This is a genomic window from Streptomyces sp. NPDC021100 (genome assembly GCF_044333095.1).
Lineage (GTDB): Bacteria > Actinomycetota > Actinomycetes > Streptomycetales > Streptomycetaceae > Streptomyces.
The window spans coordinates 55,140-99,886 of sequence record NZ_JBIRQH010000012.1 but is presented as its reverse complement, the minus strand read 5'-3'; the positions used below and the strand labels follow the sequence as shown (position 1 = coordinate 99,886).

36 protein-coding genes and 1 pseudogene (1 of these 37 only partly in view) are annotated in these 44,747 nt (G+C 75.0%); 17 read left to right on the top strand and 20 right to left on the bottom strand.

What is annotated here, in order from left to right; genetic code table 11:
• Positions 1-143: 143 nt before the first annotated feature.
• The 4 genes from ACH4PU_RS21895 to ACH4PU_RS21880 form a co-directional block, all read right to left on the bottom strand.
• Positions 144-2,420, bottom strand: a complete 2,277-nt coding sequence (locus tag ACH4PU_RS21895; RefSeq protein ID WP_398274434.1) for a heavy metal translocating P-type ATPase — start codon at positions 2,418-2,420, stop codon at positions 144-146.
• 75 nt (positions 2,421-2,495) lie between these two features.
• Entirely contained in the window at positions 2,496-2,744 is a 249-nt protein-coding gene (locus tag ACH4PU_RS21890; RefSeq protein ID WP_398274430.1) for a cation transporter, read from the bottom strand.
• A 294-nt stretch (positions 2,745-3,038) separates the two neighbouring features.
• A complete protein-coding gene (locus tag ACH4PU_RS21885) occupies positions 3,039-3,719 on the bottom strand; it encodes an ABC transporter ATP-binding protein (protein WP_398274427.1) in 681 nt (226 codons plus the stop codon).
• A complete protein-coding gene (locus tag ACH4PU_RS21880; protein WP_398274424.1) occupies positions 3,716-4,804 on the bottom strand; it encodes an ABC transporter permease in 1,089 nt (362 codons plus the stop codon). Before ACH4PU_RS21880 ends, ACH4PU_RS21885 begins: the two co-directional genes overlap by 4 nt.
• 174 nt (positions 4,805-4,978) lie before the next feature.
• Here ACH4PU_RS21880 and ACH4PU_RS21875 point away from each other — a divergent pair, with 174 nt between their 5' ends.
• Positions 4,979-6,295: a sensor histidine kinase gene (locus ACH4PU_RS21875; RefSeq protein WP_398274421.1), complete on the top strand. Its 1,317-nt coding sequence runs from the start codon at positions 4,979-4,981 to the stop codon at positions 6,293-6,295.
• Entirely contained in the window at positions 6,292-6,927 is a 636-nt protein-coding gene (locus ACH4PU_RS21870) for a response regulator (RefSeq protein ID WP_398274417.1), read from the top strand. Before ACH4PU_RS21875 ends, ACH4PU_RS21870 begins: the two co-directional genes overlap by 4 nt.
• Positions 6,928-7,061: 134 nt before the next feature.
• On the opposite strand, the gene ACH4PU_RS21865 is transcribed toward ACH4PU_RS21870, so the two are convergent.
• From ACH4PU_RS21865 to ACH4PU_RS21850, 4 genes are all read right to left on the bottom strand, one after another.
• Complete coding sequence (locus tag ACH4PU_RS21865) at positions 7,062-7,586, bottom strand: hypothetical protein (RefSeq protein WP_398274414.1); 525 nt, start codon at positions 7,584-7,586, stop codon at positions 7,062-7,064.
• A gap of 62 nt (positions 7,587-7,648) precedes the next feature.
• On the bottom strand, positions 7,649-8,527 hold the full coding sequence (locus tag ACH4PU_RS21860; RefSeq protein ID WP_398274411.1) for a hypothetical protein: 879 nt from the start codon (positions 8,525-8,527) through the stop codon (positions 7,649-7,651).
• A 103-nt stretch (positions 8,528-8,630) separates the two neighbouring features.
• Positions 8,631-9,497, bottom strand: a complete 867-nt coding sequence (locus ACH4PU_RS21855) for an ABC transporter permease (protein ID WP_398274408.1) — start codon at positions 9,495-9,497, stop codon at positions 8,631-8,633.
• A complete protein-coding gene (locus ACH4PU_RS21850; RefSeq protein WP_398274404.1) occupies positions 9,494-12,199 on the bottom strand; it encodes an alpha/beta fold hydrolase in 2,706 nt (901 codons plus the stop codon). Before ACH4PU_RS21850 ends, ACH4PU_RS21855 begins: the two co-directional genes overlap by 4 nt.
• 254 nt (positions 12,200-12,453) lie before the next feature.
• Here ACH4PU_RS21850 and thrS point away from each other — a divergent pair, with 254 nt between their 5' ends.
• On the top strand, positions 12,454-13,764 hold the full coding sequence (thrS, locus tag ACH4PU_RS21845; RefSeq protein ID WP_398274714.1) for a threonine--tRNA ligase: 1,311 nt from the start codon (positions 12,454-12,456) through the stop codon (positions 13,762-13,764).
• A 3-nt stretch (positions 13,765-13,767) separates the two neighbouring features.
• Here the strand turns inward: thrS and ACH4PU_RS21840 are convergent, their stop codons facing one another.
• On the bottom strand, positions 13,768-14,154 hold the full coding sequence (locus ACH4PU_RS21840) for a hypothetical protein (protein ID WP_398274401.1): 387 nt from the start codon (positions 14,152-14,154) through the stop codon (positions 13,768-13,770).
• Between the two features lie 192 nt (positions 14,155-14,346).
• Between ACH4PU_RS21840 and ACH4PU_RS21835 the strand changes: the two genes are divergently transcribed.
• From ACH4PU_RS21835 to ACH4PU_RS21825, 3 genes are all read left to right on the top strand, one after another.
• Entirely contained in the window at positions 14,347-14,919 is a 573-nt protein-coding gene (locus tag ACH4PU_RS21835; protein WP_398274398.1) for a hypothetical protein, read from the top strand.
• Positions 14,920-15,087: 168 nt separating this feature from the next.
• Positions 15,088-16,518, top strand: coding sequence for an adenylosuccinate lyase family protein (locus tag ACH4PU_RS21830; RefSeq protein ID WP_398274395.1), 1,431 nt, complete (start codon positions 15,088-15,090; stop codon positions 16,516-16,518).
• A gap of 16 nt (positions 16,519-16,534) precedes the next feature.
• Entirely contained in the window at positions 16,535-17,326 is a 792-nt protein-coding gene (locus ACH4PU_RS21825; protein WP_398274392.1) for a methyltransferase domain-containing protein, read from the top strand.
• Positions 17,327-17,329: 3 nt separating this feature from the next.
• Here ACH4PU_RS21825 and serC read toward each other — a convergent pair whose 3' ends face one another.
• Genes serC through ACH4PU_RS21805 form a run of 4 tightly spaced genes read right to left on the bottom strand, consistent with a single transcriptional unit; the run spans position 17,330 to position 21,744 of the window.
• Positions 17,330-18,442, bottom strand: coding sequence for a 3-phosphoserine/phosphohydroxythreonine transaminase (serC, locus tag ACH4PU_RS21820; RefSeq protein WP_398274389.1), 1,113 nt, complete (start codon positions 18,440-18,442; stop codon positions 17,330-17,332).
• Between the two features lie 4 nt (positions 18,443-18,446).
• Complete coding sequence (locus ACH4PU_RS21815) at positions 18,447-19,829, bottom strand: glutamate-cysteine ligase family protein (protein ID WP_398274386.1); 1,383 nt, start codon at positions 19,827-19,829, stop codon at positions 18,447-18,449.
• Positions 19,826-20,563 carry an O-methyltransferase gene (locus ACH4PU_RS21810; protein WP_398274383.1) on the bottom strand — a complete coding sequence of 246 codons (738 nt, stop codon included), beginning with the start codon at positions 20,561-20,563 and terminating at the stop codon, positions 19,826-19,828. The genes ACH4PU_RS21815 and ACH4PU_RS21810 overlap by 4 nt, the downstream gene beginning before the upstream one ends.
• Positions 20,560-21,744, bottom strand: a complete 1,185-nt coding sequence (locus ACH4PU_RS21805; RefSeq protein ID WP_398274379.1) for an amidohydrolase family protein — start codon at positions 21,742-21,744, stop codon at positions 20,560-20,562. The genes ACH4PU_RS21810 and ACH4PU_RS21805 overlap by 4 nt, the downstream gene beginning before the upstream one ends.
• 207 nt (positions 21,745-21,951) lie before the next feature.
• Here ACH4PU_RS21805 and ACH4PU_RS21800 point away from each other — a divergent pair, with 207 nt between their 5' ends.
• The 3 genes from ACH4PU_RS21800 (at position 21,952) to ACH4PU_RS21790 (ending at position 23,723) form a co-directional block, all read left to right on the top strand.
• Complete coding sequence (locus ACH4PU_RS21800; protein WP_398274376.1) at positions 21,952-22,542, top strand: hypothetical protein; 591 nt, start codon at positions 21,952-21,954, stop codon at positions 22,540-22,542.
• A gap of 120 nt (positions 22,543-22,662) precedes the next feature.
• The gene (locus tag ACH4PU_RS21795) at positions 22,663-23,412 is read left to right on the top strand and encodes an AzlC family ABC transporter permease (RefSeq protein ID WP_398274373.1); all 750 of its coding nucleotides are present in this window, start codon (positions 22,663-22,665) and stop codon (positions 23,410-23,412) included.
• The gene (locus ACH4PU_RS21790) at positions 23,409-23,723 is read left to right on the top strand and encodes an AzlD domain-containing protein (protein ID WP_398274370.1); all 315 of its coding nucleotides are present in this window, start codon (positions 23,409-23,411) and stop codon (positions 23,721-23,723) included. The genes ACH4PU_RS21795 and ACH4PU_RS21790 overlap by 4 nt, the downstream gene beginning before the upstream one ends.
• A 105-nt stretch (positions 23,724-23,828) precedes the next feature.
• Here the strand turns inward: ACH4PU_RS21790 and ACH4PU_RS21785 are convergent, their stop codons facing one another.
• The 6 genes from ACH4PU_RS21785 to ACH4PU_RS21760 all read right to left on the bottom strand — a co-directional run bounded on the left by ACH4PU_RS21785 (position 23,829) and on the right by ACH4PU_RS21760 (position 33,689).
• The gene (locus ACH4PU_RS21785; protein ID WP_398274367.1) at positions 23,829-26,861 is read right to left on the bottom strand and encodes an alpha-mannosidase; all 3,033 of its coding nucleotides are present in this window, start codon (positions 26,859-26,861) and stop codon (positions 23,829-23,831) included.
• Positions 26,862-26,924: 63 nt separating this feature from the next.
• A complete protein-coding gene (locus ACH4PU_RS21780; RefSeq protein WP_398274364.1) occupies positions 26,925-29,207 on the bottom strand; it encodes an endo-beta-N-acetylglucosaminidase in 2,283 nt (760 codons plus the stop codon).
• Between the two features lie 114 nt (positions 29,208-29,321).
• On the bottom strand, positions 29,322-30,569 hold the full coding sequence (locus ACH4PU_RS21775; protein WP_398274361.1) for a glycosyl hydrolase: 1,248 nt from the start codon (positions 30,567-30,569) through the stop codon (positions 29,322-29,324).
• Positions 30,570-30,605: 36 nt separating this feature from the next.
• Positions 30,606-31,436 (bottom strand): carbohydrate ABC transporter permease, encoded by an 831-nt coding sequence (locus tag ACH4PU_RS21770; protein ID WP_398274358.1) that lies wholly within the window; start codon positions 31,434-31,436, stop codon positions 30,606-30,608.
• Positions 31,433-32,371 carry a carbohydrate ABC transporter permease gene (locus ACH4PU_RS21765; protein WP_398274355.1) on the bottom strand — a complete coding sequence of 313 codons (939 nt, stop codon included), beginning with the start codon at positions 32,369-32,371 and terminating at the stop codon, positions 31,433-31,435. The genes ACH4PU_RS21770 and ACH4PU_RS21765 overlap by 4 nt, the downstream gene beginning before the upstream one ends.
• Before the next feature lie 7 nt (positions 32,372-32,378).
• Positions 32,379-33,689, bottom strand: a complete 1,311-nt coding sequence (locus ACH4PU_RS21760) for an ABC transporter substrate-binding protein (RefSeq protein WP_398274351.1) — start codon at positions 33,687-33,689, stop codon at positions 32,379-32,381.
• A 153-nt stretch (positions 33,690-33,842) separates the two neighbouring features.
• On the opposite strand from ACH4PU_RS21760, the gene ACH4PU_RS21755 reads away from it, so the two are divergent.
• The 8 genes and pseudogenes from ACH4PU_RS21755 (at position 33,843) to ACH4PU_RS21720 (ending at position 42,779) form a co-directional block, all read left to right on the top strand.
• On the top strand, positions 33,843-34,892 hold the full coding sequence (locus ACH4PU_RS21755; protein WP_398274348.1) for a LacI family DNA-binding transcriptional regulator: 1,050 nt from the start codon (positions 33,843-33,845) through the stop codon (positions 34,890-34,892).
• A gap of 114 nt (positions 34,893-35,006) precedes the next feature.
• Entirely contained in the window at positions 35,007-36,602 is a 1,596-nt protein-coding gene (locus tag ACH4PU_RS21750) for an ABC transporter substrate-binding protein (RefSeq protein WP_398274345.1), read from the top strand.
• A 41-nt stretch (positions 36,603-36,643) separates the two neighbouring features.
• Positions 36,644-37,609: an ABC transporter permease gene (locus ACH4PU_RS21745; RefSeq protein WP_398274711.1), complete on the top strand. Its 966-nt coding sequence runs from the start codon at positions 36,644-36,646 to the stop codon at positions 37,607-37,609.
• On the top strand, positions 37,602-38,456 hold the full coding sequence (locus tag ACH4PU_RS21740; RefSeq protein WP_398274342.1) for an ABC transporter permease: 855 nt from the start codon (positions 37,602-37,604) through the stop codon (positions 38,454-38,456). The genes ACH4PU_RS21745 and ACH4PU_RS21740 overlap by 8 nt, the downstream gene beginning before the upstream one ends.
• Positions 38,457-38,914: 458 nt before the next feature.
• Entirely contained in the window at positions 38,915-39,817 is a 903-nt protein-coding gene (locus tag ACH4PU_RS21735; RefSeq protein WP_398274708.1) for an ABC transporter ATP-binding protein, read from the top strand.
• Positions 39,810-40,460: pseudogene (locus tag ACH4PU_RS21730) on the top strand (ABC transporter ATP-binding protein); the annotation flags it as partial. The gene ACH4PU_RS21735 and the pseudogene ACH4PU_RS21730, both read left to right, overlap by 8 nt.
• A gap of 460 nt (positions 40,461-40,920) precedes the next feature.
• Positions 40,921-41,340, top strand: a complete 420-nt coding sequence (locus ACH4PU_RS21725) for a (2Fe-2S) ferredoxin domain-containing protein (protein WP_398274339.1) — start codon at positions 40,921-40,923, stop codon at positions 41,338-41,340.
• Positions 41,341-41,492: 152 nt separating this feature from the next.
• A complete protein-coding gene (locus ACH4PU_RS21720; RefSeq protein WP_398274336.1) occupies positions 41,493-42,779 on the top strand; it encodes a M48 family metallopeptidase in 1,287 nt (428 codons plus the stop codon).
• A gap of 44 nt (positions 42,780-42,823) precedes the next feature.
• Here ACH4PU_RS21720 and lysX read toward each other — a convergent pair whose 3' ends face one another.
• Positions 42,824-44,747, bottom strand: partial view of a bifunctional lysylphosphatidylglycerol synthetase/lysine--tRNA ligase LysX gene (lysX, locus tag ACH4PU_RS21715; protein ID WP_398274333.1) — the 3' portion only. 1,442 nt of this gene lie beyond the right edge of the window; 1,924 of the gene's 3,366 nt are visible here — the last part of the coding sequence; the start codon falls outside the window, past its right edge; it ends in the stop codon at positions 42,824-42,826.

The window sequence follows — 44,747 nt, the reverse complement described above, 5'->3', positions numbered from 1 at the left end:
GTCCGCCCCCCCGCTATGCCCCCCGGGGGGGGGGGGGTCCCCCCGCTCTACCGTTTCAACCACCCCCGTCACCCCCCGCGCCCCCGGCGCCCCGGGCCCCCCCCCCCCCGGCCACCGCGCGGTGTCCCACGGGGTGAGGGGGCTCACTCGGCGGCGCGGAAGCTCCGGAGCCGCAGGCTGTTGCCGACGACGAAGACCGAGGAGAAGGCCATCGCCGCGCCCGCGATCATCGGGTTGAGCAGTCCGGCCGCGGCCAGCGGGAGGGCGGCCACGTTGTAGGCGAAGGCCCAGAACAGGTTGGACCGGATCGTGCCCAGCGTCCGCCGCGAGAGCCGGATCGCGTCCGCCGCGGCCCGCAGGTCGCCCCGGACGAGGGTGAGGTCGCCGGCCTCGATGGCCGCGTCGGTGCCCGTGCCCATCGCCAGCCCGAGGTCCGCCTGGGCCAGCGCCGCCGCGTCGTTGACGCCGTCGCCGACCATGGCCACCGACCGGCCCTCGGCCTGCAGCCGCTTGACGACGGCCACCTTGTCCTCGGGCAGCACCTCGGCGATCACCTCGTCGATGCCCACCTCGGCGGCCACCGCCTCGGCCACCGCCTGGTTGTCGCCGGTGAGCAGGATCGGGGTCAGGCCCAGCTCCCGCAGCCGCCGCACGGCCTCCGGGCTGGTCTCCTTCACCGCGTCGGCGACCTCCAGCACCGCGCGCGGCGCGCCGTCCCAGGCCACCAGGACCGCCGTCCGGCCGGCCGCCTCGGCCGCGTCCCGCGCCGCCGTCAGCTCGGCCGGCAGGCTCATCGCCCACTCAGCGAGGAGCTTCTCCCGGCCGACGAGCACCGCGTGCCCGTCCACGACGCCCTGCACCCCGAGCCCGGGGACGTTGGCGAAGTCCTCCGGCACCGGCAGCGTGCCGACCCGCTCGGCGGCGCCCGCCGCCACGGCCCGGGCGATCGGGTGCTCCGAGGCGTGCTCCAGCGCCCCGGCCAGCCGCAGCACCTCGTCCTCCGCCGTGCCCGCCGCCGCGGTGACGGCCAGCAGGGTCATCCGGCCGGTGGTGACGGTGCCCGTCTTGTCCAGCACGATCGTGTCCACGCCGCGCGTGGTCTCCAGCACCTCCGGGCCCTTGATCAGGATGCCCAGCTGGGCGCCGCGCCCGGTGCCGACCATCAGCGCGGTCGGCGTCGCCAGACCCAGGGCGCACGGGCAGGCGATGATCAGGACGGCCACGGCGGCCGTGAACGCGGCGGTCAGCCCGGCGCCGCTCAGCAGCCAGAAGGCCAGCGTGCCCAGGGCCAGCGCGATGACGACGGGGACGAAGACGGCGGAGATCCGGTCCGCGAGCCGCTGCGCCGCGGCCTTGCCGTTCTGGGCGTCCTCCACCAGCCGGGCCATCCGCGCCAGTTGGGTGTCGGCGCCGACCCGGGTGGCCTCGACCACCAGCCGGCCGCCCGCGTTGATCGTGGCGCCGGTGACCGCGTCGCCCACGCCCACCTCGACCGGAACCGACTCGCCGGTCAGCATCGAGGCGTCCACGGCCGAACCGCCCTCGACGACCGTGCCGTCCGTGGCGATCTTCTCCCCGGGGCGGACGACGAAGCGGTCGCCCACGGCCAGTTCCTCGGTGCGGATCAGCACCTCGCGGCCATTCCGGAGGACGGTCACCTCCTTGGCGCCCAGCTCCAGCAGTGCCCGGAGCGCCGCGCCCGCCCGGCGCTTGGACCGGGCCTCGAAGTAGCGGCCGGCCAGGATGAAGGCGGTCACGCCCGCCGCCGCCTCCAGGTAGATGTTCTCGGCGCCGTCGCCCCGCGCGATCGTCAGCTCGAAGGAGTGCGTCATGCCGGGCATGCCCGCGTGCCCGAGGAACAGCGCCCACAGCGACCACAGGAACGCCGCCGACGTGCCGAGCGAGATCAGCGTGTCCATGGTGGCCGCGCCGTGCCGGGCGTTGGTGAACGCGGCCCGGTGGAACGGCCAGGCCGCGTACGTGACGACCGGCGCGGTCAGCGTCAGGCACAGCCACTGCCAGTACTCGAACTGCAGGGCCGGGACCATCGACAGCACCACCACCGGCACCGCCAGCACCACGGCGGTGATCAGCCGCTCGCGGAGCGGGCGGAGCTCCTCGTCGGCCGCCCGGTCGGCTGCGCCCTCGTCGCCCCCGTCCTCCCCGCCGGCGGAGCGGGCCGGCGCGGGCGGCGCCGCCGTGTACCCCGTCGCCTCGACCGTGGCCACCAGATCGGCCACCGTGACGCCGGCGTCATAGGTGACCTGCGCCTTCTCGGTGGCGTAGTTGACGGTGGCCACCACCCCGTCCATGCGGTTGAGCTTCTTCTCGACACGGGCCGCGCACGACGCGCACGTCATGCCGCCGATGGCGAGTTCGACGCGGTCCGTACCGGGGGTCCCGGTGGTGATGCTGGGCATCGCTGCTCCTGTGGCTGGGGGTGTCGCCGGGGCCGGTCTGCGGGCCGGCCCCGGCGGGGGCGGGGGGTGAGGGACTCAGACGCGGCCGGCGAGCTCGTAACCGGCGTCGTCCACGGCCTCGGCGACGGCGGCGTCGTCCGGCTCGCCGGCCGTGGTGACGGTGACCCGCCCGGCGGCCACGTCGACCGCCACCTCCCGCACGGCGCCGAGGGCGCCGACCGCCTTGATGACGGCCGACTCGCAGTGACCGCAGCTCATGCCGGTGACGGCGTAGGTGGTGGTGACGACGGGGGCGGTGGTGACGGTGGCGTTGGGCTTCGACATGGGGTGCCTCCTGGTGCGCGGCTTGACCTCTGTGGGGATCTTATACCCCTGGGGGGTATCCCTCGAACATCTCTATGTATACCCCCAGGGTGTATGGCGAGCAAGGGTTCGGGGCGGATTTTCTGCTACCCCCGGGGGGTATGCCGCCCGGTGTCGTTCGGGCGCGCGCGGCAACGCCTCCTCACGCGGTCCGGAACGACGACCGGCTCCGGTGCCGCCCCGCGAGGAGGGGCGGCACCGGAGCCGGAAAGCCGGACGCGCGGGGCGGTCGGTCCGTGGCGGGGAAACGGGTCGTCAGGGCGTGCCGGGGAAACGCAGCCGCCCGTCGTGGACCTCCACGACCCGGTCGGCCGCGGCGAGGTGGGCGCGGTCGTGGGTCACCAGCACGGTGGCGGTGGCCCGTCGGCGGGTCAGCCCGGAAAGCAGGTCGACGACGCCCGCGCCGCGCTCGTGGTCCAGGGCGCTGGTGGGTTCGTCGACGAGGAGGACGGTGGGGTCGTTCATCAGGGCGCGGGCGATGTTGACGCGCTGCCGCTGCCCGCCGGAGAGCCGGTGCGGACGGCGGTGCGCCTGACCGGCGAGGCCGACGGCGTCGAGCAGTTCCATGGCGCGGCCGCGGGCCTTGGCGGGGGAGCGGCCGTCGAGGTGGGCCATGACCTGGAGCTGTTCCAGGGCGGTGAGGGAGGGGAGGAGGTTGGGCTGCTGGAAGACGATGCCGATCCGGCGGCGGCGCAGCTCGGTGAGCTCGCCACGGCTCAGGCCGGTGGTGGCCGTGCCGTCGACGGCGACGGTGCCCGCGTCGGGGGTGACGAGGGTGGCGGCGACGGCCAGCAGGCTGGACTTGCCGGACCCGGAGGGGCCGACCACGGCGGTCACGGTGCCCTTGGGGACGGCGAGCGTCACCGCGTCGAGGGCGGTCAGCCGCCCCTCCCCGTCCGGATAGGTGAGGGTGACATCGGTCAGTTCGAGGGTCATCGGGTGCTCCCCAGGGCGGTCAGCGGGTCGACGGAGGTGAGCCGGCGGACGGACAGGGCGGCGCCGAGCGCGCCGAGCGCGACCATCACCCCGGCCGGGACCAGGAGTGTGCCGGGCGTCAGGACGAACGGCACGTCCGAGCCCGCGACGACGGCGCCGAGGACGGCGGTGAGCCCGGTGCCGACCAGGGTCCCGGCGGTCAGCAGGACGAGCGCTTGCCCCAGCGCGTCCTTGAGCAGGCCGGCCGTCGAGGCGCCCAGCGCCTTCAGTACGGCGACGTCGCCGCCGCGCTGGATGGTCCACACGGTGAAGAAGGCTCCGACGACCAGCGCGGAGATCGCGAAGAGGAAGCCGCGCATCAACTGCAGCGAGCCGTTCTCCGAGGTGTAGGAGCCAATCGCGGACAACGAGTCGCCCTTGGACACCGTCTTGGTGCCCGCTGCCGCGTCGGCGGCGGCGAGGTCGGCGCCGGGGGCGGTGCGCAGGGCGACGACGGTGGCGGTCTCCTCGTCGGCTTCCCCGGAGGGCGGCGCGGCCTGCCGCCAGACGTCGAGGGTCGTCCAGACGACCGGCGTGTGGCTGAACGAGGCGTCGCCGCTGACGGCGGCCACGGTGACCGTCCGGCCCGCCAGGCCGACGGTGTCGCCCGCCGCGACGCCCAGGTCGTCCGCCGTCGAGGCCGACAGGACCACGGCGCGGCCCTCGATCCGGTGGCCCTCCGGCGCGAGCGCGGAACCGGGCCGGACGCCGAAGACGGACACGGCGGCGCTCCGCTTCCCGGCGCGCGCCTTGGTCGTGGCGATGCCCAGGGGCTCGGCGCTCCGCACCCCCGGCACCCCGGCCCACGTCCGCCACTGCCGGGCGGTGACGGTGGAGTCGGAGTACGACAGACGCGCGCCGTCGGCGGGCGCGCCGAAGGCGATCCGGTCGGCGGGCAGCGAGGTGATCGCGGAGATGTTCTCCCGGCCCAGCCCGGCGGTCAGCCCGGACAGCAGCCCTACCAGGAGGGTGATCAGCACGATGACGGTGCCCATGAGGGCGAAGCGCCCTTTGGCGAACTTCAGGTCTCTCCAGGCGACGAACACGGCTACGGCCTGCCTCTTCCTGTGGGTGGTGGGAGGGCGGCTCCCACTGTCGCCGCCGGACCCGTGCCCGGGCATCCGGCCTCGGAGGGCACTTCGCGGGCCGAAAGACGGCGGCGTTCTTGCACCTTTCGACAGAGGCCGGCCGCGGCCGCGTCTGCTTAGGCTGGGGGGACTGTGAACGCCACCGCCCGCACCGCCGTCCCGGCTCCCGCCACCCGCGCCCTGATCTGGTGCCTGCACCTGCTGGTCGCAGGCCTGCTCCTGCTGGTCGGCGGCCGCGCCGTGGCGGACGGCCGGCCGCACGCCGGATGGATCGTCGCCGTGGCGGCGGTCTGCGCCCTCGTGTACGCGGCCGGGCCGGTGCCGGCGCGCGTCCGCCGCTCGCCGCGGGACCTCCGGCTGTGGCTGGCCGCCGTCGGCGCCGTGTGGCTGGTGCTGCTGGCCCTGTCCCCCGACGCGGTGTGGGTGGCGTTCCCGCTCTACTTCCCCCAACTCCACCTGCTGCCCCGCCGTGCCGGTCTCGCGGCCGTGGCGGTCACCGCGGCGACCGCCGTCGCCGGCTTCGCGGCCCACCGAGGGTCGTTCGGCGCGGCGATGGCGATAGGCCCCGCGCTGGGCGCGGCGGTGGCCGTGGCGGTGATGTGGGGATACCAGGCCCTCTACCGGGAGAGCGAGCAGCGCAGACGCCTGATCGAGGAACTCACCGCCACCCGCGCCGACCTGGACCGGGCACAGCACACCGCCGGCGTGCTGGCCGAGCGTGAGCGCCTGGCCCGCGAGATCCACGACACCCTCGCCCAGGGCCTGACCAGCATCCAGTTGCTGCTGCGCGCCGCCGAGCGCTCCCTGCCGCAGGCCCCGGAGACCGCCGCCCGCCACGTCGACCAGGCCCGCCAGGCTGCCGTCGACAACCTCGCCGAAGCCCGCCGCTTCGTCGCGGCCCTCGCGCCGCCCGCCCTGGAGGGCACCACGCTGGCCGACGCCCTGGAACGCCTCTGCGCGACCATCGGCGCCCGGCACCGGCTCACCGTGCGCTTCCGGCTCACCGGCGCGCCCGTCCCGCTGCCCACCGCCCACGAGGTCGCCCTGCTGCGCGTCGCGCAGTCCGCCCTCGCCAACACCGTCCAGCACGCGGAGGCCGCCACCGCCTCGGTCACCCTCGGCTTCCTCCCGGGTCAGGTCACCCTCGACGCCACCGACGACGGCCGCGGCTTCGACACGGCCCACCCGCCCGTCCCCGACGGCGGCGGCTTCGGCCTACCGGCCATGCGCGCCCGCGTCGCCGCGCTCGGCGGAACGTTCACCGTCACTTCCAGGCCGGGACACGGCACGGCGTTGACCGCCCGGCTGCTGCTTGCGCCGCCCACCCCGTCGCTCACTTCGGAGGCGACCGAGACCGAGGCCCCGACCGAGGCTGACCCCTCGACCGTGACTTCGTCCGCGCCCCAGCCGTTCACCGAGCCCCTGACCGAGACCGAGGCCCGTCCGTGACCGACACCCCCATCCGCCTGCTCCTGGCCGACGACCACCCGGTGGTACGGGCCGGGCTGCGGGCCGTGCTGGAGACCGAGCCCGGGCTTGTCGTGGTGGCCGAGGCGGCCACGGCGGAGGAGGCCGTCGTCCGGGCGGCCGGGGAGGACATCGACGTCGTCCTGATGGACCTCCAGTTCGGCAAGGGCATGAACGGTGCCGAGGCGACCGCCCGGATCACCGCCCGGCCGGGCGCGCCCCGCGTGCTGATCGTCACCACCTACGACTCCGACGCCGACACCCTCCCCGCCATCGAGGCCGGCGCCACCGGCTACCTCCTCAAGGACGCCCCGCCGGAAGACCTGGCCGCCGCCGTGCGCACCGCCGCCGCCGGCCGCACGACGCTGGCCCCCGCCGTCGCCGACCGGCTGCTGAACCGGCTGCGCGCCCCCGGCACCGCCCTGACGCGCCGGGAGACCGAGGTCCTGGCCCTGGTCGCCGAGGGCCTCTCCAACCAGGCCGTCGCCGCCCGGCTGCACCTCACGGAGGGAACGGTCAAGTCCCACCTGGCCCGCGTCTACACCAAGCTCGGCGTGGACTCGCGCACCGCCGCCGTCGCCACCGCGACCGGCCTTGGCCTGATCCGCCGGTAGGCGGCCGCGCCGCGTCGCTCGCGGTCGTCACCGACGGCGCGGGGCACGGCGCCGGGCACGGTTCCCGTCATCTGCCCGGCGTGAGCCGCCGGGTCGCGTCCCCGCGACGGGCGCGGCCGACGTCCGGTGCTCCCTCACCACCCCGCGACCCCCACCACCTCCCGGGCGATCTCCCGCACCCGCCGCCCGTCCGTGGCCACCCGCACCGTGCCGGGCGGCGCCTGGGCCTCCAGAAGACGGGCGGCGTCACGGCTGCGGCGGATGTGGTGGGCGAGCCGGGTTCCGGTCTCGCGGCGGGCCAGGCGGGCGGCGGCGGTCTCGTCCGAGGCGGTGAGGAGGACGCGGACGAGACGGAGCGAACCGCCGCCCAGAGCGCGCCGGAACAGGCCGTCCTCCAAGACGCTCGCCGTGTTCGTATAGACCAGCCGGCGGTGCCCCAGCGCCGTGAAGTTCGACCACACCGCCGCCAGATTGCGCTCGGTGAGGGCCGCGCGGTGCGGGTCGTCCGGCGGGGCCGGGCTCACATGGCCCAGGTAGTCGCCGTCCAGGACGCAGTGGGGCACACCCGCCTCCTCCAGCAACGCCGAAACCTCCCACCCCACTGTCGACTTGCCGACGCCGGAGCGCCCTCCGATCAGCAGTGCCTCGTAGCCCGTCATGGGGTGATCGTGAGGTCCCGGGCCGGCCCGCCGCACATGAATTTTCCGTGGGTACGGGGTGCTCAGCGCACCGCCGGTTCCGGCGCGGGCAGGCCGATCGGGTTCGGGTAGCGGAGCGCCTCCGCGCAGGCACGGGACAGCGGGGTGAGGGCGTCCGTCAACTCCCGGAGTTCCGCGGGATCCGCGGTCCGCCACGGGCGGGCCGCCGCCCGGTCGGTCGCCGCCTCGACGGACGCGCACAGCCGGCGGCCCTCGTCGGTGGCCGTGCCGTCCGGGGCGAGGAGGCCGCGGGCGGCGAGGCGCTGGCTGGCCCCGGCCCACTCCTCGTCCGTCCAGCCGCGGTACGGCTGGAGTTCGGAGCGCGGGATGTCGAGGCCGGCCCGCAGGACCAGGGACTCGCAGCCGTCCAGGTCCGCCGCGACCAGCGCCGCCACATGGCCGTCGCCGCGGTGCTCGCGCAGCAGGGTCGCCGCGTGCCACAGCCGGTCGAGGGGGTCGACGGGGAAGCCGAGCGCCCTGTTGGCGGCGCTGAGCATCCGCCCGCCGCAGTCCAGTTCGCGGACGCGGTCCGCGAGGAGGCCGGCGGCTCTGCCCACCTCCTCGTCGCGGCCGGCGAGCAGCCGGCGCAGCGCGTTCCGGGCGCCCGCGCGCCGCAGTTCGAGGGCGCGGCCGGGGGAGACGATCTCCCAGACGGACGGCAGCGCGCCGGCGACGGTGGCCGGGGCGAAGCCGAAGAAGGAGGCGGCCACGGGCTCGGGGCCGACCGGGCCGAAGGGGGCGGCGCGGCCCGCGAAGTAGCCGCGCCGCCAGCCGCGCAGCCCCGCCTCCTCATAGGCCGCCCGCGCCTCGGGCGCGAAGTAGGTGACGGCGTGCACCGGTTCGGCCAGTCGCCAGAGGGCGCGGGCCGTGGTCTCCGGCGGGGTGGCCGCTGCGTCGTCCATGGGGAACCTCCGTAGGGGGAAAGAGATACTCACGCGGGCACGGGCCGGCCCGGCGGAACGCCCGGCCGGCCCGTCCCCAGGGGCCCGTACCCACGGCGGGCCGTCAGGAGACCACGTCCTTGCCCCGGAAGTGCCGGAACGCCAGCGCGAACAGGACCAGCGCGTACGCCACCGACACCGCCGTCCCCTTGATCATGCCGCCCCATTCGGCGTGCGGCTGGAGGACGTCCGCCCAGGCGTACTGCCAGTGCGCGGGCAGCAGGTCGCGCCAGTGGCCGAGCGCGGTCACCGCGTCCAGGACGTTGCCCAGCACCGTCAGGCCCATCGCCCCGCCGACCGCGCCGAGCGGCGCGTCCGTCACCGTCGACAGCCAGAACGCCAGGGCCGCCGTGACCAGTTGGCTGACGAAGACGTACAGGACGACGGCCGCCAGCCGGGCCACCGCCGTGTCCGCCGGCAGCGTCCCGCCGGTGGGGATCCGCAGCGGCCCCCAGCCGTACGCGGCCGAGCCCGCCGCCAGTGCCACCAGCGGCAGCAGCAGGATCGCCGCCGCGCTGAACCCCAGCGCCACCGCCAGCTTGCTCACCAGCAGCCGCGTCCGGGGCACGGGCGCCGCCAGCAGGTAGCGCAGCGACGACCAGCCCGCCTCCGACGCCACGGTGTCGCCGCAGAACAGCGCCACCGGTACCACCAGCAGGAACCCGGCCGAGACGAACAGGGCCGTGGCCGCGAAGTTCACGCCCGAGGCGGTGGCGGTGTCCATCAGCGTCACCCGCCCGTCCCGCCCGCCCGGCCGCCCGCCGATCGCGAACGCCGCGATCAGGACGAACGGCAGGACCGCCAGCACGCCCCCGACCACCAGCGTGCGCCGCCGCCGCAACTGCCGCGCCGCCTCGACCCGCAGCGGCAGCGTGCGCCCCGCCCGGTACCCGGGCGCGGCGGCCGCCGGCGTACTCGTGCCTGCGGTCATGAGGGGCCTCCGATCAGGGTCAGGAACGCGTCCTCCAGCCGCCGGTGCGGGCCCACACCCGTCACCGGAACCTCCAGCCGGACCAGCTCCACCAGCAGTTCCGGGGTGCTCGCGCCGTCGAGGCGGACCAGCAGCCCGCTCTCCGCGCGGACGGCCGACGCCACGCCGGGCAGCGCGCCGACCTTCTCGGCGACGGCCTCGGACACCTCGCCCGCCACCCCGACCAGCAGCGTCTCGCCCGAACCGGTGATCTCCGCGACCGGGCCCGCCGTCACCAGCCGGCCCCGGTCCATCACCACGAGGTGGGTGCAGCTCTGCTCGACCTCGGCCAGCAGATGGCTGGACACGATCACCGTGCGCCCGGCCGCCGCGTAACGGATCATCACCTCGCGCATCTCGCGGATCTGCGGCGGGTCCAGGCCGTTCGTCGGCTCGTCCAGGATCAGCAGGTCCGGCAGGCCCAGCATGGCCTGGGCGATGGCCAGCCGCTGCCGCATGCCCTGCGAGTACGTGCGGACGGCCCGGTCCAGCGCCGAACCCAGCCCGGCGATCTCGAGGGCCTCCTCGGCGTGCGCGTCCTCCGCCGGGCGGCCGGTGGCCCGCCAGTACAGGTCCAGGTTGGCCCGGCCGGACAGGTGCGGCAGGAAACCCGCGCCCTCCACGAACGCCCCGACCCGCGACAGCACGGGCGCGCCCGGCCGGATCGCGTGCCCGAAGACGCGCACCTCGCCGCCGTCCGGCCGGATCAGCCCCATCAGCATCCGCAGCGTCGTCGTCTTGCCCGCGCCGTTCGGCCCGAGCAGCCCGAGCACCTGGCCGCGCTCCACCCGGAACGACAGATCGCGGACGGCGTACCGGTCCGCCGACTTGGCGTACCGCTTGCTCAGCCCGTCGATGACCAGCGGGACGTCCGCGAGCGCGGGGTCCGGCGCGGGGACGGGACCCCGCCGCCGGCCGGTCAGCAGCAGCGCGGCGGCGACCACCAGCCCGCCGGCCGGCAGCCCCCACGTCCACCAGGGCAGCGCCGCCGAGCCGGTGCGGACGCCGGGCGCGGTGGGCACGCTCAGCTCGCGGTCCGCGAGGGAGACGGTGTACGCGGCCGGGGCCGCCGGCGAGGCGTAGCCGAGGTCGGTCGAGGAGAGGACCAGCCGCATCCGGTGCCCGGCCTCGAAGACGTGGTCGACCGCGGGCAGCCGCACCTCCACCGTCCGGCCGCCCTTGGCGTCCGTCACCCGCAGCGGGGTGACCAGCTGGCCGGGCAGCTGCTGCCGCCCGTCCGGACCCACGTCGTACACCTTCGCGAACAGCACGGCCTCGCCGCTGTCCGAGGCCACCCGGACCCGCGCGACCGGCGTGCCGGTGGCGCGCACGCTCTCGGTGAGCTTCGGGGAGTCGAAACGGGCGTACTGGCCCGGGAAGTCGAGGGACACCCCGACGCCCAGGCCGGAGAGGCGGGAGAGCCCGCCGAGCCCCGGCACGGCGGACACCGCGGGCGGCGAACCGCCCGCCGGGTTGCCGAAGCGCTGCTCGCGGCCGGTCAGCGGCACCGGCCGGGGGTCGTCGCGCAGGCCGGGATAGCGGCCGGCCGTCGCGCCGCGCAGCCGCGCGGTGCCGTCGGTGGTGTCCAGGCCGCCGGTCCGGCTGATCCGGAACGCGGGCCCGGTGCCGGCGCCCTCGTCGTCCTTGAGGTAGCGGTCGAACCAGGCGCGGGTACGGCCGGCGACGCGGCTCTCCTCGTCGGAGCCGCCGGTGTCGTGGCCGCCCGCGATCCAGTCGACGGCCACGGGCGCGCCGTTGCGGGCCAGGGCCTCGGCGGCCCGGTCCGACTCCGTGAGCGGGAACAGCGAATCGCTCTGGCCCTGGACGAGCAGAGCCGGCACCTTGATCTGCCGGGCCACGGCCGACGGGCTGCGGCGCTCCAGCAGCGCGCGGGCGTCCGCGTCCGGCCGCCCGGCGACGGCGACCCGCTCGTACATCGCGCACAGCTCCGGTTCGAAACGGCCGCAGCCGCCGCCGGAGCCCTTCGCTCCGGAGGTGGTGGAGGTGGAGCCGGTGGTGAAGAAGACGCCCGCCCAGAGCTTCTTGAACACGTCGTTCGGGAAGAGGGCGCTGTTCAGGTCCCAGTAGGTGATCTCCGGGGCGATCGCGTCGACGCGCTTGTCGTGCCCGGCCGCCAGGAGGGCGACGGCACCGCCGTACGAGGCGCCCGCGATGCCGACCCTGGGGTCGCCCTCGCGGTCGAGCCGCACCTCCGGGCGCTTGGCCAGCCAGTCGATCAGGCGGCTGACGTCGGCGACCTCGCGGTCGGGGTCGTTGAGGCCGATGCGGCCGGTGGAGTCGCCGAAGCCGCGGGCGGACCAGGTGAGGACGGCGTAGCCCTGCCGCGCCAACTCCTCGGCGCGGTCGCGGAGATCGTCCTTGTCGCCGCCGAAGCCGTGGGCGAGGAGGACGGCGGGTCTGCGGCCGGAGCCGCCCGCGGTGAAGAACGACGTGTCCACGCGGACCGTTGCCTTGGCGCCGCCGGTCGCCGACTCCGGCATCGTGAGGAACCGGTCCTCGCGGTGCACCGGGGGGTCGCCGTCGGTGGCCTCCGCCGCTGTCCAGGTGCCGGCGGCGGCGAGGACGCCGAGCGCGGCCAGGGCGGCGGTCAGGCGGCCGCGGCCGCGGCTTGGGAGCCGGGGGCGGGGCAAACGCAGCTTCATGCCGCGAATGGTATGCGGCGTGCTGCGCGGGCCGGGCGGATGGGGGTTGCCCCGGCCCCGCCCTTTTACCGTTTCTCGCAGGGGCTCCGCCCCCGCACCCCCGAAACCGCGCTCCGCGCGGTTGTCCTCAAACGCCGGACGGGCTGGAAGGGGGCTGACGTACAAGCCCTTCCCTGTTAACTTGATCCCCATGCAGCGCGCCTACCAGCACTCCACGACGACGCCGGATCCGTCCCGGCGCGCTGACAGCTGACATTGTCCGAAGCCCCGGGGCGAGTGCCCCGGGGCTTCGTGCTGCTGCGGTCACTCGCCTCACCGCTCCTGAGGAGACCGCCGTGCACGACCACCGCCGACTCGGCCGTGAGCTCGACCTGTTCGACACCGATCCGCTGATGGGCGCGGGCCTCCCGTACTGGCTCCCCGACGGCGCCGCCGTGCGGCACGCGCTGGAGGGGTACATCCGGGAGGCCGAACGCCGGGCGGGGTACCGGCACGTGTACTCGTCCGTGCTCGGGAAGCGGGAGCTCTACGAGATCTCGGGCCACTGGGCGCACTACGACGACGACATGTTCCCGCCGATGGACCTCGGCGGCGAACAGGTCGTGCTGCGGCCCAGCATGTGCCCGCACCACGCGCTCATCTACCGCTCCCGCTCCCACAGTTACCGCGAACTGCCGCTGCGCGTCGCCGAGCTGGGCGGCATGTACCGTTCCGAACTCTCGGGCGTCCTCGGCGGGCTGACCCGGGTCCGGGCGATCCAGCTCAACGACGGGCACATCTTCTGTACCCTCGACCAGGTCGCGGACGAGGCCGCCGGCGCGCTGGAGATGATTGGCCGGGCGTACGAGGCGCTGGGCATCGTCCCCGCCCGCTACCGGCTGTCCCTTCCCGGGCCGGGCGGCAAGTACGTGGCCGCGCCGGAGCTGTGGGAGCGGTCCGTCGCCCTGCTCACCGACGTCCTGGACCGGTCCGGGCTGCCGTACGAGGCGGCCGAGGGGGAGGCCGCGTTCTACGGGCCGAAGATCGACGTGCAGATCGCCGACGCGGCGGGCCGTGAGGCGACCCTGTCCACCGTCCAGATCGACTTCCACCAGCCCGAGCGGTTCGACCTGCACTACATCGGCGCGGACGGCGCCCGGCACCGCCCGGTGATGGTCCACCGCGCGGTCATCGGCAGCGTCGAACGGGCGGTGGCCCACCTCATCGAGGCGCACGGCGGGGCCTTCCCCGCCTGGCTCGCCCCCGTCCAGTTGGTCCTCCTCCCCGTCTCGGAGGCGGAGCTGCCCGCCGCGGAGTCGCTCGTCCGGCGCTGTCTGGAGCTCGGCCTCCGCGCCGAGGTCGCCGCACCGGACCGCGGCACCCTCGGCGCCCGGATCCGGGAGGCCCGGCTCGTCCCGTACCAGGCCGTCCTCGGCCCCCGGGAGGCCGCCGCCGGGCAGCTCGCCGTCCGGCTGCGCGACGGCCGCAGGCTCGCGCCGCTGCCCGCCGACGCGTTCCTGTCCCGGGTCCTGGGCCTGGTCGAGGCGCACCGCACCGATCTGTGGGACGAGCCGGCGGCCGGGTGACGGTCAGAGCGCGTACGGGTACAGGGCCACCCGCGCGGCCGGGCACCGCAGCTCCACCCACCCGCCGTCGGCGGCGTCCGGCAGCGGCCCGGTGACGTCGAGGAGGACGATCGCCGGGCCCCAGGCGAGCCACGCCGTGCCGTCCGCGCCGGCGTGGAGGCGTCCGCGCAGCACCACCCGGTCGCCCTCCGGCCACAGGCCCGGCGCGGGCACGGCGGCCGGGCGGGTGTTCCGCCCCCACGCGACGTCGTCGTCGACCGCCCACTCCACGGGGTACGCGCCGTCGGCCGCGCCGGGCGGGCCGCACCAGCGCACGACGGCCCGCCCCCAGGCCGTGCGGACGCGTGCCCGGGGCGGGTCGTCGCGGAGGAGCCGGACGGCGGCGCGCATGCCCCGATGATGCCGGACGCCGCCGCCGGCACCCGCCGCGCGGGGGAGCCGCGTTCCGCCGCGAGGCGGAGGGGCATCGGCTCCGGGGACGAGGCGCCGCCCGCGCGGGCGGCGGCAGAGTGGTGTCTGGCCGGGGGAGAGCCCCGGCGGACCGCCTCACCGCCCGTGTCACCGCCCGTCAGGAGAACCCGCATGTCCCGCGCCCGCCGTCCCCTCACCGCCGTCGCCACCGCCCTCGCCGGCGTCACGGCGATGGCCCTCACCACCGGCGCCGCGAGCCCGGCCACGGCCGACGGCCCCGGACGGACCGCCGCCGCCCGGACCGCCGACGAGCCGTCGCTCACCGGCACCGGCAAACTCGCGCGGAAGCCCGGCGACGACGTCCACTTCACGTTCGACGCCCACGGCTTCCTCGACAAGGCGCACGGCACCTTCCAGGTGAGCCACCGCTACGGCCCCCGGTGGAGCGCCGCCTTCAAGGGCCGCATCGACTGCCTCGTCACCGGCGGTCCGGTCGCCGTCGCCACGGGCGTCGTCACCGAGTCGCACGTCACCGACGCGCCCGGAATGCCGAAGATCGGCGACCTCAAGGGCAAGCGGTTCGGGTTCACCGTCCTCGACCAGGGCCGTAAGGACCGGCTCGGCTACAGCTGGGCCCTGGACGGGCTGCCGCGGAACAGCGTGCCGCAGTGCGTGGGCAGCGCGCCGTTCGAAACCCTGGCGAAGGGCGACTACAAGGTCCACCACTGGATGCCCCGGCGCTGACGTCGGTCCGGGGCGCCCGCGCGCGGCTCCCGCTCCGGAGGGGGGAGCGGGAGTCGTACGCGGGCGCCCCACGCCCTTGTCACCCCGGCACTCGAGTGCTGGCATGGAAGCCGGCCGCGCTCCGCGGCAGCCTGCGGGCACCCCCCCCACGGACCACGGCGAGGTTCCATGGACATTCCGTCAGCCCCGCCCGCTGCGGCGCACTGCGCCCACGACCGCGGACACGTCGTCGACTCCCTGTTCCACGGCAACGCCTACGGCACCCCGGCCAGCCGCCGGATCTTCTGCGACCGCTGCCGGCTGCAGCGGTGGCTGTACGTGGAGGCGGTGCTGGCCGCCAGCCAGGCCGAGACCGGGATGCTGCCCGCCGCGACGGCCGAGGAGATCGTCCGCGCCTGCGCGCCGGGCCGGGTCGATCTCGACGCGCTCGCGCCCGAGTTCCGGCGCACCGGGCACTCGCTGGTGCCGCTGCTGCGCGGGGTGGAGGCCGTCTGTACCGGGGGCCTGGGCGAGATGGTGCACCTGGGAGCCACCACCCAGGACATCCAGGACACCGCCCAGGCCCTGGAGATGCGCGACGTCCTGGACGAGGCCGACCGTGAACTGGCCGCCATGGTGGCGCGCCTGGCCGACCTCGCGGAGGAGCACCGCGACAGCCTGATGACCGGGCGCAGCTACGGGCAGCCCGCCGTTCCCATCACCTTCGGGCTGAAGGCGGCGGGCTGGCTGGACGAACTGCTGCGGCACGCGCGGCGGCTGGCGCGGCTGCGCCGGGAGACGCTGGTGGCGCAGCTGTTCGGCGGGGCCGGCACCATGGCGGGGTTCGGGCCCGGGGGCGCGGCGCTCCTCGACGTGTTCGCGCGGCGGCTCGGGCTCGGCGTACCGGACGTCTGCTGGCACACCGCGCGCGACCGGCCGGCCGAGTTCGGCACCGTCCTGGCCATGCTCGCGGCCGGCCTGGCCCGGGTCGCCAACGAGGTGCACACCCTGTCCCGGCCGGAGATCGGGGAGCTCGCCGAAGGCTGGGAGTACGGGCGGGTCGGCAGCAGCACCATGCCGCACAAGCGGAACCCCGAGCGCTCCGCGCAGGTCGTCGTCCTCGCCCGGCTGGCCCGGGCCAACGCGGCGCTCGGCATCGAGGGCATGGTCCAGGAGCACGAGCGCGACGCCCGGGGCCTGCGCATGGAGTGGGTCGCGCTCGCCGACGTCTCCCACCACACCCTCGCCGCCCTCGCCGCGCTCAACGCCGTCCTCACCGGCCTGCGGGTGGACCGCGAGCGGATGGCCGGGAACGCCCGGCGGATGGGCGAACAGCTCTGCAGCGAGACCCTGATGCTCGCCCTCGGCCGCGCGATCGGCAAACAGAGCGCCCACGCCCTCGTCTACGAGGCGAGCCAGCACGCCCAGGACGACGGCGGCTCCCTGCGGGCCGCCCTCGCGCAGCACGGCGTCGTGGGCCGGTACGTCGACGCCGCAGCCCTGGAGGAGCACCTCGACCCCGCCCGCTACCTGGGCGCGTCCGGGGAGCTCACCGACCGCACCGTCGAACGGGCGCGGCGCTGGCTGGCCGCCGCCGCACCGGCACCCGCCCACCGCTGACGTCCCGGAGGCCCGTATGACCGGCTACCTGCGCTTCGACGGCGACCGCGCCACCGAGGCCGACGCCGAGGCGCACACCCCCGAACTCACCGGCCAGCGCGCCCACCTGCGCTCGCTGCTCGCCCTCCGCCCCGGGGAGCGCGTCCTCGACGCCGGCTGCGGGCCCGGCTACCTGCTGGAGGAGATGGCCCGCGAGACCGGCCCGGACGGCGTCCTCCGGGGCGTCGACGTCAGCGCGTCGATGCTGGATCTGGCCCGGCGGCGGTGCGGCGGCGACGGCCGCGTCGGCCTGGAGGAGGGCCGGTGCGAGGAACTGCCGTTCCCGGACGGCTCGTTCGACGCGGTCGTCTCGTCGCAGGTGCTGGAGTACGTCGAGGACGTCGAGGGCGCCCTCGCCGAGTTCGCGCGCGTGCTGCGCCCCGGCGGCCGGGTGGTGGTCCTCGACACCGACTGGGACTCGCTGGTGTGGCACACCCGTGACCGCGCCCGGATGCGGCACGTGCTGCGGCTGTGGGACGACCACGTGGCCGACCCGCGGCTGCCCGAACGGCTGGGCCCGCTGCTGGCGGGGGCGGGGCTGCGGGAGGAACGGCTGACGACCCTGACGTTCGTCAACCGCGCCTGCCACCCCGGCGTCTACAGCCACTGGCAGCTGGGGTTCGTCGAGGCGTTCCTCGCCGGGCACCCCGGGGCCGACCCGGAGACCACCCGCGCCTGGGGCGACGAGCAGCGCGAACTGGCGCGCACCGGGCGGTTCTTCTACAGCCTGGGCCGCTACGCGTTCACCGCCGTCCGGCCCGCCGGCTGACCGTCACCCTCGGGTGCGCTCGTACTCGCGGAGGAAGCCGGCCAGGGCCCGGACGCCGGCCGGGGGCATCCCGTTGTAGACCGAGGCGCGGACGCCGCCGACGCTGCGGTGGCCGGCGAGCCCCCGCAGGCCCTCCGCCTCCGCGCGGCGCAGGAAGTCGGCGGTGGCCGGGGCATCGGGCAGCCGGAAGGTGATGTTGGTGACGGACCGGTGGCCCGGATGCGCGGTCGGGCGGTAGAACGCCGACCGGTCCAGCTCCCGGTAGAGCAGATCCGCCTTGTCCTGGTTGGCGCGCTCGACAGCCTCCAGGCCGCCCTGCTCCCTGACCCAGTCCAGGACGAGGGAGAGGACGAACAGGGCGAAGGTGTTGGGCGTGTTGTGCAGCGAGCGGCTCCCGGCGTACACCGCGTAGTCCAGCAGGAGCGGCGTCCCGGGCAGGGCGTGGCCGAGCAGGTCGTCCCGGATGACGACCAGGGCCAGGCTCGACGGGCCGAGGTTCTTCTGGAAGCCCGCGTAGACGACGCCGAAGCGGGAGAAGTCCAGCCGCCGGGAGAGGACGTCGGAGGTGGCGTCGGCCACCAGCGGGGCGGGGAGGCCGCGCGGGAAGGAGTGCCAGCGGGTGCCGTACACGGTGTTGTTGCTCGTCAGGTGGACGTACGCGGCGTCCGGCGGGCAGTCCTCCGGATGGACGGGCGGGATCCGGTCGAAGCAGGTGTCCGCGCTGCTGGCGATCACGGCGGCCGTGCCGTAGCGGGCGCCCTCCGTCCGGGCCTGCCGGGCGAAGAAGCCGGTCTCGACGTAGCCGGACGTGCGGCTCGGCGAGCGGGAGACGAGGTTGAGCGGCACGGCGGAGCACTGCATGCGCGCGCCGCCGTGCACGAACAGCACGTGATGGCCGTCGGGTATCCCGCACAGCTCCCGGAAACGGGCCACGGTCGACTCCAGCAGCGCGGTGAACCGGGGGCTCTTGTGGCTGATCTCGACGATCGAGGTGCCGTCGTCCGCGTGCGCCGCGAACTCCTCGCGGACCCGGCGCATCACGGACCGGGGCAGCGTCGCCGGCCCCGCGCAGAAGTTGTACGCGTACCCGTCCGCACCGCGCCCGCCGCTGGCCATCGCGTCACAACCGCAGCCGGTCGACGAGCGCCTCGATGCCGTGCCGCTCCAGACAGGCGACGGTGTCGGCCGACGGGCTGGTGCGGTCAGCCAACCGGCGGGCCAGCGGCGCCAGTTCGTCCGCCGGTGCCACCGGATCGCGCCGCAGCGAGGCCTCCGCCAGGTCGAACGCCGCCGCCCCCCACTCGGGGAGCGGCCGGCCGCGCAGCCGGGCCGACCAGCCGTGCGCCAGGACGTCCTCCGTGGCCGACCGGACGTCGTCCAGCGTCCACTCCGCGGTCAGGGCGCGGCAGCCGTCCAGGTCGCCCAGCCAGCCCAGGAGCATCGCCAGCCACGCGAACGTCTCGGCCCGCCCCATCGTCGGCAGGTGCCGGATCTCGACGAAGCAGCCGTGCCCGCCGTCCGCCAGGACCTCCTCGGCCCGCCCGGCGGCCACCGCGGCGACGATGTTCGGTACTTCGAGGGACTCGTCCAGGCGCAGCCGGATCCGGACGGCCGGCCAGTAATAGACCAGTCCGGTGGCCAGGTCGGCGGGCGTGCAGCGCAGCGTCCGCTTCACGCCCCGCTGGTCCATGAAGTCCGCCCGGCCGGCCGCCGCGAACTCCGCCGTGGTCAGCCCGGCGTCGACCGGGCTGTGGACCGCGCCCTCCCGCTCCACCTGGAAGACCGGGCGCGCCCACGCCTCCCGTACGTAGTCGGACAGGTCGCGGTAGAGGTGGTGGGGGAGGAGCAGTCGGTGCGCGAAGAACGGGTTGGACGCGGCGAGTTCGGTGTAGCCGCGGAGCCGGAGGGAGTGCCACGGCCGCACGGCTCCGCCGAAGACCGTGTCGTTGGACCCCCAGGCGAAGAGCAGCGGCGTGAGCTTGATCAGCGTGTCGCAGGCGGTGACGGCCGCGTCCAAGGGGACGTCGACGTTGAACTGCGCCGCCGCGAAGCCGGGCCACGCGTCGGCCGCGTAGTGGCCCGGGTACCGCTCGGCCCGCTCCAGCCAGAGCCGGTAGTGGGCCTTGTCGGCGAGCCAGGGCGCGCCCAGGGTCTCCGTCCGCGGCTGGCAGCCGTGGCCCAGCGCCGACAGCCCCTCCGCGGCGAGGGCCGGCAGCAGCACGTCGTCCAGGCAGGCGTGCCACGCCGCCTTGGCCCGGGCGAAGCCCTCCTCCGGCGGCAGGGCCGTCTCGACGGTGCAGAACCCGTAGTCGGTGCCGATGTCGAGCGTCCCGCCGGGGAGCGCCGCCCGGACGCCCAGGGGATCCCCGCCCGGCCGGTCGGCATACGGGCGGAAGCCGTCCCGCCCGGCGAGGCGGCGGAACACGGCCTGGACCGCCTCGCGCCCGGCCGCGAAGCCCTGCCGGTCGACCACGGGCAGTTCCGACTCGATGCCGATCTTCATCTGTGCGGGCCTCCGTCGCGCGGGGTGGGGGTGACGGGGGACACGCTAGGGGCGGTGGGGACGGAGCGCTCGTCGATGAGCCGGTCTTCACACTTGACAGTGACCTCCAGGCCCGCGCCGACGGGCACCACTTGACTGCGGGCGTCGGACAGCCCGGCGATGCGCCGCCGGTAGCCGGCGATCACCACCGCGTTCTTCTTCGGGGTCAGGATGTTGTCGGCCACGACCAGCCCGCCCGGCGCCACGGCCGGCCAGCACGCCTCGAAGTCGCGCACGTACAGCTCCTTCCAGTGGTCCAGCAGCACCAGATCGAGCGGCGCGGGCAGGGCGGGGACGAGCTCGGGCGCCTCGCACGCCGTCAGTTCGACGACGTCCTCCAGCCCGGCCGCCCGCAGGTTCGCCCGCTGCTCGGCCCGCTTCCCCTCGACCGGCTCGATGGAGTACACCCGGCCCCCGGTCGCCCGGACCGCCTCGGCCAGCCAGACCGTCGAGTAGCCCACCGACCCGCCGACCTCCAGCACGGTCCGCGCCCGGACGGACCGCACCAGGATGTTCAGGAACAGGCCCGCCTCCGGGCCGACGTCCAGCATGAACGAGGCCGTCCGCCCGCGCAGCGCCCCGGCCGCCCGCAGCGCCTCGACCTCCGCCCGCTCCCGGCGCGACCGCTCCTCCAGGGCCCGGAGGACGGCCGCGACGCGCGGGTCGAGGCGGGCGTGCGGGGCCCCGTCGGTCACGGGACGGCCGGGTCCTCGGCCGCGGCGCCGTAGAACCGGCGGGCGTTCTCGTACAGGATCTTGCGCTTCTGCTCCTCGCCGACGTCCTTGCGGTCCGTCAGCCCGGTGACCGCCCCCGGGAACGTGGCGTCGAAGTGCGGGAAGTCGCTGGCGAACAGCAGATTGTCCTCGAGCCCATGGTCGATCAGCATGGGCAGCATCGGGTCCTCGGGCTCGACGCCGAGGTAGCACTGGCGCTTGAAGTACGTGCTCGGCGCCTCCGGCAGCGGGGGCCGGTCCTTGGCGAACTGCAGCACGTGGTCGTCCATCCGGTGCAGCCAGAACGGCGCCCAGCCGCCGCCGCTCTCCATGAACGCGAACCGCAGCCCCGGGAAGCGTTCCAGCACCCCGCCGGTGATCAGCAGCATCACCGCCGTCATGTGTTCGAACGTGTGGCTGACCAGGTGGCCCTGCATCATGTCGTGCGTCCGCTCGGTGCCGATCCGCGGGATCTTCGCGACCCCGAACCCCTCGTGGAACGCCACCGCCGTGCCGTGCCGCTCGCACTCCTCCCACAGCAGGTCGTAGACCTCGTCGTCGACGTTCGTGCCGGCGACCGTGTTGGGCCGCAGGATGACGGCCCGCACGCCCTTGGCGCGCACCCGCCGCAACTCCTCGACGGCGAGCACCACATCGTGCTGCGGCAGCACGGCCACCGGGACCAGCCGCTCGGGAGCGGCGGCGCAGTAGGAGACCGCGTAGTCGTTGTACGCCGCGGCGAGCGCGGCGGCGAAGGCCGCGCTGCGCAGCGCGGGCAGCAGCCCCAGGACCTTGGACGGGAAGACGAACGCCTTGTCGATGCCCTCGTGGTCCATCGCGGCGATCCGGTCGCGGGGGTCGAGCCCGCCGCGTTTCAGCGCGCTCAGCACCTCCACCACGGCCGGGTCGTCCAGCGCCCAGCTGCCGGGCGTGTAGGTGGCCCCCTGGGTGCTGCCGAACCAGGCCGCCTGGGTGGGACGGCCGTGGAAGGTGGGCGACGGCGTCTCGATGATCCGGCCCTCGGCGACGAGCACGCCGTCCTCGTAGCGGGGCATCCACGGCGCGTACTTCTCCGGAAGGCTGTCCCGCCACCAGACGTCGGAGTCGGGGAGCACGATGTGGCAGTCGGCGTCGAGCACAGGATGATCAGGGCGTGCGGTCATGGCACCACTCCAGGGGTCTCTGCGCTGATCCCGGGACTCTCTACCCGGTCTACCCGGGTAGACCACCCGGAACGCGGGGATCCGTCCTGGGTTCCGCGACGTTGGCGCGAACCCGTGCGGCGGCGGCCGCCGCCCCTTCTCCAGCGGGGCCCATCGTCCTACCTTCTCGGTGACACGACTGCGCGAACCCCCGTCAGGCGGACACCCATGACCGTCACCCCGCACGGAAGCCCTTCCTCGTGGTCCCCCTGGGACCTCGCCGCGGCGCGGACCCTCGCCCTGCCGTCCGGACCGCGCGACCGGCTGCTGGAGCACGCCCGCCGCAAGGTGACCGGCCGCCACCTCCCCGGCGAGCCCCCGCAGCTCAGGGCGTTCGGCCTGCTCGCCGGCGGCTGGCCGGAACCCGGCGTCCTCGCCGTGTCCGCCGTCTACCCGCTGACCCACAGCGCCCGGACCGACCCCGCCTTCGCGGACACCGTCGACGAGATCTACCGCGAGCACGCCCGCCCCACCGCCACGCCCCAGGAGCAGCGCGGCTGGGTGGCCCGCCCCGGCGACGTCCTGCGGGCCGAGGAGGACGCCGACGCCCACGGCTGGATCCTCTTCGGCAACTACCACACCCACCGGATCGCCTGGCCCGAGGACCCCGTACGCGACTCCTGCACCGCGTTCGACACGGCCCTGGCGCGCGGCAGCGGCATGTGGGTCCTCATCGTGTCCATGGTGGACCCGGACGCGCCCCGGATCCGCGCGTTCTACGAGGGGGATCCGGCGAGGGAAGCCGTCCTCACGGGGTGATCCGCGGCGCTCCGCCGGGCGCTGGGCCGAACGGGCGGTGTGCCGCGAAGGCCGCCCGGCGCGTCGCGCGGCCTGCCTAGGGTGGGAAGACGGCCGTTCCCCTCCCCTCCTGGAGGCCCAGTGCCCGTCGAGCGGACCATCCTCCTGCGCCCGGCCCGCGGCCCGCGGCTGTCCGGTGGCGGACCGTTTCTTCAGGGCGCGGCGCACGCGTTGGGGGCCGCCGTCGGCTACCTGCCCGTGGCCGCCGCCTTCGGCGCCATCGCCACGCGCGCGGGCCTGCCCCTCTGGCTGTCGGTCCTGATGTCCGCGTGGGTCTACGCGGGCGCGGCGCAGATGGCCGGGCTCCAGGCGCTGGCCTTCGGGCAGCATCCGCTGCTCGTGGCGGCGGGCATGCTCGTCGTCAACCTGCGGCACATCCCGATGAGTCTGGCCGCCGGGCCGCTGCTGGGCCGGGCGCGGCCGCTGGGCCGGCTGGCGCTGGCGCACACCCTCACCGACGAGTCGTTCGCGCTGGACCTGGGCCGGCCGGACCGGCCCACCGGCTTCCGCTACGGCGTCCACGCCGCTTGCTGGACGGCGTGGGTCGGCGGGACCGCCGTCGGCGCGGCGCTGGGGCCGGTCGTGCCCGAGGACGCCACCGCCTTCGCGCTGCCGGCGCTGTTCGTGGCCCTGGCGGTGGACGCGCTGCGGGCGGTGGACGGGTGGTGGGGGCGGGTGTGGGGGCCGGTCGTGGCGGTCGCGGTGGTGGTCGCCTGTCGTCCGGCGGGGGGCTTCGCGGAGCTTGCGGCGATGGTCGTCGTGACGGTGCTTCTGGCGGTGGCGGACGGGCGGGGGGCTCGCGTCCGGTCCGGGGGCGGGGAGGTGGTGTGAGCACCTCCGCCGCTCTGCTGGCGTCCGCCGTGGCGGGTGCCGGAACGCTTCTCATGCGGCTCGCGGGCGTGACGCCTCTCAGCCGCCGCCTTGGGGACGTTCCTTGGATGCGGCATGTGCCTTTGGCGGTGCTGCTGGTGCTGGCGGTGTCCGCTGTGGCGGGGGGTGGGGCGGCGGTTCCGTCGCCTCCTGTCGTCCTGGGCACTGGCGTGGTCGTTGTGGCGGCGGCTTGGCGGGCGCCGCTGTTGGTGAGTGTGGTGGTGGGGTGCGGGGTGTATGCGGTGGTGGGGGTGTGGTGGCCGGGGTGGTGAAGTGGGGTGGGCGGGGCGGGGTGATCCGCCCCGACCCCGCCCTTTCACCGTTTCTCGCGGGGGACAAGCCCCCCGCGCCCCCAAAGCGCGCTTCGCGCGCTGTCCTCAAACGCCGGACGGGCTAGCGCGTCGCACTCTCAGCGTGACGATTTCGAACGGCCGTAGCGTCAGCTCCACCGCGCCGTCCCTCGACTCCACCGCCTCCAGCGGGCGTTCCAGCAGGTCGCAGCGGTGGACGGAAGCTGCCGGGAAGGAGAACGTGAGACCCGCCCCGGTCCGGCCGCCCAAGGACTCGTACACGCGGACCACGACGTCGCCGCTCCCGTCGTCCGCCAGCTTCACCGCCGACACCACCACCGCCTCGTCGTCCACGTGCACCAGGGACGGCGTCCCCCGGTCGCCCGGGACACGGCGTTCCGGGATGCCGACGCGGTGGCCCTCGCACACGGCGTCGTCGATGCGGGCGCCCGGCACCAGGGCGTAGCCGAAGCGGTGCGTGCCCTGGTCGGTCCTGGGGTCGGGGAAGCGCGGGGCGCGGAGGAGGGACAGGCGGAGTGTGGTGGTCGTTCCGGGGGTGCGTGCCGTGCGCGTCACGTCGTAGCCGTACGTCGAGTCGTTCACCAGGGCCACGCCCCAGCCGTGCTCCTCCACGTGCACGAAGCGGTGGGCGCACGCCTCGAACTTGGCAGCGTCCCAGCTGGTGTTGGTGTGTGCCGGACGGTACAGGTGACCGAACTGGGTCTCGGCGGCCACCCGGTCCGCGTGCACGTCCAGCGGGAAGGCGGCCTTCAGGAACTTCTCCGTCTCGTGCCAGTCGACCTCCGTCGTGAAGTCGACCCGCCGCACCCCGGCCGGCAGGGCGATCCGCTGCTCGGCCCGGGACGAGTCGAACGCGCGGACCACCCGGACCGCGCCCTCGTCCGTGAGCTCCATCGACTCCACGTCCGTGAGGTCGGTGACGGTGTTCCGGTAGAACCGGTCGACGTCCCAGGCGTCCCACATGTTCGGGAAGTCCTGGTGCAGTTGGAGGAGGTTGGCCGCCGCGCCCGGGGGAACCGTCTCCCGACGCGTCTCTTTATCGACCACGGAGACCACCAGGCCGCGGGCGTCGATCTCCACCCTCAGCAGACCGTTCTCCAGGACGTACCCGCCGCCCTCGCGGGACATGGCCGTCGCCGCCACCGGGCGCGGCAGCTCGTCCGCCGGCCTGGCGGACCGGGCCGGGACGCAGGCGCGCCCGTGCGGCGCGGCGTTGAAGACGACCGTGCGGCCGGCCGAGCCGTCCCCGGCGAGCGCCGCCAGCGCGTCGGCGATCAGCGACTCCAGCTCGGCGGCGACCGCCGCGTAGGTGGCCGCGGCCTCCCGGTGCACCCAGGCGATCGACGTGCCCGGCAGGATGTCGTGGAACTGGTGCAGCAGCACCGTCTTCCAGAGCCGGTCCAGCCGCTCGTAGGGGTACGGGAAACCGGTGCGCACCGCCGCCGTCGCCGACCACAGCTCCGCCTCGTACAGCAGCCGCTCGGCCCGGCGGTTGCCCTGCTTGGTGCGGGCCTGGCTGGTGAGCGTGGCCCGGTGCAGCTCCAGGTACAGCTCGCCGGCCCACACCGGCGCGTCCGCCGCGTACTCGGCGTGCGCCTTCTCGAAGAACACCGACGGCCGTTCGAACACCACCCGTGCCGAGCCCTCCAGGTCCGCGAGCCGCCGGGCCCGCGCCAGCATCTCGCGTGTCGTCCCGCCTCCGCCGTCGCCCCAGCCGGTCGGGGCGAGGGAGCGGGTGGCGCCGCCCTTCTCCCGGAAGTTGCGGACGGCGTGCGCCAGTTCCTCGCCGGAGAGCTGCGCGTTGTAGGTGTCGATGGGCGGGAAGTGGGTGAAGACGCGGGTGCCGTCCAGGCCCTCCCACCAGAACGTGTGGTGAGGGAACTTATTGGTCTTGCTCCAGGAGATTTTCTGGGTCAGGAACCACTTCGACCCCGACAGTCGCACCAGTTGCGGGAGCGCGGCCGAGTATCCGAAGGAGTCCGGCAGCCACACCTCCTCCGTCTCGATCCCGAACTCCTCCAGGAAGAACCGCTTCCCGTGCGTGAACTGCCGGGCCAGCGCCTCCGACCCCGGCATGTTGGTGTCCGACTCCACCCACATCCCGCCGACCGGCACGAACCGCCCGTCCGCCACCGCCTTCTTCACCCGCGCCCAGACCTCCGGCCGGTGCTCCTTCACCCACGCGAACTGCTGTGCCTGCGACATCGCGTAGACGAAGTCCGGCTCCTCGTCCAGCAGCGCCGTCATGTTGGACGTGGTCCGGGCCACCTTGCGGACCGTCTCGCGCAGCGGCCACAGCCACGCCGAGTCGATGTGGGCGTGCCCGACCGCGCTGATCCGGTGCGCCGACGCCTGTGCCGGGGCCGACAGGACGCCGGCCAGCAGCTCGCGGGCGCGGCCGGCCGTTCCGCCGACGTCCTGGAGGTCCACGGCGTCCAGCGCCCGTTCCACCGCCCGCAGCACCTCCCAGCGGCGCGGCGACTCCTCGGACAGGCCGGTCATCAGCCCGTCCAGCACCTCCAGGTCGTGCACCAGCTCCCACACCACGGCGTCGAACACGGCCAGGTCCATGCGGGCCAGCCGGTAGCGCGGGCGGCGGTCGGCCGTCGCGAGGTCGCCCAGCTCGGTCGGGCGGAACGGCTCGTAGTCGAGGATCACCGGGTTGGCGGCGGCCTCGATGTGCAGTCGCACCTCCTCGCCGCCGGTGACGGGAGCGCCGATCCGCACCCACTGGTTGCGCGGATTGAGGCCCTTCACCGGCGAGCCGTCCGACCGGTAGACCAGCCCCTCGCACTGGAAGCCGGTCATGTTCGGGTCGAACCCCAGGTCCAGCAGCGCCTCGACGGTCCGCCCCGCCCACGCGGCCGGCACCCGGCCGGTCACCGTGAACCAGCTCGTCGCCCAGGCCGGCCCCCAGGCGTCCCCCGGCCCGATGGGCTCGCGTGGCGCCGCCAGACCCTCCGCGACGGGCACGGGCTCGCCGGGCGCGTGCCACACGCCGACGGTCAGCGGCACCGATTCGGGGTACACGGCCGGGCGGATGCGCTCCTCCAGCACCCGCCGCAGGCGGTCTTCGGTGGTCGTGCGGTCGTTGTGCATCGAGTGTCCTTACCGATCGGGTTGCCGGGGGCTCGTCACCGGGAGTTCGTCACCGGCGGTTCTTCAACGGGAGTTCGGGTTCGGCCAGCGGAACCGGACGACGGCGGGGGCCGAGGAGGCGTACAGCTCGTCCACCGCGCGCACCTCGACGCACGTGACCGCCTCGCCGGCCGTACGGCGCAGCTCCGGAACGTAGGAGGCATGCCCACAGGTGCCGCCGAGGAAGCGGAGGCCGCCGCCCGGCAGGCGTTGGCGCAGTTCGTAGTGGCGGACGGTCCCGGCGGACGCGCGCCAGGCCAGGCGGAGGGCCGCCGTGCCGTCGGGGCGGACGGCCGCCGCGGTGATCTCCGGCCGGTCCGGCCGCCCGGGCGGCTTCGGGACGCCGTCCCGGACGGCCAGCCGGCCCAGCCGCCAGCGCACCGGCCCGCCGCCCGGCGCGGTGAGGCGCACGCCCAGCGTGCGGAGCGTGCCCCGGGCGCGGCCCCGCAGCAGCGCGCCGGCCCGGACGGTCACCGTGGTCCATGCCGGACCGGCCCGCCCGGCGGCCAGGACGCCGGCGCGCCCGTCTCCCGCGTCCGCGACGAACTCCACCCGCACGGGCGAGCTCCCCGCGTCCCTGCGGTACGTCAGCTCGACGACCGTGGACGGCGACAGCGGCAGCCGGGCGGCGTACAGCTCCACCGTCGCGGGCTCCGGGAGCGGGCCGGCGACCAGCAGGCTGCCGCCGCCGTGCCAGGCGTCGGCGAAGTCGTAGCCGACGGACGGGGCCGGGTCCGGGCCGGACGTGACCCGGCGGCGGCCGGGCAGCCGGTCCTGGAGGCCCAGGTGGTGCCAGGGGCCGGACGGCACGGGCCGCCCCCGCTCGTACCAGCCGAGTCCGTGGCCGGTGTTGAACACGGTGGCGAAGGGGAGGGCGGTGAGGGTGGAGCGGTCGGCGACGGACGCGGCGGGGGCGCGCCAGGTGCCGTCGGTGAGGGTCCAGAAGCGGTCGTCGCGGGCGTGGAAGGCGGCGGGGGAGCGGTCGGTCGCCTGCTTCCAGGTCCACTCGGGACGGTACAGGCCCAGCGAGGTGACGTGCGGGCGGTCGGGCGGGAGGACGGCGTCCCAGTCGACGGGCGTGTCCCAGCCGCGCGCCTCCACATCGACGCCGGCCCACAGCTCGTACCGGTCCCGGCCCATGGCCTCGGCCCGCTCCCCTGACGACCGCAGGCCCCCGCGCGTCCAGCCGAAGTTGACGAACATCGTGCTGGCGGCGCGGAAGAAGGCGTCGTTGCGGTCGTTCAGCTCGTTCTGCCAGGCCACGTCCCCGGAGATCGCCAGCGCGTCATACCAGGTGACGCGGAGTCCGGAGGCACTGAGGTGTGCCACGAAGTCGCGCATGTCCGCACCGAGCCGGGCGTCGCCGCCCTCCGTCTCGGCGTTGAGGAACCAGCCGTCGAAGCCGTACGCGCGGGCCACCGCGGCCAGCCGGCCGGCCAGCGGGAAGCCGCCGTCCGGCCCCCGGCGCAGCAGGTCCCGCGTCCACTCCAGCCGGCCGCCGAAGGCCGCCGGGGGCAGGAACACCGTGCCCAGGACGGGCACACCGTGGCGGTGGGCGGCGTCCACGACGGGCGCGGTGGGCGCGAGGATCAGGCCCTCGCCCGAGGAGCCGCCCCAGAAGACCAGCTCGTCGAGGCGGGCCCAGTGGGTGAACGCGTAGTGGTCGGCGGTCGGCCCGCCCTGGGACGGGTGGCCGGAGGTGGGGGCGAAGGAGACCAGGGCGCTGATCCGGGCCTGCCCGGCCCGGGCGCCGTCGCGAGGTGGGGGAGTGAAGCGCGGGGCGAGCGGGACGGACGAGCGGTTGAAGGGGAGGTCGGGATCGTCCTCGGGTCTCCACCGGGCGAGGCCGCGCCAGACGACGCCGGGCGGGGGCGTTCCGGGGGGCGGGGTGTCGGGGAACCAGTAGGAGGCGTACGGCTGGAGGTCCGGGGGCGCGTGCGCCGCACCGGCGCTCGGTGCGCCGCGCCCCGGGGAGTCCGCCCGCCCGGCGGCCCGTGCCGCCGACGGCCGGGTGAGCGGCGCGGCGAACGCGGTCGCGAAACCGGCGGCGAGGACGGCGCGGCGTGCGGGTCCGTCGGCGGCAGGCGCGCGGTGGGTGGTTCCGGCGGGGGCCGACCGGCGGGCGGGTTCGTCGGCCCCGGCTGGTACGGGTCCGTGGGCGGGCGTGGGCGGGACGGATCGGTCGGCGGCCCCAGCAGCCCCGGCGGGAGCGCCGGGAACGGCTGGGTGGGCGGATCCGGTGGCCCCGGCGCCGACGGTCGGCCGGGCGGATCCGGTGGGCCCGGATCGGTCGTTCGGTCCATGCATGATGTTCCTCCGAGGGGATATGCGGAGGGACAGCCCCGGCCCCGGGGATCGCGCCCTCCTCGTTCGGCTCCGGGTCCGCGGGCGGACCGGGCCCGTGGCGGTGTCCGGCGGCGGTCAGGGGAGCCGGTCGACGGCGACGGTCTCCTTGATGCCCCGGCCCGCCAAGTGGCCCGGTTCACCGATCCGTTGGGAAAGCACCACGGCCGGCCGGACACCGTTCGCGGCGTTCCGCATCCACGCCTCGAAGAAGGCTCCGCCCGGCGCGCACAGAGGCCGCAGCGGAGCGCTCTCCACGTCGCCGGCGTCCAGGATCAGCGCCGTGCGCCGGGGCGCGGGTTCGGCGTACGCGCCCTCCCGGTACTCCCGTACGACCCGGGCCAGCGCCTCGCCCGCCGGTTTGAGCCGGCGGTCGTTGGTGAACAGCCCGAGGTCGTACTCCAGCGCCGGGAAGTCGGCCAGGGCCCGGTCCACGTCGTGCGAGCACCACCAGGTGACGCCCCACAGCCCGGGGCAGTCCAGCGCGTTGCGGACGGTGGTACGCGTGAACTCGGCCGCCCGCGCGGGCGGTACGTGCGGCGCGGGCGCCCCGACCTCCTGGAGCCAGACCGGGCGCGCCGGATCGTCGGCCCACGCCTTGGACAGCTCGATCAGGTACGCGGCGTGCAGCCCGGTCGCCGCGCCGTCCGGGCCGTGCCGCTGGGCGGTGCCGTTGAACACCCAGGAGTGCACGGCGGTCATGGCGCCGATCCGGGCCGCGTGCGCGGGCGTGAACGGGTGCGTGCCGTCGTACCAGGCGGCGTCGTACGCGGCGTGCAGGTGTCTCCGGCCGGGCGCGGCCTGCTCGCACGCCTCCGTCATCCGGCGCAGCCAGTGGCCGGCTTCGGCGGTGGTGATCCGGTCCGGGTCGGGGTGCGGGTCGCCGGCGAACTGGTTGGTCTCGTTGCCGACCGTCATGCCGAGGAAGTGGGACCGCCCGGCGAGCGCCCCCGCCAGCTCGGCGAGGTAGCGGGCCTGGGCGTCGACGACGTCCGGGTCGGTGAACAGGTTCCTGCGGTGCCAGGTGGTCACCCACGAGGGCAGGAAGTCGAAGCTCGACAGGTGCCCCTGGAGCCCGTCCACGGCGACGTCGAGTCCGCGCTCCCCGGCCGCGTCCACCAGCCGGACCAGCTGCTCGACGGCGCGCGGCCGGATCAGTGTCCGGTTGGGCTGGAACAGCGGCCAGAGCGGGAAGACCCGGACGTGGTCCAGGCCCAGCGACGCCACGCCGTCCAGGTCGGCGCGGACGTCGTCGAGGTCGAAGTCGAGCCAGTGGTGGAACCAGCCCCGGCTCGGGGTGTAGTTGACGCCGAAACGGACGCTCATGGAGCTCCTCTCCGGAGAACGGGGTCGGGGGCCGGTTCAGCCCTTGACGGCGCCCTCGCCGGTCCCGCGGAAGAAGTACCGCTGGAGGCAGGCGAACAGCACGACGAGCGGGGCCACCGCGATGACGGTCCCGGCGGCGACGAGCCGGGGGTTCTGCTGGAAGGTGCCGTGCAGGAAGTTCAGGCCGACGGTCAGCGTGTAGCGCTCGGAGTCCGAGAGGACGATCAGCGGCCAGAGGAAGTCGTCCCAGGCGCCCATGAAGGCGAAGATCGCGACGACGGCGAGCGTCCCGCGCACCGACGGCAGCGCGATCCGGGTGAACCGCTGCCAGGTGTTCGCGCCGTCGACGACCGCCGCCTCCTCGATCTCGCGCGGAATGCCGGCGAACGCGTTCCGCATCAGCAGCACGTTCAGCGCGCCGACGGCCCCGGGCAGCACCACGGCGGTGAGGGTGTTGTTCAGGTGCAGGTCGCGCATCATGGTGAACTGCGCGATGACCAGGGACTCCGCCGGTACCAGCAGTGCCGCGACGAAGGCCAGTCCCGCGATCCCGCGGCCCCGGAAGCGCAGCCGGGCCAGCGCGTAGCCCGCCGTCGACGCCCCGGCCAGGTTGGTGAACACACTGGCGACCGCCACCTTCAGCGAGTTCAGGGCGTAGTCCCATACCGGGATGATGTCCGCCACCTCGGCGTAGTTGTGCGCGGTCGGGTGCGCGGGCAGGAAGCGCGGCGGCGAGGTGTAGACGTCCTCGGCCGTGCTCTTGAACGAGGTGGACAGCTGCCACAGGAACGGGCCGACGGTCAGCGCCAGCACCGCGAGCAGCAGCACGTAGCGGAACACCCTCTCCGCCCACGACGTCCTGGTCACCGGCGCCCCTCCCGACGGTCCGCCGCGTCCCCGCCCCGGCCGGCGCGCAGCACCAGCAGCATCAGCAGCAGCGCGATCACGAAGACGACGAGGGAGAGGGCCGAGGCGTAGCCGACGCGCCCGTCGAGCCCGGTGCCCGTCCGCTGCACCAGCATCACGAGCGTGGTGTCCTCGCCGGCCGGCCCGCCGGTGGGTCCCGCCAGCAGGAACACCTCGGAGAAGACCTTGAACGCGGAGACCGACGACAGGGCGCCGACCAGCACCATCGTGGAGCGGACGGCCGGCACGGTGACGCTGGCGAAGCGGCGCAGCGGGCCGGCGCCGTCGACCGCCGCGGCCTCGTGCAGCTCGCGCGGCACGTTGGCCAGCGCGGCGAGGTAGATGACCATGTAGTAGCCGAGGCCCTTCCACACGGTCAGCGCCATCGCGCTGAACAGCAGCAGCCAGGAGTCGCCGAGGAACGACACCGGCCCGCCGCCCAGGACCTTGAGGATGCCGTTGACCAGCCCCCGGTCGTCCAGCATCCAGGACCAGATCAGCGCCACCGCCACCACCGACGCCACCACCGGGGTGTAGAACGCGGCCCGGAAGAAGCCCGTCCCCGGCAGCCGCTTGTGCACCAGCAGCGCCAGCAGCAGCGGCAGCAGCACGGTGAACGGGACGACGAGGACCACGTACAGCGCGCTGTTCCGCAGGGCCACCCAGAACTGCTCGTCGTGCAGCATGTCCCGGAAGTTCCGCAGCCCGACCCAGTGGCCGGGGACCAGCGTCCGGGCGTCGGTGAACGCGTCGTGGACGGTCGTCAGGAACGGGAAGAGGCTGAACGCGGCGAGGACGCCGAGCCCGGGCAGCAGGAGCAGCCAGGGGGTCGCGGGGTGGTGGAGGCGGACGCCTCTGCGGGCCATGTCTCCGCGGGCCATGTCTCTGCGGGCCATGGCCGGATCACTTCCGCCGCAGCAGCCGGTCGCTCTGCTCCACCGCGTCGTCGAGCGCTTCCTTCGGCGACTTCTTGCCCTGGAGGGCCTTGGCGACCTCGTTCCGCAGAATCGTCTTCATCTCGTCGCTCATCACCACGGGCGTGTAATTCACGGCGCCTTTCAGCGCTTTCGCGGAGGCTACCCGGACCCGGCCCTCGTCCGTCCCGTCGTCCTTCGTCCAGTACGGGTCGTCGAGCGAGCCCTTCGTGCTCGGGAAGACGGCGACCCGGTGCGCGAACGCCTCCTGGTTCCTCCGGTCGGTCACGAAATGGGCGAAGGCGATGGCCGCGGCCTTGTGCTTGCTGTTCTTGTTGACCGCGAGCCCCATGACGTACATGTTCGGCTTCCCGGTGTTGTTCGGGGCGTCGGTGATTCCGAGGTTCCGGTACAGACTCGGCGCGTTCTTGCGGAAGTTCGCCAGGTCGTTGGCGCCGCCCGGATTCATGGCGACCTTCTGCTCCAGGAATTTCCGGCCCGCCTGTTCCGGGGTGCTCGTCAGCGCCTGCGGATCGAGACCGCCGTCGTCGTGCAGCCGCTTGTAGCGGGTCAGCAGCTCGACGCCCTTGGGCTCGTTGTACGTGAACCGGGTGGCGTCGTCGTCCATCAGCCGCACGCCGTACCGGCCGAAGTCCTCGATCGCCGGGGTGCCCGCCAGGGTGGCCGTCCGGCCGCCGGACCGGCGCGACATCTCCGCCGCCGCGGTGAACAGCTCGTCGTAGGTGCGCGGCGGCTTCTCCGGATCCAGGCCGGACTCCCGGAAAAGGGACTTGTTGTAGAAGAGCGGGCCCGTCGTGAGGTACCAGGGGAACGCGTACGAGCCGTCCAGCCCCGGCAGGGTGTTCCCCCGCCACGCCTCCGCGGTGTACTCGTCCCGGAACTTCGCGGCCACCGGCTCCTTGTCGAGATTCAGCAGCACGCCCGCCTTGGCGAGCGGATAGGAGAGGTCGGGGGAGACGTTGACGACATCGGGCAGGGTGCCGGCGGCGGCGTCCGCCCCGAGTTTGTCCGCGTAGTGCTCGGCGGGCTGGTCCAGCCATTTCACCGTGACATCGGGATGCTGTTTCTCGAATTCCTTCGCCAGGGACTCGAAGTAGTCCTTGTAACCGGCCCGGAGGTTCCAGGTCTGGAACGAGATCCGGCCCTCGATCCGCCCGTCCGCCGCCGAACCGCCACCCCCTCCGTCGTCGGAACCGCAGGCGCTCAGCGCCAGCGCCAGGGCGAGCAGCGGAACGGCCGGCCGGACGGTTCTCCGGACGACTCCACGGGACGGGTGCATGACCGGGCTCCTTCGGTCGGGCCGGAAGGTGGCGGTCCAAAAGGTGCACCCGGAAAGGGAGTCACGTCAATACTTCCGTCAACGACTAATGCGCTTTAGTGTGTTGGTGCCCGGGCCGGTGCCGGGCCCGCTCCGGACGTCCGAGGAGACCCCATGCGCCGCCTGCCGGCCCGCCGCCCGACCATCCGCGACATCGCCCGCCGCGCCGGGGTGTCGGAGAGCGCGGTGTCCTTCGCGCTCAACGGCCGCCCGGGCGTCTCGGAGGGCACCAGGGAGCGGGTCCGGCGCGTCGCCGAGCAGTTGGGCTGGCAGCCCAGCACGGCCGCCCGCGCGCTGTCCGGCGAGGGCTCCGCCACCGTCGGCCTCGTCCTCGCCCGGCCCGCCAGGACCCTCGGCGTCGAGTCGTTCTTCCTCCGGCTCGTCTCCGGCGTCCAGGAGGCGCTCGCCGCGCGCGGGCTCGGCCTGCTCTTCCAGGTGGTCGAGGACGTGGCCGCCGAGTGCGCCGTGCACCGCCGCTGGTGGGCCGAGCACCGCGTCGACGGCCTCCTCGTCGTCGACCCGCGCGCCGACGACCCCCGGCCCGCCCTGCTCGCCGGGCTCGGCCTGCCCACCGTGGTGATCGGCGCGATGGACGACCCCGCCTGGGAACCGGCCCCCGACGGCGCGCTCTCCAACCTCTGGGCCGACGACGCCGAGGCTATGGACTCCGTCGTCGCCCGGCTGGACGCCCTCGGCCACCGCCGCGTCGCCCACGTCGCGGGCCTCGGGGAGCTCGCCCACACCCGGCGCCGCGCCGCCTCCCTGCGCCGGGCCGCCGAGCGCCACGGCCTGCACGTCACCTCCGTGACCACGGACTACTCCGACGCCCAGGGCGCCGAGGCCACCCACCGGCTGCTCGCCGCGCCCCGGCCGCCCACCGCCGTCGTCTACGACAACGACGTGATGGCCGTCGCGGGCCTCGCCGCCGCCGCCCGCCGCGGCCTGGCCGTCCCCTCCGACCTCTCGATCGTCGCCTGGGACGACTCCGTCCTCTGCCGCAGCACCCACCCGCCCCTCACCGCCCTCGCCCGCGACACCGCCGCCTTCGGCCGGCGCGCCGCCGAGGAACTCGTCGCCCTGCTGGACGGCGGCCCGGCCCGCCGCACCCGGGACGCGACGCCCCGGCTGGTGGAACGGGGATCGACGGGACGGCCCGCGGGCTGACGCCCCCGCTCACCTGACACAGCCCTCCCACCTCGATCATGGCCACTCCGCGCGGTGCGATTTAATTGCGAGGTATTCGCAACAGCAATCGAGAAGTGAACTGGGGTGGAGGGCATGACGGCCCGGTCCATACGGGTGACGGCCGCCATGGTCGCGGCGGGCATGCTGGCCACGGGCGCCGCCGCCTGCGGCAAGCCCGGCGGCGGGAACGGTTCCGGCGGGGTCAGGGACTCCCTCGTCGTCGGCCTCGCGAACGAACCGGAGACCCTCAGCCCCCTGCTCGGCTACGGCAAGGACGGCAACTCCAAGATCTTCGACGGCCTGCTGCGCCGCGGCGCGGACATGAAGCTCCGCCCCGCCCTCGCCGCGTCCCTCCCGAAGGTCACCGACGACGGCCGCACCTACACCTTCCCGCTCCGGCACGGCGTGAAGTTCAGCGACGGCAAGCCCTTCACCGCCGAGGACGTCGTCTTCACCTACCGGACGATCCTCGACGAGAAGACCAACAACGCCGACAAGGGCGAGCTCGCCGCCGTCGACAAGGTCACCGCCCACGGCGACGACACCGTCGTCTTCTCCCTCAAGTACCCCTACGCGCCCTTCGCCGAGCGCACCGTCCTGCCGATCGTCCCCGAGCACGCCGCCAAGGGACAGGACGTCAACACCGGCCCCTTCAACACCAAGCCCATCGGCACCGGCCCCTACGTCCTCACCGGCTGGAGCAAGGGCGAAAAGCTGACCTTCAAGGCCAACCCCGGCTACTGGGGCGGCGAGCCGAAGGTCAAGAAGCTCACCATGGCCATCATCAAGGACGACGACGTCCGGGCCACCCGGCTGCGCAGCGGCGACCTCGACGGCGCCATCCTGCCGCCCAACCTCGTCAAGGGCTTCCAGGGCGACGACGGCAAGACGACGATCACCGCGAAGACCACCGACTTCCGCGGCGTGACGCTGCCCACCGCCAACAAGGTCACCGGCGACACCGCCGTCCGCCGCGCCCTCGACCTCGCCGTCGACCGCGACGCCATGGTCAAGAGCCTGCTGGAGGGCGCGGGCCGGGCCGGCTACGGGCCCGTCCCCACCGACAGCGAGTGGTTCGCCAAGGGCACCGAGCGCCCGTACGACCCGGAGAAGGCCAAGAAGCTGCTCGACGACGCGGGCTGGAAGCCCGGCGGCGACGGCATCCGCGAGAAGGACGGCCGGCGCGCCGAGTTCACCCTCTGGTTCCCCGCCGGCGACAAGCTCCGCCAGGAGCACGCCCTCGCCTTCGCCTCCGACGCCAAGAAGATCGGCATCCGGGCGAAGGTGCAGAGCGGCACCTGGGAGGTCATCCAGCCGCGCATGAAGGACGACGCGGTCCTCGCCGGCGGCGGCAACCCGGCCGACCCCGACTTCGACCTCTACAACCTCCTGCACTCCTCCCTCGCCCTCGACGGCTTCAACAACATGGCCGCCTACAAGAACCCCGAGGTCGACAAGGCCCTGGAGGAGGGCCGCCGCAGCGGCGACAAGACCGTCCGCAAGGCCGCCTACGACAAGATCCAGCACGCCCTCGCCGACGACCCCGGCTACGTCTTCCTCACCCACGTCGACCACCTCTACGTGATGAAGGACAACTGGAAGGACCTCACCACCCAGGTCGAGCCGCACGACCACGGCCTCGGCGCCGGCCCCTGGTGGAACGTCGAGGACTGGCAGCCGAAGCGGTGAGCACCCGCGGGACCCGCAGGACGGCCCCGCCCTGGGGGCCGATGGCCCGCATGGCGGGACGGCGGCTGCTCGCCGCCGTCCCCGTCCTGCTCGTCGTGACCTTCGCCGTCTTCGCCGTCGCCGCCGCCTCCCCGTTCGACCCCGCCCGGGTCTACGCGGGCGGCGGCGGCCCCGGCACCGGCCAGGACGTCCTCGACCAGCTCCGCCACAACCTGGGCGCCGACCGGCCGTTCGCCGCCCGCTGGTGGGACTGGCTGACCGCCGCCCTCGGCGGCGACCTCGGCGTCTCCACCACCCTGCGGCAGCCCGTCGCCCAGGCCATCGGCGAACGCATCGGCTGGTCCGTGCTGCTCTGCGGCACCGCCTTCGCCGCCGCCGTCCTGGCCGGCACCGCGCTCGGCGTGCTCGCCGCCCGGCGCCGCGGCGGCCTCCTCGACCGGGCCGTCACCTCCCTGGCGTATGTCCTGGAGGCGGCGCCGCCGTTCTGGCTCGGCCTGCTGGCCGTCTGGTTCTTCGCCCTCAAGACCGGCGCGCTGCCCGCCGGCGGCCTCACCGACACCGGCAGCGACACCGTCACCGCCGGGCAGGTCGCCTCCCACCTGGTGCTGCCCGCGGCCGTCCTCGCCGTCACCCAGCTCCCGTGGTTCGTGCTGTACGTCCGCCAGGGCGTCGGCGACGCGCTCGACGAGGACCCCGTACGCGGCGCCCGCGCCCGCGGCCTCTCCGAACGCACCGTCCTGCTGGGCCACGCCCTCCGTTCCGGACTGCTGCCGGTCCTCACCCTGATCGGCTCCCGCGTCCCCGAACTGATCACCGGAGCCCTGCTCGTGGAGACCGTCTTCAGCTGGCCGGGCATCGCCTCCGCCACCGTCGACGCCGCGACCGGCGTCGACTTCCCGCTGCTCGCCGCGCTCACCGTGCTGGCCACGGCCGCCGTGCTGATCGGGAACCTGCTGTCCGACGTCCTGTACGGGCTGGCCGACCCGAGGGTGGGCTTCGATGGCTGAGCTCGCGCTGCCCGCCCGGCGCCTCCCTCGCCCGCCCAAGGGCGCGGTGAGCGCCGCGCTCGTCGCCGTCACCGTGCTGACCGTCGTCCTGGTCCCGCTGTTCGTGCCGTTGGACGAGCAGGCCGTCGACCTGGCGTCCAAGCTCCAGGCGCCGAGCACGGCCCACCCCTTCGGCACCGACGAGGTCGGCCGCGACCTGCTGCTCCGCTCCGTCTACGGGCTGCGGGTCTCGCTCCTCGTCGGCGCGGTCGCCGCGCTCGTCGCCACCGTCGTCGGCACGGCCGTGGGCGCCCTCGCCGGGGCGCTCGGCGGCTGGGCCGACCGCGTCGTCATGCGCGTCGTCGACCTCTTCTCCTCCGTGCCGCACCTGCTGCTCGGCATCTTCGTGGTGGCCATGTTCCGCCCCGGCGTCGGCCCGGTCATCGCGTCCATCGCCGTCACCCACTGGCTGTCCACCGCCCGCATCGTCCGCGCCGAGGTGCTGTCGCTGCGCTCCCGCCCGTTCGTCGACGCGGCCGTCTCCGGCGGCTCGTCGCGGCTGCGGATCGCCGTACGGCACCTGCTGCCGGGCGTCCTGCCGCAGGCCGGACTGGCCGCCGTGCTGATGATCCCGCACGCGATCTGGCACGAGTCGGCCCTGTCGTTCCTGGGCCTGGGCCTGCCCACCCACCAGGCCAGCCTGGGCAACATGGTGCAGGCGGCGCGGGGTTCGCTGCTGGCCGGCGACTGGTGGCCGACGCTGTTCCCCGGCCTGTTCATCATCGTCCCCACCCTGGCCGTCGCGGGCCTGGCGGCCGCCTGGCGCGAACGCCTCTCGCCTCGGCGGCGATCGGAGCTGACGCTTTGATGGTCCCCACCCCGCCCCGACCCGATTCCCGTGGGGGAGAGCCCCCGCGTACCCCCCGGACGGCCGTGGGCGCCGTCCCCCGCCCCCCGCAACCGCGCTCCGCGCGGCCGGCCTCAGACGCCGGCCGGGCTGAGCCGGCCGAGCGGCGGGCGCACGAGCGGGGCATATCAGCCCAGCCGGCCTCTGAGGCCGAGCGGCGGAGCCGCGACGAAGCGGGGGCGCGCGGGGGCGCAGCCCTTGCGGATAACGGGGAGGGGCAGGGCCGGGGCACGGTTCCGCAGGGAACCCCCTCCCTGGAGCCAGCCCGGCCGGTGTTTGAGGCCGAGCGGCGGAGCCGCGACGAGGCGGGGGCGCGCGGGGGCGCAGCCCCTGCGGGAAACGGGAAGGGGCGGGTCTGGGGCAAAGCTCCGCAGGACGTCCCCCTCTTGGACGTCCAGAACCTTTCCGTCCGCTTCCGCATGCGCGGCGCCCGCGAGATCGCCGCCGTCACCGACGCCACCTTCCGCCTCCACCCCGGCGAATCCCTCGCCCTCATCGGCGAGAGCGGCTGCGGCAAGTCCGTCCTCGCCTCCGCCCTCCTCGGCCTGCTGCCGGGCAACGCCCGCACGGAAGGCCACGCCTGGCTGAGCGGCGGACGGGCAGGCGACGACCGGCTGGACCTCCTCGCCGCCGACGAGCGCACGCTCGCCCGTACCGTCAGAGGCCGCCGCATCGGCCTCGTCCCCCAGAGCCCCGCCGCCCACCTCACCCCCGTCCGCTCCATCCGCTCCCAGCTCCGCGAGACCCTCCGCGAGCTGGCCGGCCGGCGCGACGGCGAGGAAGCCGCCGCCGCACGCGCCGCGTTCCCCGCCGACCACCTCGACCGGCACCCGCACCAGCTCTCCGGCGGGCTCGCCCAGCGCGCCGCCACCGCCCTCGCCCTCGTCGGCGACGCCCCGCTGCTGCTCGCCGACGAGCCGACGACCGGACTCGACCGCGAGCTCGTGGACCGCACGGTCGACGAACTGCGCGCCCAGGTCGACCGGGGCCACACGCTCTTGATGATCACGCACGACCTGGCGGCGGCCGAGAGGATCGCCGACCGCGTCGCCGTGATGTACGCCGGCCGCATCGTCGAACTCGCCGACGCCAAGACCTTCTTCGGCACCCCCGGCCCTCGCCACCCCTACGCCCGCGGCCTGCTCGACGCCCTGCCCGAACGCGCCTTCACGCCCATCCCCGGCATGCCCCCGGAACTCGGCGGCCTCCCCGCCGGCTGCGCCTTCGCCCCCCGCTGCCCCCGCGCGGCGGACGCCTGCGCCGCCGTCCCGCCGCTCACGGACGGCGTCGCCTGCCACCACCCGAGGAGCGACCGTGCTTGAGCTGCGCCGCGTCACCGCCGGCTACGAGCCGCGCCGGCCCGTCGTCCGTGACGCCTCCCTCACCGTGGCCGCGGGCGAGGCGGTCGGGCTGCTCGGCCCCAGCGGCTGCGGCAAGTCCACCCTGGCGAGGGTCGCGGCGCTGCTGCACCGCCCCGACGCCGGCACGGTGATCCTGGACGGCGAACCCGCGCGCGGCTGGCGGCACCGCGCGCCGCGCGAGCAGCGCACCGCGTTCGGCGTGGTCTTCCAGCAGCCGAGGATGTCCGCCGACCCCCGGCTGCGGCTCCACGACCTGATCGCCGAACCGCTCCGCGCCACCGGCCGCCGCGCCGAGGCCCCCGACCGCGTCCGCGAACTCGCCGCCGCCACCGGCCTCACCGCCGACCTGCTCACCCGCCGCCCGCACGAGGTCAGCGACGGTCAGCTGCAACGCGCCTGCCTGGCCCGGGCTCTGGTGCTCCGGCCGCGCTGGCTGGTCTGCGACGAGATGACGGCCATGCTCGACGCCTCCACGACGGCCGCTCTGGTCGCCGTCGTCGAGGACTACCGCCGGGAGACCGGCGCCGGCCTGCTGGCGGTGGGCCACGACCCCGTCCTCCTGAACCGCTGGTGCGACCGGACGATCCGCTGGCAGGAGGTGGCCGGCGAGCCGGCCGGGGCCGCGAGGACCGGTGAACGGGCGGCGGCCGTGGCCGTCCCGTCGGCCCGGGAGGAGTCCTCCGACGCGCGGGTGAGCAAGGGCGAAGGGCCCCTGCCCCCGCCCCCCGACTGACGGCCGTTCACCGCGCGGCCGGGAGACCGGCGCCGGTGACGGGCCCGCTCTGGGACCGAGAACGGTCGGCGGCCCTTCACCGCCCCGCGTCGCGCTCGACCGCCGGTGCCCCTGCGCCCGTCCGGACCCGTGCGACGGTCACCGCACCCCGGCCGCCGCCCGGACCGACAGCCGCTCTCGGCCCGGTCACGGGCCCGGAAGACGCCGGACGGTCCGAGCGGCGCGGGCTGACGGGGCCGGTCCCGGCCGACGGCGCCACGGTCCCGCACCCGACCCGCACTCCCGTCCGACGGCCACCTCTCCGCCCCACCCTGATGACCAGGAGGACCCCATGACCGCCCCCGCCGGGAAACGCCCCCGCCGCGCTGGCGCCGCCGCGCCCGCGGCGGACCGCTGCACCGTCACCGTCTGCCGCGGCTGCTGCTGCGGCACCCCCAAGATCCCCGGCGTCGACCACGCCGCCCAGCTCCGCGAGCTGCGCCGCGCCCTCGACGGCACGGCCACCGTGCGCGTCACCGACTGCCTGGACGTCTGCGAACAGGCCAACGTCATCGTCGTCCAGCCGTCCCGGGCCGGCCGCGAGGCCGGTGGCCGTCCGGTCTGGCTGGGCCTGTGCAACGACCCCGACGTCCCCGCGGACGTCGCCGCCTGGACGGAGGCGGGCGGCCCCGGCCTCGCCGACCCGCCGGGCGTCCTCGACCTCTACGTCTTCGCGCCCTCCCGGCGGGTGCGCGGAGGCGTGGCGGACTAGCGGGCCGGCGGCGGCCGCCCGCCACCTCCCTCTTCGCCGAAAGCCCTTTACGGGAGCGCACCGGTGTGATGACCTTGCCCGGCCGATACGAGAACGGCCGATACGAGGACGGCTTCCGGGGGCGGGGCCGCAGGGGTGGGGAGAACACACCGGTGCCCGACACCACAGAACGGACGACCGGGACGTGCCCGCAGTGCGGGGCCGGGATCCGGGCCGACGAACGGTTCACCGCCTGGTGCGCCGCCTGCGACTGGAACGTGGACCCGGCCCGGCCCGAGGAGCGGCCGGGCCGGCGGGAACGGACGCAGCGGGCGCTGGCCCGCCGGCACGGCGAACGGCTGCACGCCGAGGTGACGTCCGGCCGGCCGCTGCGGCCCCGGCGCGACGCCTCCGCTGTCCTCGCGCAGGTGATCGCGCTCGCCGTCCACGGAACGACCGCCGTCCTCGTCGTGGCGGGCGTCTGGCTCCTCCTGGTCGGCCTGGGCGGCGCCGGAATGGTGCTGGGGCCGGTCCTTCTGGTGCTGGCGTGGGTACTGAGACCCCGGTTTCCCGGGCTGTCCGCGAAGGGCCCCGTCCTGCGGCGCGCCGACGCTCCCGAGCTGTACGCGCTCGTCGACGAGATCGCCGCCGTGGTCGGCACCCGCGGCGTGGACGCGATCGCGATCGACCCCGACGTCAACGCGAGCGTGACGACGTACGGAGTGCGCGGCCGTCGCCTGCTGACGCTCGGCCTGCCGCTGTGGGAGACCCTCACCCCGCAGCAGCGGATCGCCATCCTGGGTCACGAACTCGGCCACTACGCCCACGGGGACATCCGTCACGGGCACGTGGTGGCGACCGCCTACTGGTCGCTGACCACCTGGCACTACATGCTCGCCCCGATCGCGCGCCCGTCCCTCGCCGAAATGGCCGCGAACCTCTTCGGGCTCGTCCCACGCCTGCTGGTCCGGGGTCTGCTCACGCTGCTCGATCACCTGACGCTGCGGGCCACCCAGCGGGCGGAGTACCTGGCCGACGCCGCGGCGGCCAGGGCCGGTTCCACCGAGGCGGCCGTGGGCTTCATGGACCGGCTGCTGGTCGGAGACTCCCTGGTCACCGCCCTGCGCCGCGAGGCCGGCACCGCCCGGACGGGCCGGCGCGACGCCGGGCGCGGTGAGGCCGCCCGGGCGGACGGGCTGTGGGCGCGCCTGGCCGAGCACGCCGAGACCATCCCCGAGCACGAGTACGAGCGCCGCCGCCGGGCCGGGGCCCTGCGGGGCCACGCCGTCGACTCGACCCACCCCCCGACCCACCTGAGGCGCGCCTGCCTGCTGCACGGAGAGCCCCTGCCGCCGGCCGTGACGGCGGACGACGGAAGGGAGCGGCGGATCGCCGCCGAACTCGCCGACGCCCGCGGCATGCTGGCGCGGGAGCTCGTCCGTTACGGCGTGCGTGGTTAGCCGGGGGGCCCCGCTCACCCAGGCCCGCTCACCCGGGCCCCCGCTCACCGGTGCCGCACCAGCGGGAACGGCAGTGTCTCCCGGATCGACGGCCCCGTCAGGAACATCACCAGCCGGTCCACCCCGATCCCCAGCCCGCCCGTCGGCGGCATCGCGTACTCCAGGGCGCGCAGGAAGTCCTCGTCCAGTTCCATCGCCTCGGGATCGCCGCCGGCCGCCAGCAGTGACTGCGCGGTCAGGCGGTTGCGTTGCTCCACCGGATCCGTCAACTCGGAGTAGGCCGTGCCTAGTTCGGTGCCGAAGGCGACCAGGTCCCAGCGTTCGGCGAGCCGCGGGTCCGCGCGGTGGGGACGGGTGAGGGGGGAGACGTCGGTGGGGAAGTCCTTGTAGAAGACCGGCAGGGTGGTCCGCTCCTCGACCAGCCGCTCGTACATCTCCAGGACGACGTCCCCGCGCCCCTGTTCCGGCCGGTGCGGCACCCCCGCCGCGTCGCAGTGCCGCCGCAGCTCCGCCTCGGGGGTGTCCGCGGACACCTCCTCGCCGAGGGCCTCCGAGAGCGCGCCGTACACCGTCCGCACCGGCCACACCCCGGAGATGTCGTGCCGGACGGTCTTCCCGGACTCCTCGGTGCGCACGGCCACCGCCGTGCCGTGCGCCGCGACCGCCGCCTCCTGGATCAGCTCCCGCGTCAGGTCCAGCATCACGTCGTAGTCGGCGAACGCCTGGTACGCCTCCAGCATGGTGAACTCGGGGTTGTGCTTGTAGGAGACGCCCTCGTTGCGGAAGGTGCGGCCCAGCTCGAAGACCTTCTCCAGGCCGCCCACGCACAGCCGCTTCAGGTAGAGCTCGGGGGCGATGCGCAGGTACAGGTCCAGGTCGTAGGCGTTGATGTGGGTGGTGAACGGGCGGGCGTTCGCGCCGCCGTGCACCTGCTGGAGCATGGGCGTCTCCACCTCCAGGTAGCCCCGCTCCAGCAGCCCCGCGCGCAGCGCCTGTACGGCCGCGCTGCGTGCCCGTACCGTGCGCCGGGCGTCCGGCGACACGGCGAGGTCCACGTAGCGCATCCGCACCCGGGCCTCCGGGTCGCTGAGGCCGTGCCGCTTGTCGGGCAGCGGGCGCAGGCACTTGGCGATCAGCCGGGCCCGGGTGACGAAGAGGGTGAGCTCGCCGCGGTCGGTGGTGCCGATCTCGCCCTCCGCCTCGATGTGGTCGCCGAGGTCGAGCCGGGCGAAGCGGCGCAGCAGCTCCGGACCCGAGCCGTCCCGGGTGACGGTGAGCTGGAGGTCGCCGGACCAGTCGCGGAGCACGGCGAAGGCGATTCCGCCGTGGTTGCGCAGGAGCATCACGCGGCCCGCCACGGCCGCCCGTTCCCCGGTGCGCGCGCCGGGCGCGAGCCCCGCGTGCGCCGCGTGGACGGCGGCGGCCGTGTGCGTCCGGTGGGCGTCCGGCGGGTACGGGTCGACGCCCTCCCGGCGGAGCCGCTCCAGCTTGCGGCGGCGCACCCGCACCTGCTCGGGCAGCCGCTCCAGCTCGTCCAGGACCAGGTCGCCGCCGGCCTCCGGGCCGAGGCCCAGTTCGGACAGCGGCGGCAGCCCGGCCGTCGACGCCGGGCTGGCCATGCCGCGCGCCCGTCCCCGGCCCCACAGCTGCCCCAGGCTGGGCACCGAGACGAAGCCCTCGGCGATGCCCGAGGCCAGCCCGATCCGGGCGAGGGCGCCGGCGTCCGCGTAGCAGAGGAAGCGCGGATGCCACTCGGGGTTGTACTTGACGTTCGACCGGTAGAGCGCTTCGAGCTGCCACCACTTGGAGAAGAACAGCAGCAGCCTGCGCCACAGCCGGAGCACCGGCCCCGCGCCGATCCGGGCGCCCTCCTCGAACGCCGAGCGGAACACGGCGAAGTTGAGGGAGATCCGCTTGATCCCGAACCGGCCGGCCTGCGCGCACAGCCGCGCCACCATGAACTCCATG

What these genes read in the sequence shown, in the direction of transcription:
- ACH4PU_RS21760 (WP_398274351.1), bottom strand. Translation starts at nt 33,689, where the DNA reads ATGCACCCGTCCCGTGGAGTCGTCCGGAGAACCGTCCGGCCGGCCGTT.
- ACH4PU_RS21785 (WP_398274367.1), bottom strand. Translation starts at nt 26,861, where the DNA reads ATGCACAACGACCGCACGACCACCGAAGACCGCCTGCGGCGGGTGCTG.
- ACH4PU_RS21835 (WP_398274398.1), top strand. Translation starts at nt 14,347, where the DNA reads ATGTCCCGCGCCCGCCGTCCCCTCACCGCCGTCGCCACCGCCCTCGCC.
- ACH4PU_RS21860 (WP_398274411.1), bottom strand. Translation starts at nt 8,527, where the DNA reads ATGGACGACGCAGCGGCCACCCCGCCGGAGACCACGGCCCGCGCCCTC.
- serC (WP_398274389.1), bottom strand. Translation starts at nt 18,442, where the DNA reads ATGGCCAGCGGCGGGCGCGGTGCGGACGGGTACGCGTACAACTTCTGC.
- ACH4PU_RS21780 (WP_398274364.1), bottom strand. Translation starts at nt 29,207, where the DNA reads ATGCATGGACCGAACGACCGATCCGGGCCCACCGGATCCGCCCGGCCG.
- ACH4PU_RS21800 (WP_398274376.1), top strand. Translation starts at nt 21,952, where the DNA reads ATGACCGTCACCCCGCACGGAAGCCCTTCCTCGTGGTCCCCCTGGGAC.
- ACH4PU_RS21840 (WP_398274401.1), bottom strand. Translation starts at nt 14,154, where the DNA reads ATGCGCGCCGCCGTCCGGCTCCTCCGCGACGACCCGCCCCGGGCACGC.
- ACH4PU_RS21890 (WP_398274430.1), bottom strand. Translation starts at nt 2,744, where the DNA reads ATGTCGAAGCCCAACGCCACCGTCACCACCGCCCCCGTCGTCACCACC.
- ACH4PU_RS21805 (WP_398274379.1), bottom strand. Translation starts at nt 21,744, where the DNA reads ATGACCGCACGCCCTGATCATCCTGTGCTCGACGCCGACTGCCACATC.
- ACH4PU_RS21855 (WP_398274408.1), bottom strand. Translation starts at nt 9,497, where the DNA reads ATGACCGCAGGCACGAGTACGCCGGCGGCCGCCGCGCCCGGGTACCGG.
- ACH4PU_RS21895 (WP_398274434.1), bottom strand. Translation starts at nt 2,420, where the DNA reads ATGCCCAGCATCACCACCGGGACCCCCGGTACGGACCGCGTCGAACTC.
- ACH4PU_RS21885 (WP_398274427.1), bottom strand. Translation starts at nt 3,719, where the DNA reads ATGACCCTCGAACTGACCGATGTCACCCTCACCTATCCGGACGGGGAG.
- ACH4PU_RS21825 (WP_398274392.1), top strand. Translation starts at nt 16,535, where the DNA reads ATGACCGGCTACCTGCGCTTCGACGGCGACCGCGCCACCGAGGCCGAC.
- ACH4PU_RS21775 (WP_398274361.1), bottom strand. Translation starts at nt 30,569, where the DNA reads ATGAGCGTCCGTTTCGGCGTCAACTACACCCCGAGCCGGGGCTGGTTC.
- ACH4PU_RS21865 (WP_398274414.1), bottom strand. Translation starts at nt 7,586, where the DNA reads ATGACGGGCTACGAGGCACTGCTGATCGGAGGGCGCTCCGGCGTCGGC.
- ACH4PU_RS21740 (WP_398274342.1), top strand. Translation starts at nt 37,602, where the DNA reads ATGGCTGAGCTCGCGCTGCCCGCCCGGCGCCTCCCTCGCCCGCCCAAG.
- ACH4PU_RS21815 (WP_398274386.1), bottom strand. Translation starts at nt 19,829, where the DNA reads ATGAAGATCGGCATCGAGTCGGAACTGCCCGTGGTCGACCGGCAGGGC.
- ACH4PU_RS21755 (WP_398274348.1), top strand. Translation starts at nt 33,843, where the DNA reads ATGCGCCGCCTGCCGGCCCGCCGCCCGACCATCCGCGACATCGCCCGC.
- ACH4PU_RS21745 (WP_398274711.1), top strand. Translation starts at nt 36,644, where the DNA reads ATGGCCCGCATGGCGGGACGGCGGCTGCTCGCCGCCGTCCCCGTCCTG.
- ACH4PU_RS21750 (WP_398274345.1), top strand. Translation starts at nt 35,007, where the DNA reads ATGACGGCCCGGTCCATACGGGTGACGGCCGCCATGGTCGCGGCGGGC.
- ACH4PU_RS21735 (WP_398274708.1), top strand. Translation starts at nt 38,915, where the DNA reads ATGCGCGGCGCCCGCGAGATCGCCGCCGTCACCGACGCCACCTTCCGC.
- ACH4PU_RS21850 (WP_398274404.1), bottom strand. Translation starts at nt 12,199, where the DNA reads ATGAAGCTGCGTTTGCCCCGCCCCCGGCTCCCAAGCCGCGGCCGCGGC.
- ACH4PU_RS21830 (WP_398274395.1), top strand. Translation starts at nt 15,088, where the DNA reads ATGGACATTCCGTCAGCCCCGCCCGCTGCGGCGCACTGCGCCCACGAC.
- ACH4PU_RS21765 (WP_398274355.1), bottom strand. Translation starts at nt 32,371, where the DNA reads ATGGCCCGCAGAGACATGGCCCGCGGAGACATGGCCCGCAGAGGCGTC.
- ACH4PU_RS21725 (WP_398274339.1), top strand. Translation starts at nt 40,921, where the DNA reads ATGACCGCCCCCGCCGGGAAACGCCCCCGCCGCGCTGGCGCCGCCGCG.